The organism is Xanthobacter sp., from assembly GCF_041911315.1.
Classification (GTDB): Bacteria; Pseudomonadota; Alphaproteobacteria; order Rhizobiales; family Xanthobacteraceae; genus Xanthobacter; species Xanthobacter aminoxidans.
This window is the reverse complement of record NZ_JAYRPE010000086.1, coordinates 1-56,713: the sequence shown is the minus strand read 5'-3', so window position 1 is coordinate 56,713 and position 56,713 is coordinate 1. Positions and strand designations below refer to the sequence as shown.

47 protein-coding genes, 1 tRNA gene and 1 pseudogene (1 of these 49 cut by a window edge) are annotated in these 56,713 nt (G+C 69.0%); 31 read left to right on the top strand and 18 right to left on the bottom strand.

The window, feature by feature from the left end; translation table 11 throughout:
• The 6 genes from ACE3QW_RS24535 to ACE3QW_RS24510 all read left to right on the top strand — a co-directional run.
• Nucleotides 1-1,555, top strand: the 3' portion of a protein-coding gene (locus ACE3QW_RS24535) for a xanthine dehydrogenase family protein molybdopterin-binding subunit (RefSeq protein ID WP_374254665.1). It extends 833 nt beyond the left edge of the window; only the last 1,555 of its 2,388 coding nucleotides appear in the window; the start codon falls outside the window, past its left edge; its stop codon occupies nt 1,553-1,555.
• Entirely contained in the window at nt 1,552-2,373 is an 822-nt protein-coding gene (locus ACE3QW_RS24530) for a xanthine dehydrogenase family protein subunit M (protein WP_374254663.1), read from the top strand. The genes ACE3QW_RS24535 and ACE3QW_RS24530 overlap by 4 nt, the downstream gene beginning before the upstream one ends.
• Nucleotides 2,370-3,494, top strand: a complete 1,125-nt coding sequence (locus ACE3QW_RS24525; protein WP_374254661.1) for a 2Fe-2S iron-sulfur cluster-binding protein — start codon at nt 2,370-2,372, stop codon at nt 3,492-3,494. Before ACE3QW_RS24530 ends, ACE3QW_RS24525 begins: the two co-directional genes overlap by 4 nt.
• Before the next feature lie 86 nt (nt 3,495-3,580).
• The gene (locus tag ACE3QW_RS24520; RefSeq protein WP_374254659.1) at nt 3,581-6,460 is read left to right on the top strand and encodes an FAD-dependent oxidoreductase; all 2,880 of its coding nucleotides are present in this window, start codon (nt 3,581-3,583) and stop codon (nt 6,458-6,460) included.
• A gap of 12 nt (nt 6,461-6,472) precedes the next feature.
• Entirely contained in the window at nt 6,473-6,994 is a 522-nt protein-coding gene (locus ACE3QW_RS24515; protein ID WP_374254657.1) for an aromatic-ring-hydroxylating dioxygenase subunit beta, read from the top strand.
• Nucleotides 6,995-7,068: 74 nt separating this feature from the next.
• On the top strand, nt 7,069-8,418 hold the full coding sequence (locus ACE3QW_RS24510) for an amidase (RefSeq protein WP_374254655.1): 1,350 nt from the start codon (nt 7,069-7,071) through the stop codon (nt 8,416-8,418).
• A 40-nt stretch (nt 8,419-8,458) separates the two neighbouring features.
• Here the strand turns inward: ACE3QW_RS24510 and ACE3QW_RS24505 are convergent, their stop codons facing one another.
• Nucleotides 8,459-9,394 carry an ABC transporter substrate-binding protein gene (locus tag ACE3QW_RS24505; protein WP_374254653.1) on the bottom strand — a complete coding sequence of 312 codons (936 nt, stop codon included), beginning with the start codon at nt 9,392-9,394 and terminating at the stop codon, nt 8,459-8,461.
• Between the two features lie 520 nt (nt 9,395-9,914).
• Here ACE3QW_RS24505 and ACE3QW_RS24500 point away from each other — a divergent pair.
• From ACE3QW_RS24500 to ACE3QW_RS24480, 5 genes are all read left to right on the top strand, one after another.
• A complete protein-coding gene (locus ACE3QW_RS24500) occupies nt 9,915-10,433 on the top strand; it encodes a MarR family winged helix-turn-helix transcriptional regulator (RefSeq protein WP_374254651.1) in 519 nt (172 codons plus the stop codon).
• Nucleotides 10,434-10,650: 217 nt separating this feature from the next.
• Nucleotides 10,651-11,643 (top strand): ABC transporter substrate-binding protein, encoded by a 993-nt coding sequence (locus tag ACE3QW_RS24495; RefSeq protein ID WP_374254650.1) that lies wholly within the window; start codon nt 10,651-10,653, stop codon nt 11,641-11,643.
• 175 nt (nt 11,644-11,818) lie between these two features.
• Nucleotides 11,819-12,622 (top strand): shikimate dehydrogenase, encoded by an 804-nt coding sequence (locus tag ACE3QW_RS24490; protein ID WP_374254648.1) that lies wholly within the window; start codon nt 11,819-11,821, stop codon nt 12,620-12,622.
• On the top strand, nt 12,619-13,419 hold the full coding sequence (locus ACE3QW_RS24485) for a 2-keto-4-pentenoate hydratase (RefSeq protein ID WP_374254646.1): 801 nt from the start codon (nt 12,619-12,621) through the stop codon (nt 13,417-13,419). The genes ACE3QW_RS24490 and ACE3QW_RS24485 overlap by 4 nt, the downstream gene beginning before the upstream one ends.
• A 53-nt stretch (nt 13,420-13,472) precedes the next feature.
• The gene (locus tag ACE3QW_RS24480; RefSeq protein ID WP_374254644.1) at nt 13,473-15,068 is read left to right on the top strand and encodes an AAA family ATPase; all 1,596 of its coding nucleotides are present in this window, start codon (nt 13,473-13,475) and stop codon (nt 15,066-15,068) included.
• A 20-nt stretch (nt 15,069-15,088) separates the two neighbouring features.
• Here the strand turns inward: ACE3QW_RS24480 and ACE3QW_RS24475 are convergent, their stop codons facing one another.
• From ACE3QW_RS24475 to ACE3QW_RS24455, 5 genes are all read right to left on the bottom strand, one after another.
• Complete coding sequence (locus ACE3QW_RS24475) at nt 15,089-15,859, bottom strand: enoyl-CoA hydratase/isomerase family protein (RefSeq protein WP_374254642.1); 771 nt, start codon at nt 15,857-15,859, stop codon at nt 15,089-15,091.
• Nucleotides 15,856-16,764: an NAD(P)-dependent oxidoreductase gene (locus ACE3QW_RS24470; protein WP_374254640.1), complete on the bottom strand. Its 909-nt coding sequence runs from the start codon at nt 16,762-16,764 to the stop codon at nt 15,856-15,858. The genes ACE3QW_RS24475 and ACE3QW_RS24470 overlap by 4 nt, the downstream gene beginning before the upstream one ends.
• Nucleotides 16,765-16,823: 59 nt before the next feature.
• A complete protein-coding gene (locus tag ACE3QW_RS24465) occupies nt 16,824-18,299 on the bottom strand; it encodes a hypothetical protein (protein ID WP_374254638.1) in 1,476 nt (491 codons plus the stop codon).
• Nucleotides 18,300-18,715: 416 nt separating this feature from the next.
• Nucleotides 18,716-19,399: a TetR/AcrR family transcriptional regulator gene (locus tag ACE3QW_RS24460; protein WP_250165237.1), complete on the bottom strand. Its 684-nt coding sequence runs from the start codon at nt 19,397-19,399 to the stop codon at nt 18,716-18,718.
• 41 nt (nt 19,400-19,440) lie between these two features.
• Complete coding sequence (locus ACE3QW_RS24455) at nt 19,441-21,045, bottom strand: acyl CoA:acetate/3-ketoacid CoA transferase (protein ID WP_374254636.1); 1,605 nt, start codon at nt 21,043-21,045, stop codon at nt 19,441-19,443.
• A gap of 192 nt (nt 21,046-21,237) precedes the next feature.
• On the opposite strand from ACE3QW_RS24455, the gene ACE3QW_RS24450 reads away from it, so the two are divergent.
• On the top strand, nt 21,238-22,011 hold the full coding sequence (locus tag ACE3QW_RS24450; protein WP_374254634.1) for a ferredoxin--NADP reductase: 774 nt from the start codon (nt 21,238-21,240) through the stop codon (nt 22,009-22,011).
• A gap of 39 nt (nt 22,012-22,050) precedes the next feature.
• On the opposite strand, the gene ACE3QW_RS24445 is transcribed toward ACE3QW_RS24450, so the two are convergent.
• Nucleotides 22,051-22,962: a LysR family transcriptional regulator gene (locus tag ACE3QW_RS24445; RefSeq protein WP_374254632.1), complete on the bottom strand. Its 912-nt coding sequence runs from the start codon at nt 22,960-22,962 to the stop codon at nt 22,051-22,053.
• Between the two features lie 138 nt (nt 22,963-23,100).
• Between ACE3QW_RS24445 and ACE3QW_RS24440 the strand changes: the two genes are divergently transcribed.
• The 6 genes from ACE3QW_RS24440 to ACE3QW_RS24415 all read left to right on the top strand — a co-directional run bounded on the left by ACE3QW_RS24440 (nt 23,101) and on the right by ACE3QW_RS24415 (nt 33,043).
• Nucleotides 23,101-24,639: an MFS transporter gene (locus ACE3QW_RS24440; protein ID WP_374254630.1), complete on the top strand. Its 1,539-nt coding sequence runs from the start codon at nt 23,101-23,103 to the stop codon at nt 24,637-24,639.
• Nucleotides 24,640-24,773: 134 nt separating this feature from the next.
• Nucleotides 24,774-25,403, top strand: a complete 630-nt coding sequence (locus ACE3QW_RS24435; protein ID WP_374254726.1) for a glutathione S-transferase family protein — start codon at nt 24,774-24,776, stop codon at nt 25,401-25,403.
• Nucleotides 25,404-25,470: 67 nt separating this feature from the next.
• On the top strand, nt 25,471-28,293 hold the full coding sequence (locus ACE3QW_RS24430) for a cation-translocating P-type ATPase (RefSeq protein WP_374254628.1): 2,823 nt from the start codon (nt 25,471-25,473) through the stop codon (nt 28,291-28,293).
• 133 nt (nt 28,294-28,426) lie between these two features.
• Complete coding sequence (locus ACE3QW_RS24425) at nt 28,427-30,370, top strand: hypothetical protein (RefSeq protein WP_374254626.1); 1,944 nt, start codon at nt 28,427-28,429, stop codon at nt 30,368-30,370.
• Nucleotides 30,367-31,962, top strand: a complete 1,596-nt coding sequence (locus ACE3QW_RS24420; protein WP_374254625.1) for a PEP/pyruvate-binding domain-containing protein — start codon at nt 30,367-30,369, stop codon at nt 31,960-31,962. The genes ACE3QW_RS24425 and ACE3QW_RS24420 overlap by 4 nt, the downstream gene beginning before the upstream one ends.
• Nucleotides 31,963-32,098: 136 nt before the next feature.
• Nucleotides 32,099-33,043 carry a DMT family transporter gene (locus tag ACE3QW_RS24415; protein ID WP_374254623.1) on the top strand — a complete coding sequence of 315 codons (945 nt, stop codon included), beginning with the start codon at nt 32,099-32,101 and terminating at the stop codon, nt 33,041-33,043.
• Between the two features lie 25 nt (nt 33,044-33,068).
• On the opposite strand, the gene ACE3QW_RS24410 is transcribed toward ACE3QW_RS24415, so the two are convergent.
• Both ACE3QW_RS24410 and ACE3QW_RS24405 read right to left on the bottom strand, forming a co-directional pair.
• Nucleotides 33,069-34,277 (bottom strand): ABC transporter substrate-binding protein, encoded by a 1,209-nt coding sequence (locus ACE3QW_RS24410; protein ID WP_374254621.1) that lies wholly within the window; start codon nt 34,275-34,277, stop codon nt 33,069-33,071.
• Nucleotides 34,278-34,576: 299 nt separating this feature from the next.
• Nucleotides 34,577-35,170, bottom strand: coding sequence for a superoxide dismutase family protein (locus tag ACE3QW_RS24405; protein ID WP_374254620.1), 594 nt, complete (start codon nt 35,168-35,170; stop codon nt 34,577-34,579).
• Nucleotides 35,171-35,568: 398 nt separating this feature from the next.
• Between ACE3QW_RS24405 and ACE3QW_RS24400 the strand changes: the two genes are divergently transcribed.
• The 7 genes and pseudogenes from ACE3QW_RS24400 to ACE3QW_RS24370 all read left to right on the top strand — a co-directional run bounded on the left by ACE3QW_RS24400 (nt 35,569) and on the right by ACE3QW_RS24370 (nt 43,420).
• Nucleotides 35,569-36,174: a biliverdin-producing heme oxygenase gene (locus tag ACE3QW_RS24400; protein WP_374254618.1), complete on the top strand. Its 606-nt coding sequence runs from the start codon at nt 35,569-35,571 to the stop codon at nt 36,172-36,174.
• Between the two features lie 76 nt (nt 36,175-36,250).
• Nucleotides 36,251-37,741, top strand: a pseudogene (locus tag ACE3QW_RS24395) (LodA/GoxA family CTQ-dependent oxidase); the annotation flags it as partial.
• A 112-nt stretch (nt 37,742-37,853) separates the two neighbouring features.
• Nucleotides 37,854-38,906, top strand: a complete 1,053-nt coding sequence (locus ACE3QW_RS24390) for a hypothetical protein (RefSeq protein WP_374254729.1) — start codon at nt 37,854-37,856, stop codon at nt 38,904-38,906.
• Nucleotides 38,903-39,979 (top strand): NAD(P)/FAD-dependent oxidoreductase, encoded by a 1,077-nt coding sequence (locus tag ACE3QW_RS24385; RefSeq protein WP_374254724.1) that lies wholly within the window; start codon nt 38,903-38,905, stop codon nt 39,977-39,979. The genes ACE3QW_RS24390 and ACE3QW_RS24385 overlap by 4 nt, the downstream gene beginning before the upstream one ends.
• 69 nt (nt 39,980-40,048) lie before the next feature.
• A complete protein-coding gene (locus ACE3QW_RS24380) occupies nt 40,049-41,620 on the top strand; it encodes an FAD-dependent monooxygenase (RefSeq protein ID WP_374254617.1) in 1,572 nt (523 codons plus the stop codon).
• A gap of 73 nt (nt 41,621-41,693) precedes the next feature.
• Nucleotides 41,694-42,218, top strand: coding sequence for an acyl carrier protein (locus tag ACE3QW_RS24375; protein WP_374254615.1), 525 nt, complete (start codon nt 41,694-41,696; stop codon nt 42,216-42,218).
• A complete protein-coding gene (locus ACE3QW_RS24370; RefSeq protein ID WP_374254613.1) occupies nt 42,215-43,420 on the top strand; it encodes a beta-ketoacyl synthase in 1,206 nt (401 codons plus the stop codon). The genes ACE3QW_RS24375 and ACE3QW_RS24370 overlap by 4 nt, the downstream gene beginning before the upstream one ends.
• 84 nt (nt 43,421-43,504) lie before the next feature.
• On the opposite strand, the gene ACE3QW_RS24365 is transcribed toward ACE3QW_RS24370, so the two are convergent.
• Entirely contained in the window at nt 43,505-44,194 is a 690-nt protein-coding gene (locus ACE3QW_RS24365) for a fumarylacetoacetate hydrolase family protein (protein ID WP_029555955.1), read from the bottom strand.
• A 187-nt stretch (nt 44,195-44,381) separates the two neighbouring features.
• Here ACE3QW_RS24365 and ACE3QW_RS24360 point away from each other — a divergent pair, with 187 nt between their 5' ends.
• Entirely contained in the window at nt 44,382-45,362 is a 981-nt protein-coding gene (locus ACE3QW_RS24360) for an LLM class flavin-dependent oxidoreductase (protein ID WP_374254611.1), read from the top strand.
• Here the strand turns inward: ACE3QW_RS24360 and cmk are convergent.
• Nucleotides 45,359-45,979, bottom strand: a complete 621-nt coding sequence (gene cmk / locus ACE3QW_RS24355; protein WP_374254609.1) for a (d)CMP kinase — start codon at nt 45,977-45,979, stop codon at nt 45,359-45,361. The genes ACE3QW_RS24360 and cmk overlap by 4 nt on opposite strands.
• A 10-nt stretch (nt 45,980-45,989) precedes the next feature.
• Nucleotides 45,990-47,372, bottom strand: coding sequence for a 3-phosphoshikimate 1-carboxyvinyltransferase (aroA, locus tag ACE3QW_RS24350; protein WP_374254607.1), 1,383 nt, complete (start codon nt 47,370-47,372; stop codon nt 45,990-45,992).
• Between the two features lie 193 nt (nt 47,373-47,565).
• Here aroA and ACE3QW_RS24345 point away from each other — a divergent pair, with 193 nt between their 5' ends.
• From ACE3QW_RS24345 to ACE3QW_RS24335, 3 genes are all read left to right on the top strand, one after another.
• Complete coding sequence (locus tag ACE3QW_RS24345; protein WP_029555951.1) at nt 47,566-47,961, top strand: TIGR02300 family protein; 396 nt, start codon at nt 47,566-47,568, stop codon at nt 47,959-47,961.
• A gap of 156 nt (nt 47,962-48,117) precedes the next feature.
• A tRNA-Ala gene (locus ACE3QW_RS24340) sits at nt 48,118-48,193 on the top strand.
• Between the two features lie 380 nt (nt 48,194-48,573).
• Complete coding sequence (locus tag ACE3QW_RS24335) at nt 48,574-49,578, top strand: diguanylate cyclase (protein WP_374254605.1); 1,005 nt, start codon at nt 48,574-48,576, stop codon at nt 49,576-49,578.
• Nucleotides 49,579-49,626: 48 nt separating this feature from the next.
• Here the strand turns inward: ACE3QW_RS24335 and ilvD are convergent, their stop codons facing one another.
• Nucleotides 49,627-51,480 (bottom strand): dihydroxy-acid dehydratase, encoded by a 1,854-nt coding sequence (ilvD, locus tag ACE3QW_RS24330; RefSeq protein WP_374254603.1) that lies wholly within the window; start codon nt 51,478-51,480, stop codon nt 49,627-49,629.
• A gap of 361 nt (nt 51,481-51,841) precedes the next feature.
• On the opposite strand from ilvD, the gene ACE3QW_RS24325 reads away from it, so the two are divergent.
• Complete coding sequence (locus ACE3QW_RS24325) at nt 51,842-53,254, top strand: aspartate aminotransferase family protein (protein ID WP_374254722.1); 1,413 nt, start codon at nt 51,842-51,844, stop codon at nt 53,252-53,254.
• Between the two features lies 1 nt (nt 53,255).
• Here ACE3QW_RS24325 and ACE3QW_RS24320 read toward each other — a convergent pair whose 3' ends face one another.
• Both ACE3QW_RS24320 and ACE3QW_RS24315 read right to left on the bottom strand, forming a co-directional pair.
• Nucleotides 53,256-53,834 (bottom strand): DUF6456 domain-containing protein, encoded by a 579-nt coding sequence (locus ACE3QW_RS24320; RefSeq protein ID WP_374254601.1) that lies wholly within the window; start codon nt 53,832-53,834, stop codon nt 53,256-53,258.
• Between the two features lie 2 nt (nt 53,835-53,836).
• A complete protein-coding gene (locus ACE3QW_RS24315) occupies nt 53,837-54,220 on the bottom strand; it encodes a helix-turn-helix domain-containing protein (protein ID WP_374254599.1) in 384 nt (127 codons plus the stop codon).
• A gap of 224 nt (nt 54,221-54,444) precedes the next feature.
• Here ACE3QW_RS24315 and ACE3QW_RS24310 point away from each other — a divergent pair, with 224 nt between their 5' ends.
• The gene (locus ACE3QW_RS24310) at nt 54,445-54,756 is read left to right on the top strand and encodes a hypothetical protein (protein ID WP_374254597.1); all 312 of its coding nucleotides are present in this window, start codon (nt 54,445-54,447) and stop codon (nt 54,754-54,756) included.
• Here ACE3QW_RS24310 and cysK read toward each other — a convergent pair.
• From cysK to dut, 3 genes are all read right to left on the bottom strand, one after another.
• Nucleotides 54,723-55,706 carry a cysteine synthase A gene (gene cysK / locus ACE3QW_RS24305; RefSeq protein ID WP_024281084.1) on the bottom strand — a complete coding sequence of 328 codons (984 nt, stop codon included), beginning with the start codon at nt 55,704-55,706 and terminating at the stop codon, nt 54,723-54,725. The genes ACE3QW_RS24310 and cysK overlap by 34 nt on opposite strands.
• Nucleotides 55,707-55,892: 186 nt before the next feature.
• Entirely contained in the window at nt 55,893-56,333 is a 441-nt protein-coding gene (locus tag ACE3QW_RS24300) for an Rrf2 family transcriptional regulator (RefSeq protein ID WP_024281083.1), read from the bottom strand.
• 74 nt (nt 56,334-56,407) lie between these two features.
• Nucleotides 56,408-56,713, bottom strand: a 306-nt coding sequence (gene dut, locus ACE3QW_RS24295) for a dUTP diphosphatase (RefSeq protein ID WP_374254595.1), incomplete at its 5' end; no start/stop codon positions are given.

Sequence of the window (56,713 nt, the reverse complement as noted above, 5' to 3'; positions counted from 1 at the left end):
CTGGATCGAGGATCGGCGCGAGCATCTCACCGCCGGCGCCAATGCCCGCGAGCATGAATATGTCATCACCGCCTATGCGGACGCGCGCGGCAAGCTGCTTGCCCTCGATGCGGAAGTGGCGGTGAATGTGGGCGCCTATTCGGTCTGGCCCTTCACGGCGTGCCTTGAGGCGGCGCAGGCGGGCGGCAATCTGCCGGGGCCGTACATCTGGCCGCACTATCGCTGCAAGACCTATTCGGTGGCCACCAACAAGCCGCCCTTCGCGCCCTATCGCGGCGTGGCGCGGCCGGGCGTGTGCTTCGCCATGGAGCTGACCATCGATGCGGTGGCCGCTGCCGTGGGCCGCGAGGCGGTGGACGTGCGGGCGGAAAATCTCGTGCCCGCCGCGGCCATGCCGTACCTCAACATCACCAAGAAATTCTACGACAGCGGCGACTATCCCGCCTCCCTGGCCACCGCCCGCGAGATGATCGGCTTCGAGGCCATCCGCGCCCGGCAGAAGATGGGCGAGATGGACGGCCGGCGTATCGGCGTCGGCTTCTCCACTTATACGGAGCAGTCCGCCCACGGCACCAAGGTGTTCGCCTCCTGGGGCACGCCTCTGGTGCCCGGCTATGAGCAGGCCACCATCCGTCTCAACCCGGACGGCAGCGCCGACGTGAAGGCCGGCATCCACACCATCGGCCAGGGACTGGAGACGACGCTGGCGCAGGTGGCGAGCGAAATTCTCACCCTTCCCATCGCGCAGATCCGCGTGACGCTGGGCGACACCGCCACCACGCCCTTCTCCACCGGTGCTTATGCCTCGCGCGGCATGGTCATGGCCGGCGGGGCCGTGTCCAAGGCGGCACAGAAGCTGGCGGAAAAGGTGAAGGCGCTGGCCGCCCATCTCATGCAATGCGCGGCCGATCAGGTGCGCTTCGAGGGCGGCGCCATCCATGGGCCGACCGGCTCCGTCACCTTCGCCGAGATCGCCCGCGCCTGGTATCGGACCCCCGAGGTGCTGCCCGACGGCGTGGACACGGGCGGCCTTGAAGTGACCGAAGGCTACAAGCCGGACGTGGACACGGGCCTCTTCTCCTACGCCACCCACGCCGCCCTCGTGGCGGTGGACGTGAAGACCGGCGCCACGGAAATCCTCGACTATGTGGTGGTGGAGGATTGCGGGCGCATGGTGAACCCGATGATCGTCGAGGGGCAGGCCTATGGCGGCGTGGCCCAGGGCGTCGGCACCGCGCTGTTTGAGGAAAGCACCTACGATTCCGAGGGCCAGCCTTTGGCCTCCACCCTGGTGGATTATCTGCTGCCCGGTCCCACCGAACTGCCCAAGGTGCGCATCGCCCACACCGAGACGCTGTCTCCCTTCTCCGCCCACGGCATCAAGGGCGTGGGGGAGGGCGGCGCCATCGCCCCGGCGGGGGCGATCGTGAATGCCATCAACGATGCGCTGAAGGATCTTGGCGCCACCCTGTGCGAGATTCCCGCGACACCCGAGCGGGTGCTCGCGGCGCTGGCCGAGGCGCGGCGCACGAGCAACGGACGGAGCGCCGCATGAAGCCCGCCGCCTTCGACCTCACCCTCGCGACCTCCCTCGATCAGGCGCTCTCCGTGCTGGCCGGTGAGGGGACAAAGCCCGTGTCCGGCGGCTGCTCGCTGGGGCCCATGCTCAACCTGCGCCTCGCCCGGCCGGCCGCGCTCGTGGACCTGCGCCGCGTCGGCGAGCTGCGCACGCTGGAAGGCAGCGCCACCCATCTCGATATCGGCGCCGGCTGGACCCATGCGGAGATCGAGGACGGCGTGGTGCCGGATGTCACCGGCGGGCTGATGCGCCGCGTCGCCCACGGCATCGCCTATCGCGCCGTGCGCAATCGCGGGACCATTGGCGGAAGCATCGCCCATGCGGACCCGGCGGCGGACTGGATCAGCACCATGACCGCGCTGGACGCGACGCTGCTCATTCGCGGGCGCGCCGGCACCCGGGCCTGCGCCATGGCCGACTTCATGCTGGCGGCCTACACCACCATGCTGGGGGCGGACGAGATCATCACCGCCGTGCGCGTGCCGGTGCTCTCCGCCGGGGCGAAGACGGGCTACCACAAGGTGTGCCGTAAGACCGGCGAATTCGCCCAGGCCATCGGCGCCGTGGTGGTGGATGCCGGACGCGGCCTTGCCCGCGTGGTGGCGGGCGCCGTGGAGGCCCCGCCGCTGGTTTTGGCCGGGGCTGGGGAGCGGCTGAAGGCCGGTGATATCGCGGGGGCACGCGCCGCCGCCAACGACGAAATCGAAGCCGCGCTGGCGGGCCACCCGGAGGCGTTCCGCGCGCTCCATCAGGTGGCCGTGGACCGCGCCTTCAGCGATGCGGGGCTCGCATGAACGCCATCACCCTCACCGTCAACGGCCAGCGCCTCTCCCGTCAGGTAGAGCCGCGCACCCATCTCGCCGATTTCCTGCGCGAGGAACTGAACCTCACCGGCACGCACTTGGGCTGCGAGCAGGGCGTGTGCGGCGCCTGCACCGTGCTCATCGACGGCAAGCCCCAGCGCTCCTGCATCGCCTCCGCCGCTGCCTGCGACGGGGCAGACATTCGCACCATCGAGGGCTTCGATGGCGATGTGCTGATGGGCGAACTGCGGGAGGCCTTCTCCGTCCACCACGCCCTCCAGTGCGGCTTCTGCACGCCGGGCATGCTCATCTCCTCGCGCGACATCGTCAGCCGCCTGGGGGAGAGTTCCGAGCGCACCGTGCGCGAGGAATTGAGCGGCAACCTCTGCCGCTGCACCGGCTATGTGGGCATCGTGAACGCCGTCTGCGCCGTCTCGGCCGGGAAGGCTCCGTGCGTGCAGGCAGAGGCGGCCGGCATCGCGGCGGCTGCTGCGCCCGCGCCGGTGGCGGCGGCTTCCGCTGTGAAGGCCGCGTCGGCACCGGCGGTGGTGGGCGCGGGCGGCAGCGAGATCCGCCAGAGCCTCACGGTCGATGCCGCGCCGGAGGTCGTCTGGCCGGCGCTGAAGGACATCCACCTCATCGCCCGCTGCCTGCCCGGTGCTGAGGTGACGGCATTCGATGGGGAGAGGCTGGAGGGCCGCATGGTCATCACCTTCGGCCCCATCAAGGCGGCCTTCGGCGGCGACGCCACCGTGACCTTTGACGACGCCGCCCGCACGGGCCTTGTCAACGGCTCCGGCCGTGACGGCGGCTCCGGCTCAAGAGCCCATGGCGAGATCACCTTCGCCCTGAAGCCGGCCGGCACGGGCAGCGCCATCGACCTCGCGCTGCGCTACCGCATCTCTGGCCCCCTCGCCCAGTTTTCACGGGGGGCACTCGTGCAAAATCTCGTCTCACACCTGACGGGGGTGTTTGCGGCCAATCTCGCCGCCGCCCTGAAGGGGGAGGCGCCGACCGCTGCGACGGGACTCTCGGCAACCGGCATTTTCAAAGTGGTACTGGCAACGTGGTGTGAACGGGTGAAAACCTGGGTGGAACGCCACCTGAACTGATGTGGAATGTGCGAATGCCGGGTGTCTTGTCGCCCGAAAATACAAAGTATACTGATTAAAGTCGCCGGAAACGGTGGGAGGACGCGATGGGCTTCAGGAAGGTGGCGGAACTCGACGCGCTGCGCGACGGCGGCGTCACCGGCGTCGAGGTGGATGGTGTCCCTATCGCCTTGTTCCGTATGGGAAATGAGGTTCACGCCACCCACGGCATCTGCACCCACGCGCTGGCCTTCCTGAAGGACGGCTATGTCGAGGACGGCACCATCGAATGCCCGCTCCACCAGGGCGTCTTCGACATCCGCACCGGCCGTGCCCTATGCGCCCCTCTCACCCAGGACCTCGCCACCTATGCCGCCAAGGTGGAGGGCGGCGCGGTGTTCGTGGACCTCGATAGCGCCAGCGAGAACCCTTCTGCCGCCGGACCGCTGGAAGAGGTTCAAGTAGCTGAAAACACAGGCGGAAGCGCCCTGCCTCTGGTCATCGCCGGGGCCGGGCAGGCCGCCGCCGCCGCCATCCGCGCAGCACGGGCGGCCGGTTTTTCGGCTCCCATCCACCTCGTCGGCGCCGAGCCGCATCTGCCCTATGAGCGGCCCCCGCTGTCCAAGGAAGCGCTTGGCGACGCCTTCGATCGCGTGTCCGCCTGCCGTCTTCCCCCCGCCGACGTGGCGGCGCTGGGCGTGACCTTCCATCCGGGCGTACGGGTCACAGCCGTCGATGCGGAGGCGCGGGTCGCAACCCTCTCGGATAACACGCAAATCCCCTATGGCACCCTGCTCATCGCCACCGGCGGAACGGCCCGGCGCCTCGGTATTCCCGGCGATGATCTGCCGGGTGTTCACCACCTCAGAACCCTTGAGGATGCGCAATCCATCGCCGCCTCCCTGGCGTCCGCCCGCACCGTTGCCGTGGTCGGCGGCGGCTTCATCGGATTGGAGCTCGCCTCTGCCGCCCGGGCGCGCGGCCTCAAGGTCGTGCTGCTGGAGCGCGAGGGCGAGCTGATGTCGCGCCTCCTGCCGCCGGCCCTCGGCGCGGCCTTCCGCCGGCTTGCCGAAGCCCATGGCGTCGAGGTCCGACGCGACGTGGCGTTGGAGGCCATCACTGCGCGGGACGGGGCTCTGGCCCTTGCGACCACGAGGGGCGAGATCGTCGCCGACACCGTGCTCGTGGGGGTGGGCCTTGTGCCGGAGACCGACCTTGCAACCCTTGCCGGCTGCGAGGTTGCGGGGGGCATCGTGGTGGATTCGGCGGGCCGCACCACAGTCGAGGGCATATGGGCCGCTGGCGATTGCGCGCTCCATCATGCGCCCCTCAATGGCCGGCGCGGCCGGCTCGAAAGCTGGCAGAATGCCGAGGAACAGGGCGCCGCTGCGGGCCGCAGTATTGCCGGTGACGATACCGCCCGCGCCGACAAAGCGCCGTGGTTCTGGACCGACCAGTTCGGCCTCAACATCCAGATGCTGGGCGTGCCCGGAACCGGCGACGAGGTGGCGCTGACCGGCACGGACGGCACTGCAGGCGCGGTCTATCGCACCCTCGCGGAAGACGGGCGCGTGACCTCTGTCATCGCCTTCTCCGACGCCGCTGCCATCCGCGCGGCCCGCGCGGAACTGGCGTCCGACACCCCCTTCGACTTTGCCGCCCACGGCGCGCGTCTTCTTGCGCCCCAAGAAACCAATCCTACGCCAATCGATCCCGAGGAGGACGACATGAGCGCGAGCCCCGACGTCCAGTTCGCCAAGAAATACGTGTGGCCGCAGGAAGGCCTCTCCATCATCCCCGACTGGGTCTACACCGACGAAACCGTGTACCAGCGCGAGGTTGAGCGCATCTTCCACGGCCGCACCTGGAATTTCGTCGCGCTGGAATGCGAGATCGAGAATCCCGGCGACTTCATCCGCTCCAACGTCGGCCCGACCCCCGTGGTGGTGGCCCGCGCGGAAGATGGCACGATCCACGTCTTCGAGAACCGCTGCGCCCATCGCGCGGCCGAGTTCTGCCGGGATTTGTCGGGCAATGCCAAGGAGTTCGTCTGCCCCTATCACCAGTGGTCCTACGATTTGAAGGGCAACCTCGTGGGCGTGCCCTTCCGCCGTGGGGTGGACGGCAAGGGCGGCATGCCGAAGGACTTCAAGCCGGCCGACCATGGCCTGAAGCAACTCAACGTCACCACCCATCGCGGCGTCGTCTTCGCCTCCTATGCCGACGGCATGGAGAGCTTTCCCGAGTATCTCGGACCTGAGGTGCTGCGGGAGTTCGAGGCCACCTTCGACGGCCGCAAGCCCAAGCTGCTGGGCCATTACCGCCACAGCCTGCCGGGTAACTGGAAGCTCTATCACGAGAACCTCAAGGACCCCTATCACGCAACCCTGCTGCACACCTTCCTGGTCACGTTCGGCCTGCTGGTCGCGGGCAACAAGTCGCTGATGCTGGCGGACCCTTCGGGCCGGCACGGCGTGATGGCCTCCGCCAAATCGGACACCACCCACATCGACGCCGACAAGAAGAAGGAAATGCGCGCCTACAAGGAGGGCATGACCCTCGAGGAGCCGCGTTTCATGGACTTCATCGACGAGTTCGACAGCCCGTGGTCTGTCACCATGGCGACCATCTGGCCGAACCTCATCGTGCAGCGGGAGATGAACACGCTGGGCATCCGTCACATCGTGCCGACCGGTCCGAACGAATTCATCATGAAATGGACCATGTTCGGCTTCGAGGGCGACGACGAGGAGATGACCCGCCATCGCCTGCGCCAGGGCAACCTCATGGGGCCGGCCGGCTTCCTGGGGCTGGAGGACAACGAGGCTATCAAGTTCGTGCAGGATGGCATGCTGGGCGTGCCGGGCGGCGAGCATCTCGTAAAGCTCGATCCCGGCACCGAGGCGGGCACCGCCGATACGCTCATTTCGGAAGCGGCCATCCGTGCCATGTACCGCCACTGGCGCGACGCCATGGGCATCGCCTGAGGAGGCGCGAACATGCTGAACCCTTCAAGCGCCAACGCGCCTTCCCGTGACGATCTCATCGATGCGCTGCTGCTGAAGGCAGAGGTGGAGGCCTTCAACGAGGCCTATGCCTCCGCCCTCGACGAGCAGCGCCTCGCGGACTGGGCCGAGATGTTCACCGTCAACGGCTTCTACAACATCATCTCGCGCGAGAACTACGACCGGAAGCTCCCCGTAGGCCTCATCTATTGCGAGAACCGCGGCATGATCCGCGACCGCGCCTTCGCGCTGGAGAAGACCGCCATGTTCGCGCCGCGCTATCTGCGGCACATGGTGGGCAATCTGAAGGTCGCCGAGGCGGCGGATGGCAGCATCGACGCAACCGCGAACTATGTGGTGTTCCAGGTGCTGTTCGACCGGCCGGACGCCACCATCCATCAGGTGGGTCGCTACATCGACCGCTTCGTGCGGGAGGAGGGGGGACTCAAGCTCGCCTCGCGCATCTGCATCTATGACAGCCTGCTCATCGACAACGCCTTGTGCATCCCGGTGTGAGCATGGAACGTCACATCGGAGAGAGCGCGGTCGCGCGCCTTGCTGTGGCCCATTCTTCCGGCACGCAGAGGGTGATGGAAACGGTTGAAGGTGCGCTGGCACGTGCGGAGGCGGCGCAGGCCGGCTTCAACTGCTTCGCCACCCTCGATGGCGCGGGGGCCCGCGCTGCTGCCGCGGACATGGACGCCCGCATCGCCGCCGGGGAGACGCCGGGGCCGCTCACCGGTGTGCCGGTCACGGTCAAGGACATTCTGGACTGTGCCGGCCTGCCGACACGCTGGGGATCGCTTCTGTTCGCCGAAGCCCAGCCCGCGGCCTCGGATATCGCTGCCGTGGCGCGGCTCAGGGCGGCGGGCGCCATCATCATCGGCAAGACGACGACGACGGAATTCGCCCATTCGCCGCTCGGGTCGTCGCCCCTTACGGGCCTGACGCTCAATCCCTTCGCGCCGGACCTCACCTGTGGCGGGTCCTCCTCCGGTGCCGGAACGAGCGTCGCGCTGGGGGTGACACCGGTATCGCTCGCCACCGACGCCGGCTGCTCCAGCCGCCTGCCTGCCGCCGCGACGGGGACCTATGGCTTTAAGCCCACCCTCGGCCTCGTGCCGCACGAGCGGGTGCCGGATGCCTTCGGCAGCTTCATCCATCTCGGGCTGATCGCCCGCAGCGTTGCAGATATCGCTGCGACGCTGCCCGTGATCGCAGGACCGGTGCCGGCTGATCCCTGGAGCCTGCGGGCACCCCCGCTCGCGCCGGCCGCGGCAGGTCTGGAGGGTGCCCGCGTGCTCCTGTGGATGCGCGCCGGCAATGCCCGCGTCTCACGCGAGGTTGAGGCGGCGACCTGGGCGGCTGCGCGCGCACTGGAGCGGCTCGGCGCAGTGGTGGTCGAGGAGGACTACGCCCTCGTCGCGCCCGATCCGATCTGGAGCACCCTGCAGCAGACCAATTGGGCGCTGCGTTTCGCCTCGACCTCCGCAGAGGATTTCGCGCGGCTGTCGCCGGCGCTGCGGGCCGGGGTCGAGGCCGCGCGGGGCTTCAGTGCGCTCGACCTGATGCGGGCGCAGGTGGCCCGCGCCCAGTTGTTCCGGGGCGTTCAGGCGAAGTTCGCACAGTACGACTTCATCCTCACCCCCTGCCTCTCAGCCCCGCTGGTGGCGGCGGACTTCGACCTTTCGGAGCCGCTGGTGATCGACGGCGAGGCGGTCGGTCCGCTCCGGGCGGAATGGACTTCGGCCCTGTCCCTGTTCGACCTTTCCGGCCACCCCGCGCTCGCCGTTCCGGTTGGGCTTGCGGAAAATGGCGGTCCGCTCGCCGTGCAACTGGTGGGACGGTGGAACGCCGACATGGCGCTGCTTTCGGCCGCTGCGGGCCTTGCGGCCGAGATGCCCCCGCCCGCCTGTCCCGCTGTGGGGCTTTCCATCTGAGATCTCCCGCAGCCGGGCGACCGGCTGCGGGAGATGCGTCCTATTTCCCGGATGCGATACGGCTGGACAGGGAAGTATCGATCAGGTCGTTGGTGAAATAGCTCGGGGCAGCCTGACCTGCAGGCACCAGCCCGCCTTCCGCCAGCACTTCCAACGCCTTCGTCCAATCGGCCTCGGCCATGATGCCCATGGGCTTGTCCTGGGTGGCCGGGGTGGAGACGAAGCCCTTCAGCACGTCGATCTGCTGCCGCAGGATGGTCGGATTGAGCTTTGCGTTCGGGCGCGCTTCCATGATGGCGGCAACGGCCTCGTCCTCGTGCCCGTTCATGATGTAGGTCCACATGCCGGCAACGATGCTGGAGAAGCGGCGCAGCGCGTCGGCCTTGGCCGCGATGGTCTTCTCCGTTGCGAACAGGCCGAAGCTGGGGAATGTCAGACCGTAGGTCGTGAAGTTGATGGTGTTGGACGGGCGCTGGGCATTCACCACCGGCAGGATGAACGGCACGGTGGAGAAGACCCCGTCCGAGCGCCCGGCCATGTAGGTGCCGCCCTTTGCGGATGCGTCCACCGCAACCAGCTCGACGTCCGAGCGCTTCAGGCCGCCTGCCGCCAGGAAGCGATCGATGAAGGGTGCCTCCAGCGAGCCCGCGGTGAAGGCGAGCTTCTTGCCCTTCAGGTCGGCCGGACCGTTGATGCCGCTATCTTTCGGAACGAGCAGGCCGATGTCGTTCTGACGCACGAAGCCGGCAATGGCCTTCACCGGCAATCCCTTGGCGCGTGCAATGGCCATGGGCGCGAGCGAGGCATGGCCCACGTCGTACTCGCCATTACCGACGATCTGCACGGTGGACACGGAGCCGTTGCCATCCACCAGCTCCACGTCGAGCCCATTGGCAGCGAACAGGCCCTTCTTCGCAGCAAGGTGGAAGGGGGCATGGTTGCCCCACGGCGTCCAGTCCAGCCGGACACGGATCACATCCGCTGCATGCGCCGGCAATACAGTCAGCATACAGCCTATAATTGATGCAAGGAGGGTCGGGGCAGACAGTCCAAACATTGGGTTGATCCTTTTTTGATGCTGTTTTTCTGTGTTCCTGCCTCACGGGAAAAGCCCGTATCGAGCGTGGTGCAGTGTGGTACACTGCACGAAACGTGCCCTTGGTAGGAAGCCTCTTCCCGAGCGGGAGTCGACAAAAGGTGCTGGCGCTTGCCGGCGCGCCGGTGGTTGTGCTCCCATCTCTTCCGGCCAGGGCGTCATGCAGCGCAATGCAGTCTCGCGCCGCCGATCGAGGAAGATGGAAGGTGAGGCCTTGAAGGGGAAGGACATGACGGCTTCCGGCGCCCTGGACGCAAAGTCCGCCCCCGGTCGAGACGCGGCGCGTCGGCGGAGTTTGGAGCGAAAGATCCAGGAGCCCAAGACGTCCCCGGAACAGCGGCTGGCAGATGCGCCGAAGCAGGCCGTCTCCTCGGTCGGGATGGATGCAAAGGTGCAGGAGATGCCTCCCCTGCGCGATGCTTCCTCCCCAACCATGCCGCTTTGGGAACGTCCGGGCTATCTCGTCCGCCGGCTGCACCAGATCCACTCCGCGATCTTCCTGGAGGAGTGCAAGGCCTTCAACATCACGCCTGTGCAGTACGGTCTGATGACCACGTTGCTTCAGCATTCCGGCAGCGACCAGCGCACCATCGGCGTCGAGGTGGGCATCGACCGCACCAATGTCGCGGATGTGCTGGAGCGGCTTTCCGAGCGCGGCCTCGTGCGTCGTGAGCGCTCGGAGACGGACCGGCGCGCCATGAATGCCTTTCTCACCGAGCAGGGACGGGCGTTGGTGGGCGAGATGTATGGCGCCATGGTTCGCGCTCAGCAGCGCCTGCTGGAGCCGCTTGACCCGGAATATCGCTCCGCCTTCCTCGCCATGCTGACCCAGCTGGTGGAGGGCAACAATCACTACAGCCGCGCCGAGCTGAAGGTCGATTTCAAGGTCCGCCGCCGTCGAGGTCAGGAAGAGGAGTGAGCGAGGGTCGGGCCGCTGGCGGCTGCCGCTCGGTCCCGGTTTCGAGCGCCTCCATTTGACACGTCGCAGGGCGGACGTAACTATATGGTTAGATAACTCACGGCGGGTTGCCCCGCTGATGAGATCTGCCTCGCCCTGATGCGCGCCAACGCGTTGGGGCGGAAGCGAATCGACAAGGCCCGCACATCATACGGGCTGGGTGGAGCGGGAGGATAAGATGGCGCTCAAGGCGAAATTTGGCGCGTGGCTGGGTGGGGCGGCGGTGCTGTTGTGCACCACCCTTTCGGCCACGGCGGCGGACAAGGTGACGCTGCTGCTGAACTGGTACAATTACGGCGAGCATGCGCCCTTCTACCTCGGCATCGAGAAGGGATACTTCCCCGCCGAGGGCATTGAGCTTTCCGTGGAGGAGGGCCGCGGCTCCGGTGCGACCGTTCAGGCGGTGGCGGCAGGCTCCGCGACGTTCGGCTATGCGGATTTTGGCACCATGGTGAAGGCGGCCGTCAAAGGCGCGCCCATCAAGGCCGTGGGCATCATGCTGCAGAAAAGCCCCATGGCGGTACAAGGCTTCGCGGACAAGAACATCCGCACCCCCAAGGACATGATCGGAAAGACTGTCGTCTATACACCGGGTGACAGTTTTTCCCAATTGTGGCCGGCACTTCTGAAGGTCAACGGCATTCAGGAGAACCAGGTGAAGGTCATCACCGGTGATGCCGCCACCAAGCGCAACGCGGTGATGTCCGGCCAGGCGGACTTCCTCCTCGGCAACGTCAACGACCAGAAGCCGCTGATCGAGGAAGCCACCGGGAAGCCTGTCTACGCCATGCTTTTCGCCGACTTCGGCGTCAACACGGTGAACGGGTCCGTCATCGTGCGGCCGGATCTTCTGGAGAAGAATCCCGACCTCGCCAAGCGTTTCCTGCGCGCGTTGCAGAAGTCCATCGCCGAGGCCAAGGCTAACCCGCAGGCGGCGGTAGACGCCATGCTGAAGGTGAACCCAAAAGCCGGTAAACGTGAGACCCTTCTTGCGAGCTGGACTGTCACCCTGCCGCTGCTCCACACCGCGCTCACCGAGCAGAAGCCGCCGCTGTGGACGGACCCCAAGGATATTTCCGGCACGCTGGAAATACTCACAAAATACTCGGGCGTGGACCTCGACCCCGCCCAGGGTGCGAAGTTCTACACCAACGACTTCCTGCCGAACTGACAGCGATATCGGTGCTGTCAGGCCCCCTTTCACCAGGGGTATCGGTGCCGTTCGGGAGCGAGTCAGTCGAATGATGCCAGGGTCCCCGCCGCGCGCGGGGGCCGAGCCGTCGCCAGCCCGGACCAACCCGCACGCGCAAAACCACCTAACCGGATAGTTATCACGAGGAGCCCCCATGGTCGCCGGCACCGCCCGCCTCTATGCCATCATCGGCGATCCCGTCGGCCATGTGCGCACGCCGCTCGTGTTCAATGCGTATTTCGCCGACCACGGCATCGATGCCGTCTGCGTGCCCATCCACATCCGCCCGGACGAACTCGAAACCGCGATGGCGGGTCTCAAGGCCATCGCCAATCTGGATGGCTTCATCGTCACGGCGCCGCACAAGGCGCGGGTGGCGGCCATTGTAGACCGGCTGGTGGGGGACGGGGATAAGGTGGGCGCCGTCAACACCGTGCGGCGGGAGGCGGATGGCAGCTTCACCGGCACCATGTTGGATGGCCACGGCTTCGTCGCTGGCCTCGCCAAGGCGGGCTGGGGGCCGGAGGGAAAGTCCGTCTACATCGCCGGCGCCGGCGGGGCGGCGAGTGCCATTGCCTTCGCGCTGGCGGGGGCGGGCATGGCGCGGCTCACGATTTTCGATCGCACGCCGGCCATCGGGCAGGCGCTGCTCGCGCGGGTGAAGGCGGCCTACCCGCACATCGAGACGGCGTTCGGCACGCGCGACCCCTCCGGCCATGATCTGGCGGTGAATGCGACGCCGCTGGGCCTTGAGCCGGATGATCCCTTCTCCTTCGATGTGGAGAAGGCGGATCCTTCCACCCTCGTCGCCGAGGTGCTGATGAAGCCCGAGACGACGGCCCTCCTCCACGCCGCCGCCGCGCGCGGCCGCGCCATCCACCAGGGCAAGCACATGCTGGATGGCCAGCGCGACCTGATGATGGCCTATTTCGGCCTCGCGCCACAGGCGACACCATGAGCCCGGAAGACGCCGCCCGCCTCGCCGGCCTGCTCCACGCCGCGCGGCAGGAGGGCCGCCTCGTCGATCTGCCCTCCGACGCCCGCCTGCCCGCGACGCCGGAGGAGGCCTACCAGGTGCAGGCGGAGATCGTCCGCCTGTCCGGGGAAGAGATCCTTGGGTGGAAGGTGACCGCGCTGAAGGAAGAGGATCGCGCGGCCTATGGCGGCACGCGGCCCGTCGCCGGCCCGCTGCTCTCCGGCTGGGTGTTTCCGTCGCCTGCGGAGGTGCCGCTCTCCCGCTTCATCGCGCCGCTGCTGGAATGCGAATTCGCCTTCCTGCTGGGGCGGGACCTCCCCCCGCGCGAGACGCCCTACACGCTGGAGGAGATCGCCGACGCGGTGGCCGCGCTCATCCCCGCCTTCGAGATCGCCGATGGCCGCGTGCCCCCGGAGGCCCCCGGCGCCCTGCGCCTCGCCGACAGCATGGGCAACGGCGCCTTCATCCCCGGCCCGCCGGTGACCGACTGGCGCGCCCTCGACCGCGCCGGCCCCGTTACGCTCGTCATCGACGGCATCGAGATCGAGACCGGCAGCGGCGCCCGCATCCTCGGCGACCCCCTCAAGGCCGTCCAGCACCTCGCCAACGCCCAGCCCCTGTGCGCGCCCCTGCTGGCCGGCCACATCATAACCACCGGCACCGCGACGACGCCGGTGCGGCTGGAAGGGGTGGGCCGGGTGGAGGCGGATTTTGGGGCGGTGGGGAGGGTGGCGATTATGGCAGAAATAGCTAAGGGAAGCGTGATCTCGCCGGTCTAGTCAAAAGAGTACGCACTTGCTCTACTCCGTCGATCGATTCCGAGGGGGAAGCCGTGCGTCTGCTTGATACCCACATCATCCGGTTTCGCCGGTTTTACGATTTGACGATTCAGAACGTCCCGGCAAGCGCCAGATTGGTCGTTCTAGCTGGTCCAAACGGATGCGGAAAATCGTCGTTCTTCGACGCTCTGTTTCTGAAATACAAAATCGACACCGGGCAAGGTTGGTTCGACGATAGAAAATACTACGATCGCCCACAAGATGAAGCTGTCGATATGCATTCGAGGGTCTCTGTGACGACAGAATGCGGTAGGAAGTTTTCTCGCGGAAATCTGTATGTGCGAACTGCATACAGAAACGATCATGAGTTTGCCATTAGCTCCCTTTCCAGGCAGGGTCCAGTACTTGATAAAATGTCATTTAGGAGAATTATAGAACCCGATGCGACAGTAAGTATCAACTACCAGCGCTTGGCTGCCCAGGCTATGGAAGACGTCTTCGTCAACGAGGCGGAGGCGACGACGATGGGCAGTTACCGGGAAAAGCTGATTGGGGAAATTAGAGCGCCGCTCAAGCGATTGTTTCCTGATTTAACGTTTACAGGAGTCGGAAATCCTCTCGATCAGGGTACGTTCCAGTTCGATAAGGGTAAATCAAAGGGTTTTGACTACAAAAATCTCTCCGGCGGCGAGAAGGCGTCCTTTGATTTGATTTTGGATCTTGTTATAAAGAGGCGCAGTTATCCCGATGCGATATATTGCATCGATGAGCCCGAAACTCACATGAACACGCGGCTTCAAGGCGCGCTGCTTGGCGAGCTCGTTTCCTTGCTTCCGGGAAGCTCCCAACTTTGGATCGCTTCCCATTCGATCGGAATGATGCGGAAGGCGCGTGAACTGTATGATGCCGATTCGACATCGGTAGCCTTCATAGATTTTGGCGGCCACGATTTCGACCAAGCCGTCACGCTCTCGCCTAGCAGGCCTACCCGCGCCTTTTGGGAAGGCGTGATGCACGTAGCTCTTGATGACCTCTCGGCATTGGTGGTGCCTAAGCAGGTGGTGATCTGCGAGGGTGATCAGCTGGGCGCGGTGCATGGAAAGAACATCGAACACGATGCCCGGATTTACGAAGCTATCTTTGGTGATGAGATGCCGGACACGGTGTTTATATCGGCCGGAAATTCAAAGGAAATACAAAATGATTTCATAGGTTTAGCAGCTGTGCTTCCGAAGCTGGCTTCTGGTATAAAAATATTTCGACTGATCGACCTGGATGACCATGGCTCATCTGATGTGGCGGACTTAAAAAGGAATGGTATACGTGTTCTGAGCCGCCGGCACCTTGAGGCCTATTTGTACGATGACGAGGTTCTAACTGAGCTGTGTATTTCAGTTGGTAGGCCAGAAGTGGTGCAGGAATTGCTCGCCGCCAAAGCCGCTGCTATCGAAAATGTAGTGAAGTCGGGCTATCCCGCTGATGACATGAAAAAAGCGGCAGGTGCAATCTATGTCGCGGCAAAGAAGTTACTTTCATTGAGGCAGGTGGGGAACGACGCCCGCGCTTTCGCCCGAAACACTCTGTCGAAGTTAATAAAACCTGGCATGACTATTTACTCCGAGCTGCGGAAGGACGTTTTCGGGGCTTAACCAGACCGCTCCTCCCCCCTTCAAAACCGCCCCTCCCGCCCCTCCTGAAACGCCGCGATCCCCTCCTGCCGGCCCCGGTCGCTCATGCAGATCACGTGCAGTTCGTTCTCGTGGCGGATGCCGGCGTCCAGCGGCATGGAGAGGGCGGCGCGGGTGGCGGCTTTGACGGCCTGGGTGGCGAGGGGGCTGAAGGTGGCGATGCGCTGGGCCAGTGCGGTGGCGTGGGCGTCGAGGGCGTCGTCATCAATCACCTCCTCCACGAGGCCGATGGCGCGCGCGCGCGCCGCATCGATGGTGTCGCCGGAGAGCAGCAGGCGCATGGCCTGCCCGTAGCCCACGAGGCGCGGCAGCATCTGGGAGGCGCCGCCGCCGCCCACCCAGCCGCGCGTCACCTCCGGCGCGCCGAATTTAGCGGATGTGCCGGCGATGCGGATGTCCGCCCCGAGCGCGATCTCCAGCCCCCCGCCCAGCACCCAGCCGCGCAGGGCGGCGATGACGGGCTTTCGCATGTCGCGCACCACGGCGGCATATTCGATGCGGTTGCGGAAGGCCCAGAGGTCGGTGATCTCACCCAGCGCATTCATGTCCGAGCCGGCGGAAAACGCCTTCTCCCCGCCGCCCGTCAGCAGCACCACGCGCACTTGATCGTCCGCATCCAGCGCCGCGCAGGCTGCCGCGAGGTCGCGGGCCATGGCGGGGGTGATGGCATTGTGCTTGCGCGGCCGGTCGATGACGAGGCGCGCCACCGCCCCCTCGCGCGTCACGCGGATGGCGCCGTCGGTGTCGCTCATGCTCCCTCTCCCTCGCGTGCGCGGGCGGAGCGGCGCTCCACCTCCTCGAAGATGGCGGAGACATCGCGGTCCGTGCCGCCATGGGCCATCATGTCCGTGAACAGGCCGGTGAGCGTGTCGAGCAAAGTGAGGCTCAGCCCCATCTCCCCCGCCAGCGCCTGCGCCGTCCTCAGGTCCTTCAATTGATATTGCGCCGGGGAGCCGGGCACGAAATCCCGCGCCGCCATGCGCGCACCGTGGAGGTTCAGCACCTTGGAATCGCCGAAGCCGCCCATCAGCGCCGTGCGCAGATTGGCGAGGTCCGCCCCGCCCTTGGCGGCGAAGGCGAACGCCTCCGCGACGCCGGCCATGGCCGCGCCGACGATGATCTGGTTGGCGAGCTTGGCGAGCTGCCCCGTCCCCACCGGCCCGATGCGCGTCGCCCGGCCCATGGGGGCGAAGAGGGGGGAGAGGTCCGCGATGGTGGCGTCATCGCCCCCCGCAAGGATGGCGAGGGTGCCGTCCCGTGCCCCCACCTCGCCGCCGGAGACGGGCGCGTCCACGTATCGGATGCCCCGCGCGGCGGCTTGGGCGGCCTGCGCCCGGCAGGTCTCCACGGGAATGGAGCTCATCACCACCAGCGCCGCGCCCGGCTTCAGGGCATCGAGCGTGGCGCCGGCGAACAGCACCTCGTCGATCACCGCGCCGGTGGAGAGCATCACCACCGCCGCCGCCGCGCCCTTAAGCGCTTCGGCTGGCGTCTCGGCGATGGTGGCGCCATATGCGAGAAGCGGCTCCGCCTTCGCCCGGCTGCGGTTCCAGGCGGCGACTTTGAAGCCGGCCTCGGCGAGCCGCCGCGCCATGTGGCCGCCCATGATGCCGGTGCCGAGGAAGGCGATCCGCGCGCCGGGTGCGATCTCCGCCATGGTTTCCTCCCGAGAGACTTAAGCGGTCTTCGCTCAGGCGCCGCGCGGGCTTGAGCGTTTCAAGCGGTCTTCGCCGCCTTCTTCACCGCCGCGAGCTGCTTGAATTCTTCGGACTTCTTGTAGAACGCATCCAGTGGATAGCAGCCGGAGACGATGCCGTTGCGCGGCGCCGAGGTGCAGTCGGAGAAGGTGCGGCACACCTTCTTCTTCTGGAAGGGCCGGCCGTGAAGCACGTCCAGCGGCAGATCGGGATAGGAGAGCACCATGCGGCCGAGGCCGACGACATCCGTCCAGCCCTGCCGCACCACCGCCTGCGCCACGTTCGGCAAAAACTCCTGAAGATAGGTGTAGCCGGAGCCGATGAGGGTGAAGTCCGGGAAGCGTTCCTTCAGCGCCCGCACCACCTCCAGATGGCGCATGACGCCCAGAAGCGGGTCTTCCGGCGGCTGGTAGCCGTCGGACGGCGGATAGCTCGCGGGGCGGGTGAGGTGCGGATTGTAATAGGGGCTGCCGAGGGTGACGTTCACGAGGTGGATGTCGAGCGCGCGCAGCACCTCGAACACCTCGAAGGTCTCGTTGAGGTCGTAGGCCGTGGGGTCGCCAGCGTCGGTGCCGAAGCCGTAGACGTAGGGCAGGGCGCCGGCCGCGCTTTCCGGCACGCCGGGGCCGAGAATGCCGGGCACGCTCGCCGCCGGATCGGGCCGATAGGCGATGAGGTCGATGGCGGAGAGGCGCACGCCGAACTTCAGCCCGGGGCAGGCGGCGCGGATGCCGGCGGCCAGCTCGCGCAGGAAGCGGGTGCGGTTCTCCAGCGATCCGCCGAAGGCGCCGGGGCGAGTGCGGGCGGAGAGGAATTCGTGGCCGAGATAGCCGTGGCAGTGCTTCAAATCCACGAAATCGAAGCCGCAGGCCTGCGCGCGCTTCGCGGCGATGATGTAATCGTCGATGAGCCGCCAGATGTCGTCGTCCGACAGCACCGGATAGTCCTCCGGGATGCCGAACTTCCGGTCGAGCACCGGGTGGCGATAGAGGATCTTCTGCTCGAACTTGCGATTGTCGTTCGGCTTGCAGAAGCGCCCCGAGTGGGTGAGCTGAAGGCCGATGACGAGATCGTCGTCGTTGCCGGTGGCCTCCCGGTGCGCCGCGATCACCGTCTCGCGCAGGCCGGCGATGGCGGATTGCGTCGCCTCGCTCATGACAAGCTGGAGCGGGTTGGCGCGGCCGTCATGGCGCACCGCCACCGCCTCCCCGCCATAGATGAGCTTCGCCCCGCTCTCGCCGAACCGCCGCCAGCGGCGAATGGTGTTCTCTGTAGGCGCGCCCTCTCGCGTGCCGTCCCAGCCCTCCATGGGGTGGATGGCGAAGCGGTTGCCGATGGTCATGCCATCTACGGTCAGGGGCGCGGCCAGCGGCTGGTCGGGGCCGTGGGCGACGATGTCGTCGCAGGGCATGTCCGCGCCCAGCTCTGCGAGATGCGCGCGAAAGCCGGCGACGCCGTGGAAAGAGGTGATCTTCGGGAAATCCCCATACTTCATGGAGGGCTCCTTGGGGTGTTTCTCGGGGCGTTTCTGGTGCGGGCCTTGCGCCGGGCGTTCTTGTTTATGTAACTGGTTAGTTAATATGGGTGAGGCGGGGCTGTCAATGCGGATGGCGTGGGGAGGTGGCCGGTGGGAAGGGGTGGTGCGAGGGGGCGGCCATGCTCCCGATCCCGCGAGGGGAGGGTGCTTGGGCATCGAGGGGCGTCACCCGCTGAGCCGGTGTCATGCCCGGGCTTGTCCCGGGAATCCACGTCGGGCCGAGGGGACGATGCGTGGAAGGCGTTCCCGGCCGCACCACGTGGATGGCCGGGACAAGCCCGGCCATGACGGTTGAGGGTGAGCGAAGGACGGGTATTGCGCCGCGGCAGGCGCTTCTATTCAACCGCTCCGGGCCCGCTCGCCCCTCCGCCCTCTCATACCCTCTCGATATACCGCGTCACCACATCCACCACATGCCGGCGCCGCGTGGCGCGCTCGTCGGCTGTCGCGAGGTCGCGGCCGAAGGCGGTGGAGAGGGTGGGGTTGTTGGAGAAGTAGAAATAGCTGATGGCCGAGATGGTGAGATAGAGGTGCAGCGGATCGATGCCGGGCCGCAGCGTGCCGTCGGCCGCGCCGCGTGCCAGGATGGCTTCCAGCCGGGCGATGAGGGAGATCTGCATCTCGCGCAGGCGCAGGGAGCGGCGCAGATATTCGCCCCCCAGCATGTTCTCGCTGTTGAGCAGCGGGATGAGGTGGGGGTGCTGGGCGGGATAATCGAACTTGAATTCGGTGAGGCAGGTGATGGCCGCGAGCGGGGCCATGGCCTCCAGCGCCAGCTCGGCCTCGGCGACGCGCATGTCGGTATAGACGCGCTCCAGCACCGCCAGATACAGGTCTTCCTTGCTGCCGAAATAATAATAGATCATGCGCTTGTTCGCGCCGGCCTCCTCGGCCACCACGTCCACCCGCGCCCCGGCGAGGCCCTTGGCGGCGAATTCCGCCTCGGCCGCTTCCAGGATGTTCAGCCGCGTCTTGTCCGCATCCCGCGTCGCCGCCTCGCGCTGCGGGGCGGCGGTGGAAGCGCGGGCCGCCTTGCGGGCGGGAGGGGATGCGGGCATCGCAGGTTCCGGAACAGGCGGCGTGACAGGAACGGACCCGCTCAAGCGCTGAGTCTTGCGCCGGGCCCGCGCGGCGAACGTTGCGACACGGCGAGCCGCTGTTCAAGTCCGATCGATTGCGGAAGGAACAGCGCGGCATCCATGGGTCGCAAATCCCCGGCGATGTCCGGGCGGAAATCCATGTGCGCGAGCACGTCGCGCTCCATGTCGATGCCGGGGGCGATCTCGATCAGCTCCAGCCGGCCGGAAGCGCCGCGCCGGAACACGGCCCGCTCGGTGACGTAAAGCGCCTCCTGCCCGATGCCCGCCGCGTAGGCGCCGCTGTAGGTGAGCTGCTGGAGGCGATCCACGAACTTCAAGTCGCGCCCCTCCTTGCGGATCACGGTGCGGCCCTCCGGCCAGGCCATGTCGAGCCCGCCCGAGGTGAAGGTGCCGGAGAAAACCACCTTCTTGGCGTTCTGCGAGATGTTGATGAAGCCGCCGGGGCCGATGATGCGGTCGGAGAAGCGCGAGACGTTCACCGAGCCTTCCGCATCCACCTCGGCGAAGGAGAGGAAGGCAATGTCCAGCCCGCCGCCGTCGTAGAAATCGAACTGGTAGGGCTGGTCGATCATGGCGTGGAAGTTGCGGCTGGCGCCCACCTCGTTGCCGCTCGCCGGCGCGCCGCCGATGAGGCCCTGTTCGTTGGTCAGGGTAATGGCATCGAGGCACCCTTCCTCCGCCGCCACGGTGGCGATGCCAGTGGAGATGCCGGAGCCGAGGTTGCACACCGCCCCCGCATAAAGCTCCAGCGCCGCGCGCCGGGCGATGACCTTGCGCGGGTCGAAGGGCAGGGGCGCGATGGCGGAGAGCGGGATCTTCAGCTCGCCGGCATAGGCGGGGTTGTAGTCCGAGACATAGGTCTGCATCTGGTCGGGATCGACCACCACCACGTCGACGAGAATGCCGGGGATCTTCACCATCTTCGGGTTCAGCGTGCCGCGCCGGGCGAGGCGCTTCACCTGCACGATGACGATGCCACCGGCGCGCTTGGTCGCCTGCGCCATGGAGATCATCTCGCCGAAGATGGCCTCCTGTTCCATGGAGATGTTGCCGTCCTCGTCCGCCGTGGTGCCGCGCAGGAAGGCGATGTTGGGCACGAACGGCTTGTAGAAGAGCCATTCCCGCCCGGCGAGCTGAACCACCTCCACCAGGTCTTCCGTCGCGGACGGGCTCTGTCGCCCGCCGCCGAGGCGCGGGTCGATGAAGGTGTTGAGGCCCACATGGGTCACAAGGCCCGGGCGGCCGGAGGCCATTTCGCGGGTGAGCTGGGAGAGGGCGCCCTGGGGCAGGGTGTAGGCCTCGACGCGGTCCTCCAGCGCCATCTTCTCCACCGGCGGGGAATCCACCAGCGTGCCGCAGACCACGCGCTTCAACAGGCCGTCATGGGCGAGGTGGCCGACGCCGCGGGTCTTGCGATCGCCGAGGCCCACGGGATGCACGGTGGTGAGGCCGCGCGGCGCGCCTTCCTTCAGGAAGCGCTCGGCCACGGCGGCGATGAGGGTGTCCGGCACCGCATGGCCGCCGCCCGAGCCGCCGATGAGGATGGTGTCGCCACTCTCCACCAGCCGCGCGGCTTCCTCCGCGCTCAGAACGCGCATCGCCATGCCGATCCTCCCCTGCCATTCCGCCCATGCCGCGGGGCCGCCGGGCCTTCAGGCGCGGGGCTCCGTCTTGCTTAACTCACTAGTTAGTTATATGTCTCGATCCGTCCATCGTCAATTCGCCCCGTGCCGCGCGGGCGCGCCCTTGTGCGCGCCTCCAGGGCGGACGCGCGGCCCAACGCCACCGGATCGACCATGAGCCATTTCGAGACGCAGGACGTGCTCAGCGTCCATCACTGGACCGACACCCTGTTCAGCTTCCGCACCACCCGCAGCCCGGCGCTGCGCTTCATCAATGGCCAGTTCACCATGATCGGGCTGGAGGTGGATGGCCGGCCGCTGGTGCGCGCCTATTCCATCGTCTCGCCCAACTATGACGAGGAGCTGGAATTCTTCTCCATCAAGGTCCAGAACGGCCCGCTCACCTCGCGCCTCCAGCACCTGAAGGTGGGCGACCGCATCCTGGTGGGGAAGAAGCCCACGGGCACCCTCATCCACGACAATCTCCTGCCCGGCCGCACGCTCTATCTGCTCGGCACCGGCACGGGGCTCGCGCCCTTCCTCAGCATCATTCGCGATCCCGACACCTATGCGCGCTTCGACAAGGTGGTGCTGGCCCACGGCTGCCGCACGGTGGCGGAGCTGGCCTATTCCGACTACCTGACGAAGGAACTGCCCAACGATCCCCTCCTCGGCGAGGAGGTGCGGGAACGGCTGATCTATTATCCCACCGTCACCCGCGAGCCGTTCCGCAATCAGGGCCGCCTCACCGACCTGATGACATCAGGCAAGTTCTTCACCGACATCGGCCTGCCGCCGCTCGACAAAGAGCACGACCGGGTGATGCTGTGCGGCAGCCCCGCCATGATCGCCGACATCCGTGGCCTGCTCGATGGGCAGGGCTTCGCCGAGGGCAGCATGTCCGAGCCGGGGCACTACGTGATCGAGAAGGCGTTCGTGGAGAAGTAGACGGCGCCCCGGAGGAATGGAGCCGAAGCGCGCGCGGGCCTATCGCGGCGTCCGCGGTTTCACGTCCCTGAACAGGCGCTCCGCCATGTAGTCGATGAAGACGCGCAGGCGCGGCGACACCAGACGGTTAGACGGCCACAGAATGCTGAATTGCCCGGGATCGGCGAGATGCTCGCCGAGAACGGTGTGCAGCAGGCCGTCCGCCACCGCATCCCGCGCCAGAAATTCCGGCATATAGGCGATCCCCAGCCCCGCAATCGCCGCCCCGCGCAGGGCCTCCATGTTGTTGCAGGTCAGGGGCGAGGGACGACGGAAGGGATCGACCCCGTCCGCGTCCCTGAGGGGCCATGTCTGCAGCTTGCCCGAGGTCGGGAAGCGGAAGCGAAGGCAATCGTGCCGTTCCAGATCCGGGGGAGCGTGCGGGATGCCGTTGCGCTCGAGATAGGCGGGAGAGGCGCACAGCACGAAGCGGAACGGGCCGAGGCGACGCGATATCAGGCTGGAATCGGTCAGCGGACCGCTGCGGATCACCGCATCCAGTCCCTCCTCCACTACATCGACGAGACGATCATTGAAGTCGATGTCCAGCTCGATGTCGGGATAGCGCCGCCGGAATTCCGGGATGACCGGCAGGAGGAAGCGGTAGCCGATCGTCGGCGCGCCGACACGGAGCCGGCCGCGGGGCGCGCGCGTCGCAGCCGACAGCATCGCCTCGGCGTCGCGCAGATCGTCCAGAATGCGGCGACAGCGCTCGTGGAAGGCCGCGCCTTCCTCGGTGAGCGAAATGCGCCGTGTGGTGCGATGGAACAGCCGCGCACCAACGCTGTCTTCCAGCTTGGCGATGCTCTTGCCGACGGCGGAAGCGGATATGCCGAGCACGCGGGCCGCCGCCACGAAGCTCTGATGCTCCGCCGCCTGCACGAACGCCGCGATGCCGCTCAAACTCTCCATGCACGCATATTGGGGAATTTTTCTCCGTAATCAACGGACATCAGAGCCATTTATCGCGCTATCACTCCGCGATAATTCCGGCTCGGCGGCTTGATGCGTCCGCATCGCCCGCGTCCAAGCCGAGACGGAAAGCCCCGCATGTCCGCCACGTTCGCTGCCCCCGCCACCGGCAAGACATCGATCCTGATGGCGGTCTGCCTTGCAGCGCTCGTTCTCCCCCTCAGCTTTTCCGGCGGGGCGGTGGCCACCCCGGCGATCGGCGGCGATCTCGGCGGGAGCCCGACGGCGCTCAACTGGATCACCAACGCCTTCATGCTGACGTTCGGCAGCTCCCTCATGGCGGCGGGCGCCCTCGCCGACCAGTTCGGCCGCCGGCGCCTGTTCATGATGGGCATCATCGTCTTCGCGGTGCTCTCCCTCGGATTGAGCCTGGCGCCGTCCATCCTCATCCTCGACCTGCTTCGTGGCGGACAGGGCTTTGCCGCGGCCGCCGCGCTCGCCGGCGGAACGGCGGCGCTGGCGCAGGAGTTCGAGGGGCACGCGCGGACGCGGGCGTTCAGCTTTCTCGGCACGACATTCGGTGTGGGGCTGGCCTTCGGACCGCTTCTGGCGGGGTTTCTCATCGGGATGTCCGGCTGGCGGGCCATCTTTCTCTCGGGGACGCTGATCGGCGCGCTCTCCGTGCTTCTGACGGCCCGGACGATGCGGGAAAGCCGGGACCCCGACGCCGTTGGCCTCGACTGGCCGGGGGCCGTGACCTTCACGGCAACGCTGACGCTGTTCACCTATGGTGTCATCGAGGCGCCTGAGATGGGCTGGGGCCACCCGCTCGTCCTGTCCGCGCTGCTCGGGGCGGCGGTCATGCTCGCCGCGTTCATTCGTGTGGAGACGAGAGCGGCGCGGCCGATGCTGGACCTCTCCCTTTTTCGATATCCCCGCTTTGTCGGCGTGCAGGTTCTGCCCATCGCCACCTGTTATTGCTACGTGGTCCTTCTGGTCCTGCTGCCCCTGCGCTTCATCGGCATCGGCGGACTTTCCGCGTTCGATGCGGGTCTGCTGCTCATCGCCCTCTCCGCGCCGATGCTGATCGTGCCGCTGGTGGCCTCCCATCTCGTGCGATGGGTGTCGGCGGGTGTCCTGTCCGGCGCGGGTCTGCTTCTGGCCGCGCTCGGACTGTTCTGGCTCGGCCGCATCGATCCCGCCGCCAAGGGCACAGCCGTGATCCTCCCCATGCTGCTCATCGGCATTGGAACCGGCTTCCCCTGGGGGCTCATGGATGGGCTGTCCGTCAGCGTGGTCCCCCGCGAGCGTGCCGGCATGGCCACCGGCATCTTCAGCACCACACGGGTGGCGGGAGAGGGCATCGCATTGGCCATCGGCAACGCCATCCTGGCGGGGCTCACCAAAGCCCGGCTGGCCGCCTTGGTCCCGCCGGGCGACGGGGACGCAGGCGCGGCCGCGCAGCGGCTGGCGATGGGCGATGTCCACGGGGCATCCGAGCTTCTGCCGGGCCTGACGGCACCGCAGCTCCGCGAGAGCTATGCCGTCGCCTTTCAGCATCTGAGCCTCGTGCTCATTGCGGTCACGGCGGTTTCCGCGCTCGTCATTCTCGCGCTGCTCCGCCAGCCGGCGCCGGAGACGGGCGAAGCGGGCGAGGAGGCGTTCGTGGAGAAGTAGGGGGCGGGATTTGCGCTCCGGCGCCCCCTCTCCCACCGCGGGCGATGACGGCCTCGAAAGGGGGCAGCAAAACAAGACGGGCGAAAACGACGCTCCCGCCCTGTCACGCTTCTTGCTTGGCCGTCCTCATGGCCATGAAATTCTACATGACGCCCGGGTCCTGCTCCACGGGCATCCACATCCTGCTCGAGACGCTGGAACTGCCGTTCGAGGCGTGGATCATCAACATCCCCGCCGGCGACCATTTGCGTCCCGACTATCTCAAGATCAACCCGCGCGGCACCATCCCGACCCTGGTGCCGGATGGTGGCGAACCCTTGTGCGACTTCAGGTCCATCGCCTTGTGGCTCGCCCGCACCTATCCGCGCGGCAAGCTCCTGCCGGAGGACCCGGCGCTGGCCGCTCAGGCCGAAGAGCTGATGAATTTCGCCATCGGCCAGCTGCACGGCGAGGGCTTCACCCGCGTGTTCGTGGCCGAGCGCTATGTCGCGCCGGAAGACACAGGACGTCTGAAAGACGACGTGACATCCCACGGCCGGGAGATCGTGACACAGGGGTTCGATGTGGTGGAGCGGCGTCTGCCGGCCGAGGGCTTCGCCGTGGGGGATCGCTTCTCCATCGCCGATGCGGCGCTGTTCTACAACGAATTCTGGGCGGACCGCGTCGGCATCCCCCTGCCGCCCAAGGTGAAGGCCCACTACCAGCGCCTGCGCGCCCGCCCCGTGGTGCGGCAGGTGCTGGCCGAGGAGGGCTACCGGACCTGAGCGGAATCCCGCGGGATATTTGCTCTGTGTCAGCACCACGTCGCGGCCATGCGGTTATCGTTGCGTCATGTTGCCGATTGCCGTTGCTTCTTCCGAGCCCTACCGACAGTCCGCCGAAGCGGTGCTCGCCGTGCTGGGCAGCGATGCTGAGCGCGGCCTTTCCTGCGCCGAGGCGGAGCGGCGGCAGGCGATCTTCGGTCCGAACCTGATCGCCACCGCGCCGCCGGGCGGCGGATGGCGGCGGCTCCTCGACCAGTTCGCCAGCGCTCTCGTTCTCATGCTCATCGCCGCCGGCGCCATCTCGGCCGCCATCTGGCTGCATGAGCGCGGGACGCCGCTGCCCTATGAGGCGCTCGCCATCTTCTCCATCGTGCTCCTCAACGCCGTCATGGGCTATGTGCAGGAAGCGCGGGCGGAGCGCGCCGCGGCGGCGCTGAGGCGGCTTTCGGCTGCCCATGCGCGGGTCATACGCGACGGCGAAACCCTGTCCATCGACGCCGCCGCGCTCGTGCCCGGCGATGTCATCCTCGTGGCGGAAGGCGACACCATTCCGGCCGATGGCCGCCTCCTGCAGGCCACCGCGTTGCAGACGGTGGAGGCGGCGCTCACCGGCGAGAGCGTGCCCACCGCGAAGGACGTGGCGGCGCTGCCGGACGGGGCCGAGCCGGCGGACCGCGCCAATATGGTGTGGAGCGGCACCCATGCGGTCTATGGCCACGGCCGGGCGGTGGTGACGGCGGTCGGCATGCAGTCGCTGATGGGGCGCATCGCCGGCCTCATCGAGAAGGCGCCGCAGGACGAGACGCCCCTCCAGCGGGAACTGGAGCGGGTCGGCCGGGTGCTCGGCGGCGTCGTCCTCGCCATTGCCGGGGCGGTCATCGGCACCATCCTCCTCATGGAGGGCGTGCGCGACCTGCCGCAGGTGTTGAATGTGCTGATCCTCGGCGTCGCACTCGCCGTCGCCGCGGTGCCGGAGGGCCTGCCGGCGGTGGTGACGGCGGTGCTGTCGCTGGGCATGCAGCGCATGGCCCGCAACAAGGCCATCGTGCGCCGCCTCGCCGCCGTGGAGACGCTGGGCTCAGCCACGGTGATCGCCTCCGACAAGACCGGAACGCTGACCCGCAACGAGATGACCGTGCGCCGCGTGGTGACGGCAAGTGGGAGCGTCGCCCTCACCGGCACCGGCTATGCCCCCGACGGCGCGCTGGAATTTCCCGACGCGCTGGCCGACCGGCCGGCGCTGGAGCAGGAGGTCGAGCGCGCGCTCATCGCCGCCGAGCGGGCCAACAACGCCATCCTCCGCCAAGGAGCGGACGGATTTGTGGTGCATGGTGATCCCACGGAAGGCGCGCTCATCGTCGCCGCGCGCAAGGCGGGCCTAAGCGCCCCGGCGCTCGATGCGCGCTTCGCCCGGCTGGGCGAGGTGCCCTTCTCGTCCGAGCGCAAGCTCATGAGCACCCTGCACAGCGACGCGGAACGGCCCTCCCACCTCATCCTCGTCACCAAGGGCGCGCCGGACGTGCTGCTTGCCCACTGCACCGGCGAGCTTCGGGGCGAGGCCGAGGTGCCGCTCGGCGCGGCGCGCCGCGCCGCCATCCTGGCCGCCAATGACGCGCTTGCCGGGGAGGCGCTGCGCACGCTCGGCGTCGCCTATCGGGCTTTGCCGGCCCCTGACCTCGCGGGTGGGGCCGTCACCGCGGAGCACGAGCGCGATCTCGTCTTCATCGGCCTCATCGGCATGATGGACCCGCCCCGGCCCGAGGCGCGGGCGGCGGTGGCGCAGGCGCACGCCGCCGGCATCCGCACCCTCATGATGACCGGCGACCATCCGGCCACCGCCGCCGTCATCGCTCGCGAGTTGGGCATTCCGGTGGACGCCGGGGTCGTGACCGGGGCCCGCATCGCCGCTTTGGACGAGGCCGGGCTGGACCGGGTGGTCGCGCAGGAGTCCGTCTATGCCCGTGTCGATCCCGAGCACAAACTGAGGATCGTCGCGGCCCTTCGGCGGGCCGGCGAGACGGTCGCCGTGACCGGCGACGGGGTGAACGACGCGCCGGCCCTCAAGGCGGCGGACATCGGCATCGCCATGGGCACCACCGGCACGGACGTGTCGAAGGAGGCGGCCGACATGGTGCTGGCGGACGACAACTTCGCCACCATCGTGCGCGCCGTGGCGGAAGGCCGGGCGATCTTCGCCAATATCCGCAAGTTCCTGCGCTACCTGCTGTCGTCCAACATCGGCGAGGTGATGACCATGGTCCTCGGCCTGCTCCTCGCCGGGCGCATCGGCCTTTCGGCCGCGGCCGGGGCGGCCGGCGGCGGCGTGGCGCTACCGCTGCTCGCCACCCAGATTCTCTGGATCAACCTCGTGACAGACGGCGCGCCCGCGCTCGCCCTCGGCATCGATCCGGCCGATCGGGACGTGATGACGCGGCCGCCGCGCCGGAGGGGCGAGGGTGTCATCACCGGCACCATGTGGGCGGGCATCGTTTTCGTTGGCGCGGTGATGGCAGCGGGCACGCTTTTCGTCATCGACCTGTCTCTGCCGGGCGGGCTCGTGGAGGGCCACGGCACGCTGGCCTACGGCCAGACCATGGCCTTCACCACCCTCGTTCTGTTCCAGCTGTTCAATGTCTTCAACGCGCGCTCCGACACCGCGAGCGCCTTCGTGCGGCCCTTCGCCAACCGCTGGCTCCTCGCCGCCGTGGCCGGCTCGTTCCTCCTCCATGCGCTGGTGCTCTATTTGCCTGTGCTGCAGCAGGCCTTCTCGACCGTGCCACTGACTGCGCGCGACTGGCTGCTGTGCGCGGCGGTGGCAAGCTCGGTCGTGTGGACGCGCGAGCTTTGGAAGCTCGCCGCGCGGGCGCTTCGGCGCAGGCGCGTGGCGTGAGCGGCCTGTCGTCGATTTGTCAGATGCCCGTCGTAGACCGGGGCGCCGAAAGTCCCACACAGCCTTTCGACACCCGGCGCTGGCCCTTGTGGCCGGCGCACGGGCGGGCTGTGGGTTGCGAGGAGGCGGAGGCATGGAGAAGACCCTGATCGTCGAGGCGCTCGGCGAGGGCGGGTTGCTGCTCCCGGCGCGGCTGGAGCGCGCGCTCGCCGCCAACGACCGCGCCAAGCTGCGCATGACCGCCTTGCAGGATGCCGCCGCCCGTGCCCGTGCGCCCGCCACGCCTCTTCGCCCGCTGGACGCCGAGGCCCGCGCCGCCGGCCTCATGGGGGACGGGCTCGACGCGGCCATCGCCAGCGCCCGGCTGCTCGACGGGGGTTCCTATCAGGTCAGCGGCGCCGGCCGGCTGACGCAGGCGATCCTCGACGACATCGCCGCCATGGCCGATCCGCTGGAGGCGGCCGGCGACGCGGGTGCGGAAAGCTTCGCTGCCCGGCTTGCCGCCCTGCGCACGGCGTTCGGCGCGGGCACGGAGGACATCCTCTCCGAGGCCGATCTGGTACGCCTGACCAGCGCCCGACGCGGCGGGGCGGACAGCGCGCATCTCCTCGTCATGGATTTGCACAAGGCGCTGAACCGCCTTTCCGCTGCCCTTTCGGCGGAGACGGTGGCGGGCGCGCGGACGCTGGGCATCGCGGAAGAGGACAAGCCGCGCATCGCCGCCTTCATGGCGGGGCTCGGCGAGACGCGGGGGCTGATCTTCGGCCATCCCGGCCTCGACACCACGGCGAGCCGCAGCGGGGCGCGCCTCGTGATCCAGAACGACATCGGCACCACCGATGCCCATGTCATCATCATCGCGGTGGAGGGGCTCGCGGCCACCGTCACCTACACGGACGTGCACCGCTCCCGCGCCAAGTTCTTCATCTCCCTGTTCTCGGATGCGGGGGCCGAGTGGACGCCGCTCGCCGAGCGCACGGCGGCGGGCATCGCGGGGGGCGCGGCCTTCCACCTCGTCACCGGCCGCTTCGTCGCGACCGATGCGGAGGCGCTGGACGGTTTTCTGGCGGCGGTGGGCCGCAACATCGTCTTCCTCATCGACTGGAACAAGGCGCGCAAGGCGCTCCAGACCTTCGTGGACAAGCCTACCGCCATCGCCTTGCTGCGCACCGCCGCGCGCGGCGCCATCGGCCATCGCGGGTTTCTTGAGATGGGCGGGCCGGAACTGGTGTTCGACGCCGTGCGGCGCAGCGCCGAGGGGCGGGTGCCCTATGGCGCGCGGCTGGACCGGGTGCTGGGGCGCGAGGGTGCGGCGCGCTTCCTCGCCGAGGTGCTGCGCCTTGCCAGCGAGGGGCTGACCGCCGGCCGTTCCGCCCGGCTCATCCGCGACGAGGTGCGCGCCGAACTCGCGCGCAGCTTCGGCTCGGTGGAGGAGGAGATGCTGGCCGTGGTGCTGCGCCAGCTCGGCATTGCCCGGATGCTGGCCGGCGAGGTCGCCGGCGTGCTTGATGGCCCGGCCGATCTTTCTGATGTGGCCCGCGATGCGCTCCGCAGCCGCGCCAAGCGGCTGGAGGAGAAGGCCGACCGGCAGATCGTCGGCGCCCGCGAGCGGGCGAGCGGTCCGTTCGGGCAGGGCGGTCGCTTCCTGCCCGTGGCGGATGCCGCCGAGCAGGCGGTGGATGCGTTCGAGGAGGCCGCCTTCCTCGCCAGCGCCGCGCGGCTGAAGCCCGGCGCCGCAGTGCCGCCCCTGCGTGATCTCGCCGCCGGCGCGGTGGTCTGCTGCTCCGATCTCGTGCGGGCGGTGGCCGCCGCCAGCGAGGGCTCGGCCGGCCGGCGGGAGGACGTGACCGACACGCTGGAAGCCATCGACGCCGTGACCGAGGGCGAGCGCCGGGCCGATGCCGCCCATCGCCGGGTGCAGGAAGCGGCCCTGACGCCGGGAGGAAGCGATCCCGCCGATGCCGGGGCGCTGGTCGCGACCCTGGAACTCGCCCGCGCCATCGAGGGCGCCACCGACGAACTGGCCCGCGCCGCCCTCGCGCTGCGCGCCTCGGTGCTGGAGGAGATGGCCCCGTGAAGCACGAAACCTCGCACCCCATCGCCTTCATCGGCCCCGGCGGCACCAAAGCGCCGCTCACCGCCCATGATTTCGGCTCCAAGGCCGCCCAGCTCTGGCGCATGAATGCGCTGGGGCTCGATGTGCCACCGGCTTTCGTGCTCTCCGCTTCCCTGTGCGGCGAACGCCGCGCGGGTGAAGTGCGGCGCCTGCTGGAGGATGGCCTCGCCTTCCTCGAAGCCGCCACCGGCCGGCGCTTCGGCGACCGCCGCCGCCCGCTCCTCGTCTCGGTGCGCTCCGGCGCGGAGAAGTCCATGCCGGGGATGCTGGAGACCGTGCTGGACGTGGGCATGACCGCCGAGACCGCGCGCGGCCTCATGCGCCTTCACGGCAACCCGCGCCTCGCCTTCGACTGCCATCGCCGCTTCATCGAGGGCTGGTGCGAGGTGGTGGCCGGCCTGCCCCGCGCGCCGTTCGAGCAGGTGCAGCGCGATCTCATCGCCGCCGAGCAGGCGTTGAGCGAGCAGGGGCTGGACCCGGAGGCGCTGGAGCGCCTCGCCGCGCGCTATCTGGACCTTGCCCGCGACGGCTACGGCGCGAGCGTGCCCGAAGATCCCCGCGACCAGCTCGCCGAGGCGGTTGAGGCGGTGTTCCGTTCCTGGGCGGCGCCTAAGGCGGTGGAGTATCGCCGACTGAACCATCTGGAGCATCTGGCCGGCACGGCGGTGACGGTGCAGGCCATGGTGTTCGGCAATGCCGGCGTGCGCTCGGGCTCGGGCGTCGCCTTCTCGCGCAATCCGGCGAGCGGGGCGCCGGGCCTCTATGCCGATCTCCTGTTCGACGCGCAGGGCGAGGACGTGGTCTCCGGCCGCCGCCAGCCGGTGGGGCTCGACCGCCTCGGCGCGGTGCTCCCCGATGTCGCCACAGCGCTGGCCGAGGGAGTCGCGGCGCTGGAGCGGCATTATCGCGATGTGCAGGACGTGGAATTCACCTTCGAGGAAGGTCGCCTCTATTTCCTCCAGACCCGCGCCGCCAAGCGCACGCCGCGCGCCGCGCTGAAGATCGCCGTGGACATGGTGGCGGAAGGCGCCATTACCCCGGCAGAGGGGCTGGCGCTGCTGGAGGGCGTGGACCTCTCCGCCGTCGCCGCCACCCGCTTTTCCGGCGCTGCGGAGCCGGTGGCGCACGGCGTCGCCGCCTCGCCCGGCACGGTGAGCGGCCGGGTGGCGTTCGACGAAGAGGGCGCCCGCCGCCTTGCCGGGACGGGCGATCCGGTGATCCTGCTGCGCCCGGATGTGGCGACCGACGACATCGCCGCGCTGGCGCTGGCCGCCGGTATCCTCACCAGCGTCGGCGGGCGCACCGCCCATGCCGCCGTGGTGGCGCGCCAGCTCGGCCGGGCCTGCGTGGTCGGCTGCGCCGCGCTGGTCATCGATCCCGCCGCCCGCCGCGCCCGGCTCGGGGCCGAGACGCTGGGGGAGGGGGACTGGCTCTCCCTCGACGGCGAGGCCGGCAGCGTCTTCATGGGCCGGCGCGCGGTGATGTCGGAAGAGCCGGAGGCGGAGCTTGCCGTGGTCAACGGCTGGCGGGCCGCCGCATCGGCTCCGGCGTGAGGCCTCGGCGCCGATCCATCAGCGGGCCTCCATTCATCAGGGGCCCTCATGGGTTGCAGCTCAAACTCTCATTAGGCTGAATGGATCGCGCGGGGTAGCTTGGGCCCGAATCCGGTCAGGCAGGCACGCGGGGAGCATGAGTACGCACACGGCTTCTTCACAGACGACGGGCACGCAGGCGGTCGCGACCATCCCCACAGCGCGCTATGTGGCGGGGGCGCTGTTCGGGCTGGCGAGCGTCACCATCTGGGCGGGGTGGATGTCCATCACCCGGCTCGGCGTCACCTCGTCCCTCGGCGTCTACGACGTGACCATGCTGCGCTACGCCACCGCCGGCCTCGTGCTGCTGCCGGTGCTGCTGCGCCACGGGCTGGGGCTCGACAAGGCCAAGCCGTGGCAGCTTCTGGTGATGATCGCGGGGGCCGGCGCCCCCTATGCGGTGGTGGCGGGCTTCGGCCTGCGCACCACGCCGGCGGGGGAGGCGGGGGTGCTCATTCCCGGCGTCATGCCCCTGTTCGTGGCGCTGATCTCGGCCGTGGCTTTGCGCGAGCGGTTCAGCGTGCAGCGGAAGGTGGGCTATGCGCTGATTCTGGCGAGCGTGGCGCTCATCGCCGGGGTGGGGGCGGTGGCCACCGGGCTGGGCTCGGGCATCGGCCACCTCCTGTGCATGGCCGGCGCCTTCATGTGGGCCTGCTATGCGGTGGCGCTGCGCAAGAGCGGGCTTGGCGCGCTCCATGCGGTGGCGGTGGTGTCGGTGGGCTCGGCGCTGCTCTATCTGCCGCTGTACGGCCTGCTGCACGGCTTCACCGCGTTCGATGCGCCGCTGCGCGATGTCGTCTTCCAGGCGGTCTATCAGGGCGTCTTCGCCACCGTGATCTCGCTGTTCCTGTTCGCTCGCTCCGTCGCGCTCTTGGGCGCCTCGGCGGGCGCGGCCTTCGGCGCCTGCGTGCCGGTGATGGCCGCGCTCATGGCCATCCCCATCCTCGGCGAGTACCCGTCCGGCACGGACTGGCTGGGCATCTTCGCCGCCACCATCGGGGTGTATCTCGCGAGCGGGGGGCCGCTCCCCCGGCGCGGATAGGCGGCGGAGGAGCGCGTCGCGCGGTCTACTTCGCCGCCTGCTGGCGCACCAGCGGGCAGCCGCCCTCGGCCAGCGGGCGGAACGCCTCGTCGCCGGGAATGGTGCGGATGAGCTTGAGATAGTCCCACGGATACTTCTGCTCGGCCGGCGTCTTCACCTGCAAGAGATAGAGGTCGTGGACCATGCGGCCGTCCTCGCGGATGCGCCCGCCGTGGGAGAAGAAGTCGTCCACCGGCGTCGCCTTCATCTGCGCCGCGACGGTGGCGGTGTCGGTGGTGCCGGCGGCCTTCACCGCTTTCAGGTAATGCAGGATGGCCGAATAGGTGCCGGCCTGGCCCATGGTCGGCATGGCCTTGTGCTTCTCGTAGAAGCGCCTGGACCAGGCGCGGGTCTCGTCGTTCAGGTCCCAGTAGAAGCCCTGGGTGAGGATGAGCCCCTGCGCGGTCTGAAGGCCGATGGCGTGGATGTCGGTGATGTGCAGATAGAGCCCGGCGAGCTTGATGCCCGACTGGGGAATGCCGAACTCGTTGGCCTGCTTGATGGCGTTCACCGTGTCGCTGCCGGCATTGGCGAAGGCGATGAGCTTCGCGCCCGAGCCCTGGCCCTGCAACAGGAAGGAGGAGAAGTCGGCGGTGCCCTGCGGGTGCTTCACGCTGCCCACCACCTTGCCGCCGCCCTGTTCCACCGCCTTCGCCGTGTCGCGCTCCAGCGCCGTACCGAAGGCATAGTCGGCGGTGATGAAGAACCACGGCCCGTCCTTGGCCAGCGAGGCCCCGGTGCCGGCGGCCAGCGCATAGGTGTCGTAGGTCCAGTGGATGCCGGTGGGCGCGCAGGCCTTGCCGGTGAAGTCGGACGAGCCGCCGGTGGAGGCGAGCACCAGCTTGTTCCTGGTGCGGCCGATCTCCTGCACCGCCAGCAGCACGGAGGAGGTGGGGATGTCGGCGATCACGTCCACCCCATCCTCGTCGATCCAGCGGGTGACGATGGCGGAGCCCACGTCCGGCTTGTTCTGGTGGTCGCCGGCGATGATCTCGATGGGGCGGCCCAGCACGCTGCCGCCGAAATCCTCCACCGCCATCTTCGCCGCGATGACCGAGCCGGGTCCGGCCATGTCGGCATAGATGCCGGACTGATCGTTCAGCACGCCGATGCGCAGGGGCTTGGGGTCCGCCGCAAGGGCGGGGAGCGAGAGGAGGGTCGCCGCGAGGGCAGCGAGAGGCAGGGACAGGCGCATGAAAGGGCTCCGCGCGGGATGGGGCAATTCGGGCGCGGAGTATCACCACAAAATCGAGGGGTTCAATCAATTATCGGAAAATGGGGGTGTGTTCTTTAGTTGCACATTTATATGATGTTAATATGGGTCCGATGGGGTTCTCACGAGCCGTCATGGCCGGGCTTGTCCCGGCCATCCACGTGGTGAGGCCGGGCACCCCCTCCGGCCATTCTGCGATCGGCCCGGCGTGGATGCCCGGGACAAGCCCGGGCATGACGGCGGTCTCAGTCGATCCGTCCGACGAACCTCATTCAGAGCCCTCAGGGCTTGAACGCCGCGCAGGCGATGCGGGCGCCGGCGCCGCCGATGGGCTGGGTGATGAAGTCGTCGGGGCTGGCGTGGATCACCAGCGCGAAGCCGCCCGGCTGGCCGAGGCCATCCTTGTCCGTGAGGCCGGTGGTGCTCGACACCTCGGCGTTCACCGAGCCGTCGGCGTTGGCATAGATGTTGGGCAGGTCGCCCTGGTCCGGGCCGTTGGGATTGAGCAGGCCGTGGGCCTTGTCGTGATGGTTCACGTGGCCCTTGGAATCCAGGAACTTGGCGGTGTCGGTGCAGTTGGCGACCTGATGGAAGTGGATGCCGTGCCAGCCGGGCGGCAGCGCGCCGGCGGAGAGCGCGAGGCGCACGATGGTGGCGCGCTCCGTGCCGGTGGCGGTGGCGGAGCCGATGGTCTTGCCTTCGTTGTTGATGATGTCGGCCTTCACCACCTTCGCGGCGGGCACGGCCGCGGGCGCAGCCGCCGGGGCTTGAGCCAGGGCCGGCGCGATGAGCAGCGGGCCGGTGAGGAGCGCGGCGAGAAGGGGAAGGGAGCGCGTTGCCCGAACGGAGTGGGCAGACTTGGTGAACGGACGCATGGACGTTCCTCCTCGGGCCGGACGGCGCGCCGGCCTCCGCGACGAGCCTACATCAACGCTGCGGCGAACTCGACCGGGCCGCAGCCCGGCCCCTCTACGTCTATCGCCACCCCGCCGCGAACGTTCCGAATGTTGATTGGAATTTTTCCAGCAAAGCTCCCGTTTCGGAAGCTGGTGTCACCGAATGGCAAAGCTGGCACCGCCCGCCGTTTGATGTGATGATGCGGCATCCGTCGTTTTCGTGGTGCCGCGTGTGCGGCGATGACTTTCCCGCCTTGGCGGAGACGCTTCCGCAGCGTCTTGCAGGATGCGGCATATCCACCTAGACAGGTCATGATCCCCTGTGACACGCAAGATCATCTGTTTTGATCGAGAATAGTTCAAATATTGAGGCTGCCATGACCACCGCCGAACTCGACCGCTCCCCCGCCCGCGCCGAAAGCCGTGCATCGGCGCTGAAGGCCCTCACCCATGCCGCCCATGAGCGGCTGGACGCGGCCATCATGGCCGGGCGGCCGTTCGAGAGCCGGGAGCGCTATGGGCGCTTCCTCACGGTGCAGTATCTGTTCCATCGCGACATCGCCGCGCTCTATGACAACCCGGCCCTCGGCGCGCTGCTGCCGGATCTGCCCGGCCGCCGCCGGCTCGCCGACATCGCCGCCGATCTCGCCGATCTCGGCCTTCCCGTGCCCGCGCCGGGCGATGCCCCCGCGCTCGGCCCCGATGCCCCGCTGCCGGAGGCGCTCGGCTGGCTCTATGTGGCGGAGGGATCGAACCTCGGCGCCGCCTTCCTGCTGAAGGCCGCCGCCGCCCTCGGCCTCGACGAGCGCTTCGGCGCCCGGCATCTGGCCGCCGCGCCCGAGGGGCGGGGCCTTCACTGGAAGACCTTCGTCGCTGCGCTGGATGCGGTGCCGCTCTCGGCCGGGGAGGAGGCGCGCGCCGCCAAGGGGGCGGAAGCCGCCTTCACGCGGGTCGCCTTCTATGTGGGCACCGCTTTCGGCTGATCCGACTACCGCCAAGCTCTGGACGCCGCCGCCCCGGCCCGCATAGTCTCGCGCCGCTCGCAAGCGGGAGGGGGCCATGGGGGACGGGGTGCTGTCGCGTCGCGCATTCGTTGCGGGGCTCTCGGCGGGGCTTTCGGCTGGAGTGACGGGCGCCACGCAGGCGTCGGCCGCACCGGGCGGGATCGATCCGAAGCGGGTGGCGCGCATCGCCATCCATCCCGCCATCGGCGTGGCGCGGGTGGGCAACAGCAAGGACGCCTTCCATTTCGGTCCCGAGGTGCCCGGCGGCGTGCCCGTTGGTCCCTTCAAGGACGAGGCCGGCGCCATGGCCAAGCAGGCCGCGCGCTTCCGCCTCTATGCCTATGATGCGCAGGGGCGCGTGCTGGGCGAGGTGACGGCGCGCGAGGCGGAGGTGTCCTGGACGCTCACCGTCGCCAATACCAAGGCGCTCTGGTACGGCATCGATATTCCTTTCGACCTGCCCGGCGCCCCCGCCGCCGGCCGCCGCAACGCCAAGGTCGCGGATCGCGCCAGTCTCGCCATCGTTCCCGGGCCGCGCACCGTGACCGGGCCGGGGGCCAAGCCCCAGCGGCTCGATGGCGGCGCCTTTCAGGGCCAGTCGGTCAATCTCGGCGAGGTGATGACCGACGCCGACGGCCGCCTCGTGGTGATGCCCGCCTCCGGCCGCTGCCATCCCGCGCCCGATGCTCCGCCCATGAGCGGCTATGCCGACAATGACGGCTGGGCCGACGACACCGGCGACGGCCCGGTGGATGCCGTGGTGCGCATGGGCGGCAGGGAATTCCGCGCCGATCCCGCCTGGCTCGTCAGCGTCGGCCCCAATTACGCGCCGGCCATCGCGACCAGCCTCGTGACGCTCCACGACGTGGTAGAGGCGACGCTCGTCGCCGCCGGCAAGCGCAAGGCGCCCGCCACCGTGTTCGAGGAGCACGTCTGGCCGATCTTCGCCCGCCTGTCCGATCTGCAATGGGTGAACGCGGGCTTCCTCGCCAAATTCGGCTACGGATCGGCGAAGGATTTCGCCCGCCCCGCCATCCGCGCCCGCCTTGCGGATGCATCCCCGGCCAATGCCGCCTTCCGTGCGGAGATTTTCGCGCTGTTCCGCGACCCCGCCGCGCCCGAGGTGCGGCCGGATCTGGAGCCGCAGCTCTACGGCGACCATCTGGTGCTGCCGCCCGATGTCATCGAGCCGCGCCAGTGGATGACGCTGACGCCGCTGCAATACGCCCATCTGCGCAACTGGGCCGCCGGCCGCTTCACTCCCGGCCGCCCGGCCCGCGCAGGACGGCTGGAGGGGATTGCCCTCGGCGGCCGGCCGGCGGCGCTGGACCGGGCGGCGCTGGAGGCGTGCGTGGGTGGGCCGTTCCATCCGGGGCAGGAATTCCCGTGGATCGCCCGCGTGCCGTGGATCTGGACGGCGGACATGCGCCTCGCCTCCACCGCGCGCTCGGTGGACCTCACCGACTACGGCCCGGACATGACCTCGCCGGAGGCACTGTCCAAGTCCGGCCCGCTCTCCCGCCTCGGCCCCGGCGGCATCACCCAGTGGCTCGGCCTGCCGTGGCAGGCGGACTGGGCGAGCTGCCGCTCGGGCTACCAGTCCTCCATCTCGCCCGTTTTGCCCGCCTTCTTGGCCGGCGCGGGTGCCGAACACGGTCTTGTCGGAGGCCGACTACAAGGTGGTGATGGACACCGCCCGCGCCATCGACGAGCGCCGCGCTGCCTTCGCCCGCCGCCGCGACTGGGAGCGCTTCATCAGCGCGCCGACCCGCCCGCCGGTGCTCGCGGCCATGGCGCAGGACTGGTTCCGCCTCGGCGTCGTCGCCGACCGTCCCGGCCCCCGCGACGGCGCCTTCCCGGCGCGCATGAAGGTGGAGACGCTGGTGGGCTTCGCCCGCGAGCCGGATGTGAGCTACGGCGCCAACACGCTCTATCCGCAGGCGGCGACCTTTCCCCTCGTCGTGGCCAATTCCGACGACAACAGCTTGCGCCTCGTGGATGCCGAGGGCGCGGTGACGGTGATGGCCCTTTCCGCCCCGCTGGAGCGGCCGGAGGGCATGACGCGCAACCTCGACGGCAATCTCTACGTCTCCTGCATGAATGCCGGCTACGTGCGGCGGGTGACGCCCAAGGGCGAGGTCTCCCTGTTCGCGGAGGGCTTCTCCCAGCCCATGGGCATCGCCGCCGACCGGCAGGGCAATCTCTATGTGGCCAACTGGGTGGAGAAGGGCTTCGTTTCCGTCATCACGCCGGACGGGAAGAGCCGCGTGCTGGTGCCGCCGGAGGCGGGGCTCGTCTCGCCCATCGGCATCATCATCGCGCCGGATGGCGCATTGCTGGTGAGCTGGGGCGGCACCTCGGTGGCGCGCATCAATGCGACGACCGGCGAGATCATCAACCTCAACTGGCTCACCGGCTTCCGCAACCCGCGCCAGATGGCCTACGACACCTCCTACCGCCTTTATGTGGCGGACCAGCTGGACAATGGCGTGAGGCGCTTCGACCCCCTCGGTGCGCCCATCCCGCTCATCCTGCGGGGGGCGGAGCTGACCATGCCGTTCGGGCTGGCGTTCAATCTCAAGGGCGATCTCTTCACCTCGCAGACGCGGGGGCGGCTCATCAAGAAGGTGGAGCTGAAGGGCGAGGTGGGCATCGTCTCCGACTTCGCCGACGGTCTGCCCAATCCGGGCGGCCTCGTTTTCATCGGATGACACCCCTGCCCGGGATGATCTGCGATCTGCTCGTGTCGGGCGCCGGCCCGGCCGGTTCCGCCGCCGCCATCGCCGCGGCGGGGCGCGGGCTGCGGGTGGTGCTGCTCCACGATGCGCGCGGAAGCGCATGGCCGGGGGAGAGCCTGCCGCCGGGCATGGCGGGGCTGGTGGATGCCGCCTTCGGCCCGGGACTGCTGGACGAAGACCGTCACCTTCCCGCCTACGGCACCCGCTCCTGCTGGGGTAGCGACGACCTCGTCGAGACGGATTTCCTCGCCAATCCCCTCGGTGGCGGCTGGCTGCTCGACCGCGCCCGCTTCGATGCCGATGCGCGCGCCCGTGCCGAGGCGGCCGGCGCAACTTTGGTGGCGGGGCGGCTGGAGACCATCGCAGCCGCTTCCGATGGCTGGGACATCACGCTGCGGGACGGCCGGCGCCTCGCCGCGCGCTTCGTGCTGGACGCCACCGGGCGGGCTGCCGCCGTCGCGCGGCACATGGGTTCGGGGCGGGAGGCCTTCGACCGTCAGGTGGCGCTGGTGGCGACACTGGCCGATGCCGACCCCTATCGCGGCACGAGCGTGGAGGCGGTGGCGGAGGGCTGGTGGTACACCACGCCGCTGCCCGGCGGCCGGCGCGTCCTTGCCTTCCTCACCGATGCCGACCTTCTCGGGGACGGCGCCGCCGGCTGGGCGCGGCGGCTGTTGGAAACGCTTCACATGCGGCGCCTCGCGGGGGCGGGGACCGGCGCGGCCGTGCCCCGGACCTACCCGGCGGAAACCGCAGCCTTGCGCATCCTCCACGGCCCGCGCTGGTGCGCGGCGGGGGATGCGGCCATGACCTTCGATCCCTTGTCCTCGCAAGGCATCTCCGCCGCCATCCTCATGGGCGCGCGCGCCGGTGCGGGGGTGGCTGCGGCGCTGGCCGGGGATGGCTCGGCCTTCACCGGCTGGGACGAGGACTACCGCACCCTGCAAGGCGAGACAGCCGACCTCGGCCGCCATTACGCCCTGATGGAAACCCGCTGGCGCGACGCGCCCTTCTGGTCCCGGCGCCGCCAGCCCCCGCCGGCCTGAGCCCCCGGACCCGCCCCCCTTTGCGTTTCAGCTTGGCCGTGCTCCATTGCCGAAAAAGGGGAGAACGCCGTGGTTCCTGACGTGACCGTCCTGGTGGTGGGGGCCGGCCCTACCGGGCTGCTGCTCGGTGCCGAGCTGAAGCGGCGGGGCGTGGACAGCCTCATCATCGACGCCCACGACGCGCCGCTGGCCTGGGACCGCGCCACCGTGGTGCATCCGCGCTCCATCGAAGTGTTCGACCACCTTGGCCTCGCCGACGCCCTGCTCGATGCCGGGGTGAAGCAGCGCGTCGCCCGCATCCATGCGGACGGGGCGGTGCTGGGCGAGATCGATCTCGGCCTCGCCGGCAGTCGCTACGGCTACAATCTCGGCATCTCCGAGGAGGTGACGGAGCAGATCCTCACCGATTACCTCGTCCGCCTCGGCGGCGGGGTGACGCGCGGCACCAAGCTCGTGGACCTGGAGTCGCACGGCGACGGCGTCGTCGCCATGCTGGAGAGCGGCGGCGAAACCAAGGTGATCCGCGCCCGCTGGGTGGTGGGCTGCGACGGCCACCGCAGCGCCGTGCGCACCCTCGCCGGCATCGGGCAGGATGGCCATCCCATCGAGGAGCCGTGGGCAGTATTCGACGCCACCCTCACCGACTTCCCCCACGCCTTCGAGGCCAACTACGCCTTTCTGGACGAGATCCCGCTCATCCTCACCGCCTTGCCGGACGAGCGCTGGCGCGCCTATGTGCGGCCGAGCGGCCCCGACAGCGATCTGGTGGCGGACGCGTCGGAAACCCTCGCGCGCTATCTGCCGGCCTCGCGCTTCGTGGATGTCGCCAACCCCGTCCGCTTCCAGTGCTACACGCGGGTGGCGCAGCACTACCGGTCCGGCCGCCTGCTGCTGGCCGGCGATGCCGCCCACACCTGCAGCCCCATCCAGGGGCACGGCATGAACAGCGGCATCCAGGACGCCTTCAACCTCGCCTGGAAGCTGGCTCTGGTGGCGCAGGGCCATTGCGCCGACACGCTGCTCGACAGCTACGAGGCCGAGCGCCGCCCGGTGGCCCAGCGCATCACCGCCTCCGGCGACGAGGCCGACAGCGCCCAGATGCTGAAGGACGCCGCCGACCGGCAGGCGCGCAATGCCATCATCCGCGAGGTGCTCGCCGATCCGCAGACCCGCCACCACGAGGCGGTGGCCGAGGCCGAGCTGGACGTGGACTACGCCGCTTCGCCCATCGTGGCGGGCGATGCGGGTCCGGGACTGGCCCCCGGCCAGCGCCTGCCTGACCGCATCGCGGTGGGCACGGCGGACGGCGCGGCGCAGATGCTGGACGATCTCGTCAACCGCACGGGCCACACCATCCTGCTGCTCGGTGGCGAGCGCGCCAGCGGCGAAACGCTCGCCGGCCTCTACCATGCGCTGGCCGAGCGCTGCGCCGCCCCCCTTTACGGCGCCAGCTTCGCGGCGGCGGTGACGGGCGGCGGGCCGGGGGTCGCCAGCCTTTCCGCCGACGATGCGGCGCGGCTCGGCATCTCCGGTATCACCCTGCTGGTGGTGCGGCCGGATGGCCATGTGGGCCTGAGGGCCGATTCGGGCCACGAGACGGCGCTCACCGCCTATGGGCTGAAGCTGGGCCTGCGGCGGTAATCGCGTTTTCGCCAGATTCCGCCGGCCACTCCCGCCGGCCACATCCCCCTGCATCGACAGGCGCTGCGACCGCATGGCCGGCACCGCATCGCGCGCCACCACCACGCGGAAGCCGGAGACGACGGCATCGAACACGCGCCGGCGCGGCTCAGGCCATGCCCTGTTCATCCCTTCGGCGGCCAGCGCGCGGGCGGGTTCCGGCTCCCGACGCGGCGGCAGGTGGACAGCCCCGGTGCTGCTGTGCATTTTAGCCCCTCCCGGAGGGGGTGACGGCGGCACCGCCGCCGTGGACCGGGTACGGAGAAGTTGCGTGGCGGAATTCAGCGGACGCAGGGCCGAAATCCTCGCGGTCATCGCGGAAGAGGCATCCATCGATCCGACCATCATCGACGCCGAAACCAGCGTCGCGGACCTCGGGATCGGGTCGCTCGATATGGTGGAGCTGATCTTCAAGATCGAGGAACGCTTTGGTATCGAGGTGCCGTCCCAAGGTGTGCTGGAAAGCAATGACGTGAAGGTGTTCGCCTTGCTCGAAGCCGTCGAGCAGCTCATCGACGCGCGGAGCGGCAAGGTTTCCACAGCGCAGCCGGCCCGATGAGCCGCAGGGTCGCCATTACCGGCATCGGTGCCGTTTCCGCCCTCGGCCTCGGCATTCCCGCCCACCTCGCGGCCTTGCAGGAGGGGCGCGGCGGTATCGGGCCGCTCACGCTGGTGCCGCAGGATCAGGTGAAGACGCGGGTGGTCGGGGAGGTGCCCGGCTATTCCGCCGAGGCGCACTTCAATCCGCGGCAGATTTCCACCATCGACCGGTCCGGCCAGTTCGCCCTGCTGGCGGCGGCGGAGGCGATGACCGAGGCGGCCGGCGCCACCGAGGGCGTATCGCCGCAGAAGGCCGGCGTTATCTTCGGCGCGGCGGTGGGCTGCCAGACGCTGGAAGAGGGCTATGTGCGCATCCTGCGCGACGGCACGCGCCCGCTGCCCTTCACGGTGCCGCGCGTCATGCCCTCGTCCGCGGCAAGTCAGATTTCCATGGCCTATCACATCACCGGGCCGAGCTTCAGCACCGCCTCGGCCTGCTCCTCCGCCTCCCACGCCATTGGCCTGGCGTTCCAGATGATCCGCGGCGGAATGCTGGACATGGCCGTGACCGGCGGCTGCGAGGCCCCGCTGACGCTGGGCATGGTGAAGAGCTGGGAAGCGCTGCGCGTGCTGGCGGCGGACACCTGCCGCCCCTTCTCCAAGGATCGCAGCGGGCTGGTGCTGGGTGAAGGCGCGGCCGTGCTGGTGCTGGAGGAGATGGAGCGGGCGCGCGCCCGTGGCGCCACCATCCTCGGTGAGGTGCTCGGCTTCGGCATGACCGCCGATGGCGCGGACCTCACGGCGCCCGATGCCTCGAGCACCGCCCGCGCCATTGCCACGGCGCTGGACGACGCGGGGCTGGATGCCGGCGCGGTGGATTATGTCGCGGCCCACGGCACCGGAACGGTGCTGAACGACAAGACCGAGACGACCTCGCTGCGCACGGTGCTGGGCGACCGGCTGGCCAAGGTGCCGGTGTCGTCGCTGAAATCCATGACCGGCCACTGCTTCGGCGCCTCGGGGGCGCTGGGCGTGACGGCGGCGCTGCTCGGCATGCGCAACGGCTTCCTGCCGCCGACGCTGAATTTCCGCGAGCCCGATCCCGAGTGTGACGTGGACTGCGTGCCCAACGCCCCACGGGCGGCCTCGGCGGAAATCGCCTTGGTGAACGCCTTCGCCTTCGGCGGCCTGAACGCGGTGCTCGCGATCAGGGCCGCCTGAAGCCGCCGGGCGGGTCGCTCAGGCGCCGCGCCGGCCGGCCGAGGCCCATGACGACGTCATGGGCCTGTTCACCGACCTTGCCGATCAGTCCACCGTCAGGCGGATCTCGCCGACGCCCTCGACGCCGCCTTCCAGCACGTCACCCTTGTGCACGGGGCCGACGCCCGCCGGGGTGCCGGCGAAGATGAGGTCGCCGGGGGCGAGACGGAACAGGGTGGAGAGGGTCGCGATCATCTCCGGCACCTTCCAGATCATCTGGTTGAGGTTGCCTTCCTGCTTCATCCGGTCGTTGATCTTCAGGAAGATGCGGCCGGCGCCGGGGTGCCCGGCGGTCGCCACCGGCAGGATGGCCGAGCAGGGGGCGGACTCCTCGAAGGCCTTGCCGGTTTCCCACGGGCGGCCGAGCTTCTTGGCCTCGCCCTGCAGGTCGCGCCGCGTCAAATCGAGGCCGACGCCGTAGCCGAACACATGGTCGAGCGCCCGCTCCACCGGAATGTCCTCGCCGCCTTCCTTCAGCGCCACCACCAGCTCCACCTCGTGGTGCAGGTCCTTGGTGAGCTTGGGGTAGGAGATGGTCGAGCCCGAGCGCACCAGCGTGTCCGGATTCTTCTGGAAGAAGAAGGGCGGCTCCTTGTTGGGGTCGTGGCCCATCTCCACCGCGTGGTCGGCGAAGTTGCGGCCGACGCAATAGATGCGATGCACCGGGAAGACCGCGTCACTGCCGACGATGGGCAGATGCGGATGGGGCTGGGGCTGGAAGACGTAGCTGGCCATGGGGCGCTCCGGATGTTCGGCGTCCTGAATAGGGCGCCGCCGCCGGGGAGAAAAGGGCGAAACGTCGCAGCGCGGGTCGGCGGGGCCGGAGCATGGCGTCAAAGCTGTATTCAAATTAATATAGCGTCATTTCATGCGGGGTGCCGGCCGCAGGTCGGCGCCCGCTCATTCCGCTCCGGGGATTGCCATGCGACTGGGCCTCTTCTGCACCTATGAAAACCCCCGCCAGGACTATGCCTCCGCCTATGCCGAGCAGACCGCGCTGGTTGAGCGGGTGGAGGCCCTAGGCTTCGAGGAAGCGTGGATCGCCGAGCATCATTTCAATCCGCAGGCGGCGAGCCCCTCCTGCCTCGCCATCCTCGCTTATCTTGCCGGCCGCACCACGCGCATCCGGCTCGGCGCCGCGGCGGTGCTGCTGCCGCTGCACCATCCCGTCAGCGTGGCCGAGGACGCGGCCACCGTGGACCTCCTGTCCGGTGGCCGGCTCGAACTCGGGGTTGCGCGCGACGGGCCGTTTCCCCTGCACGAGGCGCATTTCGGCGTGGCCAGGGAGGAAAGCCGCGGCCGGATGCTGGAAGCGCTCGATCTCGTCGCCGCGCTGCTGGACGGCGGTGCCGTGACCCGGGACGGGGCCTTCTTCAAGGTCAATGGCCTTGAGCTGGTGCCGCGTCCGCTTCAGGCGCCCGTGCCCATCCACATCGCCTCGGCGACGGCCGAGACGGTGGCCCTCGCCGCCCGGCGCGGCTTCGGCATCATGGCGGCGCCGCCCTTTCCCCTTGCCGGCATTGCGGAGAGCGTCCGGCAGTATCGCGCCGCCGCCCCCGGTGCGGGACGGTGCCTCACCCTGCTGCGCTTCCTCCACCTCGCCGACAGCCGGGCGCAGGCGCAGGAGGAGGCGCGTGCATTCCTCGCCCCGTTCGTCGAGCGCATGAAGGCGACTACGGAAAAGGTGCGCCCGGATTGGGCGCCGTGGTTCGACCTCGACCGGATGATCGCGGATTCGCTGATCGGCACCGAGGCGGACGTGGTGGAACAGGTGGCGGCGCTGGAGCGCGGGCTGGCGCCGCGTGCGCTGGTCCTGAAGCCGCTGGCGCCCGCCTTCGACAAGCGTCTCGCGGATCTGGAGGCGTTCGCCGCCCGCATCCGCCCGCAGCTCCCGGTCGCCTAGCCCCGGCGCGCCTCGACGATGGCGAGCGCCGCCGCGAAGGCGGCTTCGATGCCGAGGTCGGAGGTGTCGAGCAGCACGGCGTCGTCCGCCTTGAGGAGGGGCGCGCTGGAGCGGCCGGAATCGCGCTCGTCGCGCTTCAGGATGTCCGCCAGCACCGCGTCATAGGAGATCGTCTCCCCCCGCCCCACCAGCTCGCGGAAGCGCCGGTCGGCCCGCACCTCCGGCCGCGCGGTGACGAACAGCTTGGCCGGCGCGTCCGGGCAGATCACGGTGCCGATGTCGCGCCCGTCCAGCACCGCGCCGCCCGTCTGGCCGGCGAAGCGGCGCTGGAGATCGAGGAGCGCCGCGCGCACGCCCGGCCGGGCGGCCACGACGGACGCCGCCTCGCCCAGTTCCGCCGTGCGCAGCGTGTCCGGGTCCAGCACTGAGACGTCGAGGCTCTGCGCGGCTTTGACCGAAGCCGCCTCATCGCCGAGGCGGCCGGCGGCGAGGCAGCGCGCCCCGACCGCCCGGTAGAGCAGGCCGGTGTCCAGATGCGGCAGGCCGTAATGCGCGGCGAGCCGCCGGGCCAGCGTGCCCTTGCCGGACGCCGCCGGCCCGTCGATGGCGATGACCATGGCTGCCCCGTCAGTCGATGACGGCGCCGAGGCCGCGCATCATGGGCATGAAGGTGGGGAAGGAGGTGGCGATGAAGGCCACGTCGTCCACGCTCACGCCGTCCGTGCTGGCAAGCCCCAGCACCAGGAAGGACATGGCGATGCGGTGGTCCATGTGGGTCTCCACCGGCCCGCCGCCCTTGACCGTCGCGGCGCCGGTGACGAGCAGGTCGTCGCCCTTCACCTCGTGGGCGATGCCGCAGGCGGCAAGGCCGGCCGCCACGGCGGCGAGGCGGTCGCTCTCCTTCACCCGCAGCTCGGACAGGCCGCGCATGGCCGTGGTGCCCTCGGCAAAGGCCGCGGCGACGGCGAGGACGGGATATTCGTCGATCATGGCCGGCGCCCGCTCGGGCGGCACTTCCACGCCCTTCAGGCGGGAATGGCGCACCCGGAGGTCCGCCACGCGCTCGCCGCCCTCGGTGCGCTCGGCGACGACGGTGATGTCCGCGCCCATTTCGAGGAGGGTGGTGATGAGGCCGGTGCGCAGCGGGTTCATCATCACGTCGGTGAGGATGACGTCGGAGCCGGGCACGATCAGCGCCGCCACCAGCGGGAAGGCGGCTGAGGAGGGATCAGCCGGCACGTCCACCGGCGCGGCGACGAGGTGCGGACGGCCCTTCAGCGTGATGCGGCGGCCATGGGCGCCGTGGGGTTCGACGGAAATCTTCGCGCCGAAATGCGCCAGCATCCGCTCGGTATGGTCGCGGGTGGCCTCGCGCTCGATCACCACCGTCTCGCCTTCGGCGCCGAGGCCGGCGAGCAGCACGGCGGATTTCACCTGAGCGGAGGGCACCGGGGTCTCGTAGGTGATGGCTTTCGTCGCGCTGCTGCCCTTCAGGGTGAGCGGCAGGCGGCCGCCCTCGGCCGACGCCACCACCTCGACGCCCATCTGGGCGAGGGGATCGAGCACGCGCTTCATGGGCCGGCGGCGCAGGCTCGCATCGCCGTCGAAGCCAGCAATGACATGCTGGCCCGCCACCGCGCCCATCATCAGCCGCACGCCGGTGCCGGAATTTCCGAAATCCAGCGGAGCGGTGGGGGAGGCAAGGCCCCGGCCGCCGGTGCCCGTCACCTCCCAGGCGCCCTCGCCGGTGCGGGTGACGCAGGCCCCGAGCGCCGCGCAGGCCTTGGCGGTATTCAGCACATCCTCGCCTTCGAGCAGGCCGGTGATGTGGGTGGTGCCTTCCGCGAACAGCCCGAAGATGAGCGCGCGGTGGGAGACCGACTTGTCGCCCGGCACCCGGACCCGGCCCGACAAAGCGGGGGAGCGGCGCCCGGTGGCGGGGCGGGCCTCGCCCGTGCCGTGGCCATGAGCCTCGGCAGCGCCTGCGGTTGCGGGTTCGGGATGGGCCATTCCTGCCTCGCTCGGGCGGTCTGCCGCAGGCCTTGGCCGGGGCGATCGCCGCATGTTCGTTGCGGGCCGTCGTCTAGCACGCCCCCGCCCGCGGCGTCACGCTGTTGCGACGCCATGACGATCTGCGCTTGACAGGGCGCGGGCGAAACGCCAATGGAGCACGCTCCTTATACAGCTCCCGAGGAACTTTGCCGTGGCGAAGCCCGAACTCGGCACCAAGCGCATCTGTCCTGTCACGGGGCGCAAGTTTTACGACCTCAACAAGGACCCCATCGTGTCGCCGTTCACGGGGGAATCCTATCCGAGGTCTTATTTTGAACCCGCAGCCCGCGGCGCCAGCCGCGCCGAGCCGCGTGCAGCCGTCGCCGAAGAGGCGGATGGCGAGGAGGCCGAGGCCGAGGTCATCAGCCTCGAGGAAGCCGACGAGGAAGCTGCGGCCCCCACCAAGGTGGTGGTCGGTGACGACGTGGACGTGGACGACGACATCGAGGCCGGTGACGACGACACGTTCCTCGAAGAAGACGAAGATGATGGGGACGACGTCTCCGATCTGATCGGTGAGGGCCTCGAAGACGACGAAGAGGCTTGATACCCGACGCGGCCTGTGCTTTAAGGCCGCTCTCGCTCGGCGGACATGAGTCGCCGGGCACCCCGCCGCGGGACTTCCCGGCGCGCTAACTGGCTCTCCTGCCGAGGTTTTTCGACCTTGGTGTTCGAGCGGAAAGCGCGCAGCCCGCGGCCCGGTGGGGCCATAGCTCAGTTGGGAGAGCGCTTGAATGGCATTCAAGAGGTCGGCGGTTCGATTCCGCCTGGCTCCACCAAATTTCTACCCGGCCTGAAGCACCAAGCAGGCTTTTCCGGGTTTTTCTCCCTCCCGTGACATCCCATCCATCGGTCCCGCAGGGTCATCCCCGCGATCAGGTGCGTTGCGCGCGATTCGATGTGTCTGCGTAAGGCGCCATCGCCGCGCCCGCGAATCATCGTCCGATTCGGATGTCCCGCCGCCGCGAATCATCCGCCCCGCGCCCGCCACCCCTGGCGCTGTAGGGCCGACACGCTTCCAGGTTGTGCGGACGCCTGTGCGCCTCCCGGTCGCCCGTTGCGCCGGCGGGGGGGAACCTGCCAGCTTCAGCACGAGTTATCCCCACCTTCGCCGCCGACCGGTCCGCCCGCACCAGCGTCATCGATCGAGGTCCAGCCCGTGTGGTCACCCCCCGCCGCCCCCGCCAACGAGGCCGACCGCCTTGCCGTCCTTGCGACATGCGGCCTCATGGATAGCCCGCCGGACGAGCGATTCGACCGCCTGACCCGGCTGGCGCGCCGGCTCTACGGGGCGGACGTCGCCTTCCTCAGCCTCATCGACGCGACCCACCAGTGGCAAAAGTCGCGCACGTCGGCTCTTGTGCCGGCGAGCGTCCCCCGCCGCGACAGCCTCTGCAACGTGATGGTGGAGAGCGGCGCGCCGCTGGTGATCGGCGACATGACGTGCGATCCGCGCCTCGCCGGCCATCCCGCCGTGGCCCACCTGCCGCTGCGTTTCTATGCGGGGGCGCCGCTGATGGTGGCGCCCGAGCTGGTCATCGGCTCACTGTGCGTGATGGGGCGGGAGGCGCGGGACCAGGATGCGTTCGACTTCGGCCCGCTGCTGGACCTCGCGGCGGTGGCGGCCGACGAAGTGGAGCTGCTGCGCCTCAATCTCGATCTCGCGCGCAAATCTCAGGTGGATGACCTCACCGGCCTGCCCAACCGGCGCAGCTTCGACGCGGCGCTGGAGCGCGCGGTGCGCCGCGCCCGGCGCCTCGCCGGCCCGCTGTCGCTGCTGGTGATCGACGTCGACCACTTCAAGGCGGTGAACGATCTGTGGGGCCATCAGGCGGGAGATGCGGTGCTGGCCGCCATCGGCGGCATGCTGGCGCGGCAGCCGGCCCGGGCGCAGGACACGGCGGCGCGCTATGGCGGCGAGGAATTCGCGGTGATCCTGCCCGATACCGACGAGGCCGGCTGCGATGCGGTGGGGGCCGCGCTGCTGGCGGCGCTGCGGGCGGAGAACATTCCCCATCCCTCCGGCGGCCGGGTGACGGCGAGCATCGGCGGGGCCACCGCACGGGGCGACAATCTTGCCGACCTGTTCGCGGCGGCGGATGCCGCGCTCTATGCGGCGAAGGACGGCGGTCGCGATCTCTATTGCCGCAGCACCCTGGGCTGACCGGCCCGGTGGCAGTGGCGGCGGGAGGAGGCCCGCCGCCGTTTGCGTTCAGCGGCGGATGTTGTTCACGTCGCGCACCGCGCCGCGGGCGGCGGAGGTGGTGAGGGCCGCATAGGCCTGGAGCGCCTGGGAGACGACGCGCTTGCGGTTCTCCGGCTTCCAGGCGGCGGCGCCCTTGGCTTCCATCTTGGCGCGGCGCTCGGCCAGCACCTCGTCCGACACCGCCACGCGGATGATGCGGTTCGGGATATCGATCTCGATGGTGTCGCCCTCTTCCACGAGGCCGATGGCGCCGCCTTCCGCCGCTTCCGGCGAGCAATGGCCGATGGAGAGGCCCGAGGAGCCGCCCGAGAAGCGCCCGTCCGTGACCAGCGCGCACGCCTTCCCGAGGCCCTTCGACTTCAGATAGGAGGTCGGATAGAGCATTTCCTGCATGCCCGGCCCGCCGCGCGGCCCCTCATAGCGGATCAGCACCACGTCGCCGGGCTGGATGCGCCCGGTGGAGAGGATCGCCTCCACCGCCGCGTCCTGGCTCTCGAAGATGCGGGCCTTGCCGGTGAACTTCAGGATGGAGGCGTCCACGCCCGCCGTCTTCACGATGCAGCCGTCGAGCGCGATGTTGCCGTAGAGCACGGCGAGGCCGCCATCCTTGGAATAGGCGTGCTCGACATCGCGGATGACGCCCGCCTCGCGGTCGAGGTCGAGGTCGTCCCAGCGGCGGGACTGGCTGAACGCCACCTGGGTGGGCACCCCGCCGGGCGCCGCGCGGAAGAAGGTGGCGACGCTCTCGCTCTTGGTGCGCTTCACGTCCCAGCGGTCCAGCGCATCGGCCATGGTCGGTGCGTGCACGGTGGGCAGGTCGGTATGGATCAGGCCGCCGCGATCCAGCTCGCCGAGGATGGCCATGATGCCGCCGGCGCGGTGCACGTCCTCCATGTGGATGTTGGCGACGGCCGGCGCGACCTTGCACAGCACCGGGACGCGCCGGGAGAGGCGGTCGATGTCGGCCATGGTGAAGGGCACTTCGCCTTCGTTGGCGGCGGCGAGCAGATGCAGCACCGTGTTGGTTGAGCCGCCCATGGAGATGTCCAGCGTCATGGCGTTCTCGAACGCCTTGAACGAGGCGATGGCGCGCGGCAGCACGCTGGCGTCGTCCTGCTCGTAATAGCGGCGGGCGAGATCGACGATGAGGTGGCCGGCCTCCACGAACAGCCGCTCACGATCGGCATGGGTGGCGAGCACCGAGCCGTTGCCGGGCAGCGCGAGGCCCAGCGCCTCGGTGAGGCAGTTCATGGAATTGGCGGTGAACATGCCGGAGCACGAGCCGCAGGTGGGGCAGGCGGAGCGCTCCATCACCGTCACGTCGGCGTCCGACACCTTGTCGTCGGCGGCCGAGATCATGGCGTCGATGAGGTCCACCTTCCGCTCGCCGGTGGAGAGCAGCACCTTGCCAGCCTCCATGGGCCCGCCGGAGACGAACACGGCCGGGATGTTGAGGCGCATGGCGGCCATCAGCATGCCGGGGGTGATCTTGTCGCAGTTGGAGATGCAGACCATGGCGTCGGCGCAGTGCGCGTTGACCATGTACTCCACGCTGTCGGCGATGATCTCGCGCGACGGGAGCGAATACAGCATGCCGTCATGGCCCATGGCGATGCCGTCATCCACCGCGATGGTGTTGAATTCCTTGGCGACGCCGCCGGCCTTCTCGATCTCGCGGGCCACCAGCTGGCCGAGATCCTTCAGGTGCACGTGGCCGGGCACGAACTGGGTGAAGGAGTTCACCACCGCGATGATCGGCTTGCCGAAATCGCCGTCCTTCATGCCGGTGGCGCGCCACAGGCCGCGGGCGCCGGCCATGTTGCGGCCGTGGGTGGACGTGCGGGAGCGGTACTGGGGCATATCCTCGCGGGCCTCGTTCTTGCGTCGCGCCTTTGCGTCGCGTCTTGCGTCTCTTGGGCGCGTCTTGTGGTCAGGTCGTCTCTTGCGGTCTTCTGGGCTCCGCGTCGGCGGGCTGCAGCCGCCTGCGTCCGGAGCTTTCGCGCCGTCTTAGTGCGCCGGAGCCTCCGGGGAAAGCCCTTTCCCCAGAGACACTAGCACGGAGAAGGCCTCTCGCCGGACACGAAGGCGGGAGGGCGGGCGGGCGGGGGACCTGCCCCGCTCAAGCCGGCTGCGGCGGACCCGCGCGTTTGCCGCGCCGGTGAAGTCGGCTATGTCCGGCCCTCTGCGCGTGACGAGGACGGGGCGGGACATGGTCGGGGAGATGGACGGGGACACCTTCCGCCATTGGGCGCACGAGGCGGCGACCTTCGCGGCGGACTATCGCGAGACGCTGCGGGACCAGCCCGTCCGCGCCCGCACGAAGCCCGGCGAGATCGCGGCCCAGCTTCCGGAAAGCCCGCCGGAAGACGCGGAGCCCATGGCGGCGCTGTTCGAGGATTTCCGCCGCATCATCGTGCCGGGCATGACCCACTGGCAGCACCCGCGCTTCTTCGCCTACTTCCCCGCCAATGCGAGCCCCGCCAGCGTGATCGCGGAGATGCTGTCCTCCGCCATGGGCGCGCAATGCCTGCTGTGGCAGACCTCCCCGGCCGCGACCGAGCTGGAAGGCGTGGCGCTGGACTGGCTGCGGCAGGCGGTGGGCCTGCCGGCGGATTTCACCGGGGTGATCCAGGATTCCGCCTCTTCCGCCACCCTGTGCGCCTTCCTCACCATGCGGGAGCGGGCGCTCGGCTTCACCGGCAATGCCACCGGCCTGTCGGGGCGGGAGCGGCTGCGGGTTTATGCTTCGGCGGAAGTGCATACCTCCATCGACCGGGCGGCGTGGGTGTCGGGCATCGGCCATGACAACCTCATCCGGATACCGACTGCTGGTCCGCTGCGGGGCATGGACCCGGCCGCTCTGGAGGCCGCCATCGCCGCCGACCTCGCCGCCGGACACCGGCCGGCCGGACTCGTACTGTGCATCGGTGGAACCGGCACTGGCGCGATGGATTCGGCACCTGAACTCATCCGAATCGCGCACCGGCATGGCCTGTTCGTGCATGTGGATGCCGCCTGGGCGGGGACTGCGATGATCTGCCCGGAGTTCCGGGATCTGTGGGCGGGGGTGGAAGCGGCGGACAGCATCGTGCTCAATCCGCACAAATGGCTGGGGGTGCAGTTCGACTGCTCCGCCCATTACCTCAGGAGCGTGGACGACCACCTGCGCACGCTCTCCATCCAGCCGGAATATCTGAAGACCCACGGCCACGACGACATCACCAATTACAGCGAATGGACGGTCCAGCTCGGCCGCCGCTTCCGCGCGCTGAAGCTGTGGTTTGTCTTGCGCGCCCATGGACTTAACGGTCTCAGGGAGATGATGCGCAACCATGTGCGCTGGTCTCAGGCGCTCGCAGTTCGGCTCGCGCAGGAGCCGGGCTTCGCGCTGGCGAGCACGCCGGTGCTCTCCCTCTTCACCTTCCGCCACGACCCCGGCGACGGGCGCGACCTCGACGCCCACATGCTGGCGATGCTCACCGCCATCAATGACGGCGGCGATCTCTATCTCACCCCCACCCGCATCGACGGCCACCTGGCCATCCGCTTCCAGGCGGGGGCAATGGAGACGACGGAAGGCGACGTGGACGCCGCCTTCCAGATCATCCGCGATACGGCCAGGGCCTTGTCCTGACTTAGCTTTCGGCCGCGGCGGCCTCCGGGGCCTGCCAGGCGCGGGTCGGCGCCCGGTCGCGGCCGGTGGCGGAGGCGGAGATCCCGTAATGGGCGGCGAGGCGGTCGAGGGCGAGGCACAGCACCACCTTGGCGGTGCGCGCCGGCCATCGGCGTTCCCGCTCCACCGTCTCCAACCCCTTGAGAAAGCAGCACACGTCCAGCAGCACGCCGGACAATTCCGGCCCCACCGCCGTGAGCGCGCGGGACACCCGAAGCTTGGCCGCCAGCACCATGTCGGTGAAGGCTTCCGGTGTGCCGGCCCCCGACACCTCGCTCCAGCGGCTGGTGACGCGGGGGGTGAGATTGGCGCGGGTGAAATCGGCCCGGAGCCGTTCTCCCGCCTGCAACTGGGCCGCATCCACCATGGTCCGGCCGTCCTTGCCCTGCCGCCGCGCCAGCCACGCGAGCGGGCTTTCCGCCGGGTTGAAGCCGGGCGTTTCCGCCGCCGGCTTCGCCGCCGCCCGGCGTCTTCCCCGTCCGGAGGGGCGGGCGGAAATTGCTGATTTCACGTCGCTTTCGCTTGCGGGTTCCGTGGCCATGGTCACGCCTCCGCCGCCCAGCGCAGGCAGGCTTCCAGCCGGCCGACCTTCTGGTCGAACGCCGCGGCGTCCCGCAATTCCTCAATGCGCCGGCAGGCATGGGCGACGGTGGAGCGATCCCGGACGAACGCCGCCGCCACCGCCGCCTGGGGCAGGCCGAGCCCCACATGGGCGAGATACATGGCGAGCTGCCGCGCCAGCGCCACCGGCGCCGTGGAGCGGCTGTGCGAGAGCAGAGCCTCCACGGTCATTCCGGCGTCCGCCGCAGCCACCGCGACGGCCAGATGGCAGCAGGGTTTCGGGCCGGGCGGGCGGCACCCCCGCGAGGCGCGGACGGGGCCGGCGGACGGACGGGCGACCGAGGGGGCGGCGGGCAAGGGGCTCATCGGGGACGCTCACTGTAGGTAAAAATTCCTACATCAATCATCTGCTCTTGCAAGAGGAGGCGGATAGAGAATGCAACCTGCGTTTGTGGATCAGAGAAATAAACATCATACAAAACAGCCATATAGCTGAACTGTGGTGCGTCTTGGCCATGGTCGCGAAATAGGAATTTATCCTCCTGTCCCCGGCGTCGTTCCAGCATCGCCCGATATCAGGGAGGAGCGGCATGGCCGGTACGGATGGGAAGGGCAGACGGGCGCACGCCTTCGCGGCCGAGGCGGCCGATGTGCAGGTGGGGCGGCTGATGCGGGGGCTGGACGTGTTCTGCGAGGGGCCGGCGGGCATCGCACGGGCGCTGCGCGCGGCACGAAAGGCGGCGCGGTCCGGGGGTGCCGGCTATGATCCGGCCCGCCATGCGGCGCTGCTGCGGCTCCAGAGGCTTGGGCAGAAAGCAGAGTGCGCCCGCGCCCCGGCCGGTGCCGGGGCGCGGGCAAGGGCAGGGGCTCAGAGACCTTCGAACAGCGCGGTCGAGAGATAGCGCTCGGCGAAGGAGGGGACGATGGCGACAATGGTCTTGCCAGCCATGTCGTCACGCACCGCCAGCTCCAAAGCGGCCGCCACGGCGGCGCCGGAGGAGATGCCGCCGGGAATGCCTTCATAGCGGGCGAGGGCGCGGGCGGTGTCGAAGGCGGTCTGGTTGCCCACCGTCACCACCTCGTCGATGATCGAGCGGTCGAGCACCTCCGGCACGAAGCCGGCGCCGATGCCCTGGATCTTGTGCGGGCCGGGAGGGCCGCCGGAGAGCACCGGGGAATCCTCCGGCTCTACCGCGATCATCTTGAGCGAGGCCTTGCGGGGCTTCAGCACCTGGCCGATGCCGGTGATGGTGCCGCCGGTGCCGACGCCGGCCACCACGGCGTCCACCTTGCCGTTGGTGTCGTTCCAGATTTCCTCGGCGGTGGTGCGACGGTGCACCTCGGGGTTCGCCTTGTTCTTGAACTGCTGGGGCATCACCGCCTTGGGCATCTCGGCGATGATCTGCTCGGCCCGCGACACGGCGCCCTTCATGCCGAGATTGGCGGGGGTCAGCACCAGCTCGGCGCCGAGCAGGGTCAGCATCTTGCGGCGCTCGATGGACATGCTCTCGGGCATGACCAGGATGAGCCGATAGCCGCGGGCCGCCGCCACGAACGCGAGGGCGATGCCCGTGTTGCCGGAGGTCGGCTCCACCAGCACGGTGTCCGCATCGAGCGCGCCGGCCTCTTCCATCGCGTCGATCATGGCGACGCCGATGCGGTCCTTCACGCTGTTGATGGGATTGAAGAATTCGAGCTTGGCGAGGATGTCCGCCTTGGCCCCGCGCAGCTCGGGCAGCCGCTTGAGCCGCACCAGCGGCGTGTTGCCGATGGTCTCGGTGATGGAATCATAGACCCTGCCCCGGCCCACGAGGGGGGCGGAGGACACGATCTTGGCGGCGGGTTGTGCCATGGGCGATCTCCTTCTTGTCTTGTCTCGTCTGCTCCGGGCGGGCCTCCCGCGCGCCGCGCAGCGTCCGGCGCGAAGGGCGGGGGCCTGTCCTCGCGGGTGAGGAACGCTGTACCTCGGGGGAACTCTGGCTCGCGGACTAGAACCCTTTTCTGCACCCGGGTCGATTCCCGCGCGTGCGGCCGGGCCTCAGATGGCGAAGTCGATCCTCTCGTGCTCGGAGCCGTGGCCCTTGTCGTCGGCGGCGCGGCACAGGTCTTCGAGGGTCACGCCGTCGAGGGCGGTGTCGAACGTATCCTCGGCCGCCGCCACGGCGGGCTGGACCACTTCCGTCACCAGCGGCGGCAGGATGATTTCCTTCTCCTCCTCGGCGCCTTCAACTACCCGGACGATCTCGGCCACGGAGACCCGGCGGCGTTCGCGCGCCAGCTCGTAGCCGCCGCGCGGGCCGCGCACGCCCTTGAGGACGCCGGCATGGACGAGGGCCTGAAGCACCGGTTCCAGCCGGCGGGGGGGAAGTCCGTGGCGGGCGGCCAGCGCCTTGGCGGCAACCGGAGCGCCACGGGCGTGGACGGCCACATCCACCACGGCGGCGATGGCGAGGAGGCTCTTGTCGGAAAGGCGCGGCATCGGAGGGACGGCTTCCTTTAAGGGCGGGCGTCTCGAAAGATGAAACTGCTCCCAGCCGTCCACCGACGGCTAAATCACGAGGAACCGAGGCCTGTGGATCCAAAACCACCGGAACCGCGTGCAGTTTCGCTCAATTCTCCGATTTCTTCCAGCATTATTTGAACGACAGGCGCCACGACAAGCTGCGCGATCCGCATGCCGCGGCTGATTTCCAGGGTCTCGCGACCGTGGTTGACGAGCAGGACGGCGATCTCCCCCCGGTAGTCGCAATCCACGGTGCCCGGCGCATTCAACACGGTGACGCCGTGGTTCTTGGCGAGGCCTGAGCGCGGCCGCACCTGCGCCTCGTAGCCGTCCGGCAGGGCGATGGCGAAGCCGGT

Coding starts and splice junctions, on each gene's coding strand:
- ACE3QW_RS24515 (WP_374254657.1), top strand. CDS start 6,473: ATGCTGAACCCTTCAAGCGCCAACGCGCCTTCCCGTGACGATCTCATC.
- ACE3QW_RS24470 (WP_374254640.1), bottom strand. CDS start 16,764: ATGGCGGAGATCGCACCCGGCGCGCGGATCGCCTTCCTCGGCACCGGC.
- cmk (WP_374254609.1), bottom strand. CDS start 45,979: ATGGTCATCGCCATCGACGGGCCGGCGGCGTCCGGCAAGGGCACGCTG.
- ACE3QW_RS24405 (WP_374254620.1), bottom strand. CDS start 35,170: ATGCGTCCGTTCACCAAGTCTGCCCACTCCGTTCGGGCAACGCGCTCC.
- ACE3QW_RS24365 (WP_029555955.1), bottom strand. CDS start 44,194: ATGGCCAGCTACGTCTTCCAGCCCCAGCCCCATCCGCATCTGCCCATC.
- ACE3QW_RS24440 (WP_374254630.1), top strand. CDS start 23,101: ATGTCCGCCACGTTCGCTGCCCCCGCCACCGGCAAGACATCGATCCTG.
- ACE3QW_RS24435 (WP_374254726.1), top strand. CDS start 24,774: ATGAAATTCTACATGACGCCCGGGTCCTGCTCCACGGGCATCCACATC.
- aroA (WP_374254607.1), bottom strand. CDS start 47,372: ATGGCCCATCCCGAACCCGCAACCGCAGGCGCTGCCGAGGCTCATGGC.
- ACE3QW_RS24300 (WP_024281083.1), bottom strand. CDS start 56,333: ATGCCGCGCCTTTCCGACAAGAGCCTCCTCGCCATCGCCGCCGTGGTG.
- ACE3QW_RS24450 (WP_374254634.1), top strand. CDS start 21,238: ATGAGCCATTTCGAGACGCAGGACGTGCTCAGCGTCCATCACTGGACC.
- ACE3QW_RS24460 (WP_250165237.1), bottom strand. CDS start 19,399: ATGCCCGCATCCCCTCCCGCCCGCAAGGCGGCCCGCGCTTCCACCGCC.
- ACE3QW_RS24425 (WP_374254626.1), top strand. CDS start 28,427: ATGGAGAAGACCCTGATCGTCGAGGCGCTCGGCGAGGGCGGGTTGCTG.
- ACE3QW_RS24520 (WP_374254659.1), top strand. CDS start 3,581: ATGGGCTTCAGGAAGGTGGCGGAACTCGACGCGCTGCGCGACGGCGGC.
- ACE3QW_RS24475 (WP_374254642.1), bottom strand. CDS start 15,859: ATGAGCGACACCGACGGCGCCATCCGCGTGACGCGCGAGGGGGCGGTG.
- ACE3QW_RS24400 (WP_374254618.1), top strand. CDS start 35,569: ATGACCACCGCCGAACTCGACCGCTCCCCCGCCCGCGCCGAAAGCCGT.
- ACE3QW_RS24455 (WP_374254636.1), bottom strand. CDS start 21,045: ATGGCGATGCGCGTTCTGAGCGCGGAGGAAGCCGCGCGGCTGGTGGAG.
- ACE3QW_RS24485 (WP_374254646.1), top strand. CDS start 12,619: ATGAGCCCGGAAGACGCCGCCCGCCTCGCCGGCCTGCTCCACGCCGCG.
- ACE3QW_RS24495 (WP_374254650.1), top strand. CDS start 10,651: ATGGCGCTCAAGGCGAAATTTGGCGCGTGGCTGGGTGGGGCGGCGGTG.
- ACE3QW_RS24375 (WP_374254615.1), top strand. CDS start 41,694: ATGGCCGGCACCGCATCGCGCGCCACCACCACGCGGAAGCCGGAGACG.
- ACE3QW_RS24310 (WP_374254597.1), top strand. CDS start 54,445: ATGGCCGGTACGGATGGGAAGGGCAGACGGGCGCACGCCTTCGCGGCC.
- cysK (WP_024281084.1), bottom strand. CDS start 55,706: ATGGCACAACCCGCCGCCAAGATCGTGTCCTCCGCCCCCCTCGTGGGC.
- ilvD (WP_374254603.1), bottom strand. CDS start 51,480: ATGCCCCAGTACCGCTCCCGCACGTCCACCCACGGCCGCAACATGGCC.
- ACE3QW_RS24410 (WP_374254621.1), bottom strand. CDS start 34,277: ATGCGCCTGTCCCTGCCTCTCGCTGCCCTCGCGGCGACCCTCCTCTCG.
- ACE3QW_RS24415 (WP_374254623.1), top strand. CDS start 32,099: ATGAGTACGCACACGGCTTCTTCACAGACGACGGGCACGCAGGCGGTC.
- ACE3QW_RS24500 (WP_374254651.1), top strand. CDS start 9,915: ATGCCTCCCCTGCGCGATGCTTCCTCCCCAACCATGCCGCTTTGGGAA.
- ACE3QW_RS24315 (WP_374254599.1), bottom strand. CDS start 54,220: ATGAGCCCCTTGCCCGCCGCCCCCTCGGTCGCCCGTCCGTCCGCCGGC.
- ACE3QW_RS24370 (WP_374254613.1), top strand. CDS start 42,215: ATGAGCCGCAGGGTCGCCATTACCGGCATCGGTGCCGTTTCCGCCCTC.
- ACE3QW_RS24530 (WP_374254663.1), top strand. CDS start 1,552: ATGAAGCCCGCCGCCTTCGACCTCACCCTCGCGACCTCCCTCGATCAG.
- ACE3QW_RS24510 (WP_374254655.1), top strand. CDS start 7,069: ATGGAAACGGTTGAAGGTGCGCTGGCACGTGCGGAGGCGGCGCAGGCC.
- ACE3QW_RS24465 (WP_374254638.1), bottom strand. CDS start 18,299: ATGAAGTATGGGGATTTCCCGAAGATCACCTCTTTCCACGGCGTCGCC.
- ACE3QW_RS24525 (WP_374254661.1), top strand. CDS start 2,370: ATGAACGCCATCACCCTCACCGTCAACGGCCAGCGCCTCTCCCGTCAG.
- ACE3QW_RS24360 (WP_374254611.1), top strand. CDS start 44,382: ATGCGACTGGGCCTCTTCTGCACCTATGAAAACCCCCGCCAGGACTAT.
- ACE3QW_RS24320 (WP_374254601.1), bottom strand. CDS start 53,834: ATGGCCACGGAACCCGCAAGCGAAAGCGACGTGAAATCAGCAATTTCC.
- ACE3QW_RS24385 (WP_374254724.1), top strand. CDS start 38,903: ATGACACCCCTGCCCGGGATGATCTGCGATCTGCTCGTGTCGGGCGCC.
- ACE3QW_RS24430 (WP_374254628.1), top strand. CDS start 25,471: ATGTTGCCGATTGCCGTTGCTTCTTCCGAGCCCTACCGACAGTCCGCC.
- ACE3QW_RS24325 (WP_374254722.1), top strand. CDS start 51,842: ATGGACGGGGACACCTTCCGCCATTGGGCGCACGAGGCGGCGACCTTC.
- ACE3QW_RS24445 (WP_374254632.1), bottom strand. CDS start 22,962: ATGGAGAGTTTGAGCGGCATCGCGGCGTTCGTGCAGGCGGCGGAGCAT.
- ACE3QW_RS24490 (WP_374254648.1), top strand. CDS start 11,819: ATGGTCGCCGGCACCGCCCGCCTCTATGCCATCATCGGCGATCCCGTC.